The following is a 45,748-nucleotide window of genomic DNA, read 5'->3' as shown; positions in this document are numbered from 1 at the left end:
ATCGCCTTTTACAAGTCCCCATTTTACTCTAACAAGGACTTTTGCAAGAGGTCTACTGTTCACTGTTCACTGTTAAGTGTTCACTGGTTTCATAAAAATTGGTTTCTTGCAAAAAATGAAGAATCGCTGCATTCACCGCTTGTGAAGCACCAGTAGACGCATCATGACAGCAGTTGGGTAAAATTTGTAATTTTGCATCCAGAAGGCGCTGACGCAATTTTTCTCCATCGCTAGCAGGAAACCAACTATCTAGTTCACCCCATAAAATCAGGGTAGGACATCTAATTGCACCGAGATTCTCCTGAACTTTACTGATGAGATTGGGTTTATTGGTTTGTAAGTGTTCGATTTCTCGGGCTGCAATTTGTAATTCTTCAGCCACCTTCGTAAGAGTTCCTGGAATTTCAGTGTAAGGATAAGTTATCCAGTGAACATCTTCCTGTGTCAATATTGATGGATCGTATAAAACTCCACGCCTTTCTATTGCCATAATTTCTCTGACGAGTGGTGCAAATAAATGCGCTAGACGAAAAGAGTCGATCGCTTGCACCATTTCTAAAGGTATTTGAGAAAGTAACGACATTCCCCAATGAGGTAAACGTTGGGGAAAAATAGGTACATTCAGGACTACAAGCCGTGCAATTAACTGGGGATTTGTTTGAGCAAGCCCAAGAGCAATTAATGCACCTAAAGATTCTGCCACAAGAACAACGGGTTCATCGCATAAGGAAAGAATTATTCTTTCAAACTCAATAATTTGATGACCACTTTGTTCCCGACGAGACACAGGTTTTTCGGAAAACCCGTAACCTTTAGCATCAAAACAAATGACTCGAAAATGCTCAGAGAGTGGCTGAACACTATGACGCCAATTGTAGCTCCAACTGCCAACACCATGTAACAGGAATAAAGGTTTACCTGTTCCTTTTTCACCGTAAGCTATTTTGACAGGATACCCATTCGCATCGGTAATTATAAGATTTTGCCGACCTTTCGGGAAAGTCTCTTGCCACCAGTCTTTCATTTTTTTTGTCGTAACTTATCTAACCAGTTATCAGTTATCTGTTCACTGTTCACTGTTCACTGTTTTAACCGCCACTTAACAATCCCTGTAGCATTACAAGCAGTGATCCAAGCAGTCTAATGAACATTACGGTAAATGCGACTAATACAATAGCAACTATGAATAATACAATAAAAACCCCAAATACAAACCACTTGTCTGCACTCTTCCTGTGGCTAGGAGACCTCAGATGATCTTCCAGTAGCTTAACATTACGCTCGTTCGCTTTCCAGGCGAAATCAAACAAGTCTCCTGCTATGGGTATTGCACCTACTAAGCCATCAAGAATGATATTGATCATCATTCTACTTAAAGTAGCGGCAGGTGCTCCTAGTCGTGCAGCTTCAAGGACAATGTACGCTGAAAGCATGACTCCTAAAAAATCACCACCAACAGGTATTAATCCTATGATTGGATCTAGACCAACACTAACTTGCGTTCCTGGAAGAGTAATAGCTCTATCGAGTAAGCGACTTAACTGACGCAACCTTCTTAAAGTCGGTACACTGACATCCGGTTCAATTATGGGGTAGGAAGGGGGAATTTCAGACATTGGGGCGTTTACATTTGAGTTTTCAAACCGTTAAATATTTTAACTCTCTAACTGGGAATGGTAATACTTGATCCTTAGTTTTGTAAAACTTCGTTAAAGTAGTACAGTACTTGTGTAAAAAAAAATACTATCTCAAACAGTAAAAAACAAAAGCATTTATGACAGAAGAATTAACTTCACAGTGGTTGGCAGAAATTAAAGCCCTCAAACAGCAGATTGCGGAACTTCAAGCCGAACAGGACGCGGGGTGGCAAAGTGGCGAAAAATGGCGCAAACTTTACAACATCGAAGCAGAACAACGCCGTACAGATGCTCAAATGGGGCAGCAGACGATTGCGTCTTTAAAAGCAGAAATACAGCAAATTAAAGGTATTGAGGACGCACGACTTGATGATCCCACTGCTGCAACAGTCATTGAACAACAAGTCGAACAACTAAAATCTGTGGAGGAATTGCAAGCAAAATTGATTTTGGTTACCAAAGAACGCGATCGCCTGCTACAAGCTTTGAAAACAGAACAAGACAACCACACCCAAACGCGCAAAAGTTTAACCACAGCTCTTGCTGATGCTATAAATGGTTTGACAAAAAAGAGGGAATTAACGGAGTGAGGGAGTGTGGGAATGTAGGAGTGAGAAAGTATGGGAGTGAGCTAAAAGAGTTATTGAGCATTAACTTTCTTTCCCTCCTTCCCTTCTTCCCTCTTTCTCGTTGTCTTCTAAAATCCCATTGCGTCTGCGACTGCCAACAGTTCTGGCTCAATGCCTTGTTTAAATTGGCTCTGGCTGTGTTTGATTGCTGTATCTGGATCTTTAAGACCATTTCCGGTGAGGACGCAAACGACTGTCGCACCTGTGGGAACTTGGTCTTTCACCTGTAACAAACCGGCGACGGAAGCGGCGCTAGCAGGTTCGCAGAAAATCCCTTCTTCGCATGCCAAAAGGCGATAAGCTTCAATAATTTCCGCATCGGTGACGGCATGGAATTTGCCCGTGCTTGCTTGTTGGGCTGCAACTGCTTTTTCCCAGCTAGCGGGGTTGCCAATACGAATTGCTGTGGCTATGGTTTCTGGATGTGCGACTGGCTGTCCTGTTACAAGGGGAGCGGCACCTGCTGCTTGGAATCCCATCATCTTAGGTAGGCGATCGCACTTTTGGATTTGATGATATTGACAAAAACCCATCCAATATGCTGTGATATTTCCTGCATTTCCCACTGGGATGCACAGCCAGTCTGGAGCATTACCCAAAACATCAACAACTTCAAACGCCCCTGTTTTTTGACCTTCTAAACGGTAAGGATTGACAGAGTTTACCAAAGTGACTGGATAAGTTTCGGCCATTTCGCGCACAATTTCTAGCGCTTGGTCAAAATTACCTTTGATTGCCAGGACTTCTGCCCCATACAGCAACGCCTGTGCCAACTTGCCCAGCGCCACATAGCCATCAGGAATTAAGACAAAGGCACGCATACCTCCACGGCGAGCGTAAGCTGCTGCGGCTGCTGAGGTGTTGCCCGTGCTAGCACAGATAACCGCTTTTGCTCCAGCTTCCTTTGCCTTAGAAATTGCCAATGTCATCCCTCGGTCTTTAAAGCTACCAGTGGGGTTAAGACCATCGTATTTGACGAAGACACGCACTTGTCTACCAACAAGTTGTGCTATAGAGGGAACAGGTATTAAGGGTGTATTGCCCTCCTGTAGAGTGATAACTGGTGTTTTTTCGTTGACAGGCAAGTACTCGCGATATTGTTCTATAAGTCCAAGCCAGGGTTGGCGATGAGATTTAGCAGCAGACAGGCTCAAAGTCACGGTATTTAAAAGCTCTTAGCTCCAATTGAGAACACTATGTAGTATTTATTTTGCACCCCAGATGCTATGCAAGCGCAAGGGGTATCTAGCATCTATGATTGGTGAAATTGTTTTTTGGAACAAAACTGTCCCATGTGCAGTCTCCTAAAATACAATTCTAAAGGATGTTTGTGAAAGTCAAAATTGTCATATTGAAGTGCGGCGCAGTGCGAAGATAACTCCTAAAAAAGGAATTGCTGATTTTGCGTAACATGCTTCTACACGTTGCCGCTACGGAAACAGCACGATAAATGAACACTTTTCAAACATCCTGTCAGAGGTGTTAAATTTGTGCGAGAAAAATATACAATTATTTAATAATTATTAAAACTCGCCTATTATAATATCTCTAATGGTGTGAGTTGATTTATGGATAGATACGTCAATGTCTACATCTAGTGTGTCAGAAAAAGAAACCCAAAGTATCTTGGCAAGCAAACTAAACAAGTGTTACTACCAAGCTGAGCAGTTAACAAAATTTATGCATTTGCAGGCAGAAGTCGATTGCTTGCTAGAACAGTTGCAAAGTATGAAGACAGAAAAATCAATAACAAATAAGGAGGAATAGGTTAGTCTCACAGTAACGGTTGCTAGCCGCATATAGTCACAATATCATGACGAGCACGCAATTGAAAGCGGTGTTTGTTCTGCGATCAGATTTTTAGATCACAACTGTGGGCAGTCTCTACAGACGAAGTTAGGGAATGTCCTAGTGCGGCTCTAGCCAGATGCATGATTGCGTTTGTGCTACCGGGGCGATCGCCCAAAGGCCAGACGCCAAAGGCGTATCGCAGCTAATAGTTACTCTAAATCACTTTTAAAACCAGTATAAATCAGTTGACATTATTACACAACAAAAGCGTCCGAAGACTGATCAGCATAACATAGTGCTTCTGGTTTGAAGCAAATATACCAATCCGATTTGATTTGTGTAGGTGTAGCCTGCGCAAAGCGCATAAATCACGCATACTCAGATTCCCGACTTCTTTAAAAGAAGTCGGGAATTTTGTTGTTAGGGTAAGTCCAAAGTGCATGAATGGGGCGTTGCAAGAGGGTTATATAGCGGTTCCATTTGAATCACATACACTACCAGGACTAAGTGAAAATATGCAAATTCAGTATATTCACGTATTGCGTATAGCAAAAACATCGAATATAAATGTTGTTAGAGGAGTTGCATTTTATACTAATTAATTTTACAGCCATTTTTAGGTAAATAGACCACAGTCGTAGGGGCACAAGACATTGCACCCTTACAAAAGGTGCGGTTCATTTAGGTGAAAACTGCTGTAAAAAACAGCATTTAGAAATAGGGGGAGATGAAGCGCCCACCTACTATCTTTGAATGCAACGCGGGTATCAGTATTACTTGTCCAATTGAAAACAAGGCATTTGGGGATCAAGAGCGATCGCCCAGCTTTTTTGAGCTTTTCCACTACGGGAAAAGTACATATGTTTGTTTTCTCTGTGAGTGATATTTTACCAAATGAATAATCATTTGGTCAACCGCTTCATTTTTCGTAAACAAAACGGAATAACCTTTCCAGTTTTGCGGATTTTTATACTAATTAATTTTACAGCCATTTTTAGGTAAATAGACCACAGTCGTAGGGGCACAAGACATTGCACCCTTACAAAAGGTGCGGTTCATTTAGGTGAAAACTGCTGTAAAAAACAGCATTTAGAAATAGGGGGAGATGAAGCGCCCACCTACTATCTTTGAATGCAACGCGGGTATCAGTATTACTTGTCCAATTGAAAACAAGGCATTTGGGGATCAAGAGCGATCGCCCAGCTTTTTTGAGCTTTTCCACTACGGGAAAAGTACATATGTTTGTTTTCTCTGTGAGTGATATTTTACCAAATGAATAATCATTTGGTCAACCGCTTCATTTTTCGTAAACAAAACGGAATAACCTTTCCAGTTTTGCGGATTTTTATACTAATTAATTTTACAGCCATTTTTAGGTAAATAGACCACAGTCGTAGGGGCACAAGACATTGCACCCTTACAAAAGGTGCGGTTCATTTAGGTGAAAACTGCTGTAAAAAACAGCATTTAGAAATAGGGGGAGATGAAGCGCCCACCTACTATCTTTGAATGCAACGCGGGTATCAGTATTACTTGTCCAATTGAAAACAAGGCATTTGGGGATCAAGAGCGATCGCCCAGTTTTTTTGAGCTTTTCCACTACGGGAAAAGTACATATGTTTCTTTTCTCTGCGAGTCATATTTTACTACATGAATAATCATCTGGTCAACCGTTTCATTTTTCGTAAACAAAACGGAATAACCTTTCCAGTTTTGCGGATTTTTGGATCTTGTTTGTTGATATTCTTCTCAATAAGCAGCCAAACAAAGCCAGGATTGGCTAGTCCTACGGGTAAGTTATTTAGAAAGTTGTCGGATTCTGCGATCATTTCCCTCAACCCAAACGAGAACAACGTTGCAACACAGGTAAAAACGCTATATGTCAGTCCTGACGGCAACGGGAATGCCTGTACAAGCAAAGCACCCTGCTCCCTGACAAGCGTGCAGCAGTATCTGCGTTCCGTCAATACCTCGATGAAAAACGATATAACCGTTATTCTGAAAAATGGCACCTATTACCTGCCGGATACTTTTACCCTTAATGCACAAGACAGTGGTTTCAACGGGCATTCGATCATTTTTCAAGCTCAAACGTCTGGAAAAGTTCAACTTTCAGGCGGTAAGGTGATTACGGGATGGCAAACTCAGGACGGAAAGATTTTTCAGGCTGCGGTGGAGAACCAAGATTTTCGTCGGCTGTTCGTCAATGGCGTTCCAGCTATCCGCGCCCGACAACCAAATGCTGGCACTTATTTTCGTGTTGTTAATTGGGATATACCCAATAAAAGGGTGGAAATAAAGCCAAACGAGATCAATCGATGGAACAAACTCAGCGAAGCAGAAATGATAGTTTTCAGACACTGGACTATCAACAGATTTAAAATTGAAGATTTTTTTATAAACGGCAACATTGCTTCTGTCACGCTGCAGAATCCAGGCAGAGATCTGGCTTTTATGGTGAATACCCAATTCTTAGAGCCACAACTCTCGTATTATTTTGAGAATGCTTATGAATTTCTTGACAACAAGGGAGAATTTTATCTCGATAAGCAAGCACACATTTTATTTTACATACCCCGCCCAGGCGAAAACATGTCCCGAGCCACTGTTATTGCCCCACGTCTTGATCAGATTGTAAAAATTGCCGGAACTGCTGAAAAACCAGTACAGAATATTGTTTTTCAGGGTATCGTTTTTCAGGATGCGAACTGGACAGGACCTTCGCAAAAAGGATTTATCGGCGGGCAGGCTGGCACGGAAATTAGCACAACCAATGTATGGGGTGATACGACGATGATCGCAGGGGTAGAACTGTCTTACGCGGGAAACGTCAGCTTTCAAAAATGTAGCTTCCTTAATATGAGCGCTTCAGGCATCAATGCTTCTAGCAATGTTGAAAATCTCTCCATTACGGACAGCCATTTCGAGAACCTGGGGGGACAAGGCATCGTCATGGATACCCTCTTAAAGGCGGAACCTGCAACAGCGACGATCCGTAATGTTAGCATCAATAACAATACCCTTACCGCCCTTGGTCAAGACTATCAAAGTTCGGTAGGAATTTTCGCTGGTTTTGTGGAAAACATGACCGTTGAAAACAACAAACTGTGGAATCTTCCTTACACGGGCATCAGCATCGGCTGGGGATGGACGAAGGATATCTACAAGCTAAAAAGCAATACTATCAGGAACAACGAAATTTACAACGTCATGAACACCCTTGATGACGGTGCGGGTATTTATACTTTGTCTAATCAAGATAATACCTCGATTTCAGATAATAATATTCACGATCTTGTTCGTTCTCCCTGGGCTGCAGGCTATCCGATCACCGGTATTTATCTGGATCAGGCAAGTGGAGGGATTACAGTCATAAGAAACAAAATCGATAATGTTGTTATGCCAATCTACACACACAGCACTCAAAATAATAACGTTATCGAGGGTAATTCGCCTAACACCGTGACTGATAACCAGTCGTCATAAACCGTGTGATATCAACACCCAGTACTTGTTAGGACTTCTTCATAGCGTTTACCTGCGCTTTCCCAAGTAAATTCCGTTTCTACTAATTGTCTGGCGTTACGAGATAATTCTGTTCGCAATTGCGAATTTTCAAATAATTGACTGATAACAGTAACGTATTCTGTAGGCTGATTTGCTCGTAATGCTCTGGGTGGTATATTTGAACCATCTACACTTAGTCCTTCTAAACCACGCTCACTAGCTACGACTGGCACACCTGCAGCCATCGCCTCTAAAGTTTTATTTTTAATACCAAATCCCGTTCGCATTGGCACAACACAGACTGTTGCTTTGTGCAAATATTCTACCATTGAAGGAACACGCCCGGTAACAGTAATTCCGGGTTTTTCTTTGAGTGCTAAAACTTCTGGTGCAGGACGAGAACCAACAATATCAAAAGTGGTATCAGGGTAAAGCTTTTGAATTTCGCTTAAGACTTCGTTGCTAAAAAAGCAAACAGCATCAATGTTTGCTAAATTATCCATTGCACCAATGAAAATGATGCGATGTCCGTTTGGATCATGAGTGCGGTAGGGAAAAGAAACTAAATCTACGCCATTGGGAATAACTTGAATTTCGCTGTTCGGGTTAAATTCTTGCATCTGAATTCTATCTTCTTCTGTTGTCACCACAATTGCTGAGAATTTAGAGCAGTAGCGTTGTTCATAGCGACGCAAAAGTGGTAGATAAAGTTTGTCTCGAAATCTATTTTCTGAAATACCCGTTTTTAGCTGGTTGCGACAAGTACCATAGATTGAACTATGAACATTAACTATAGTTCTAAGATTTTTTTGAAAGTGGGGTTGCACATAAATTTCATTGACGCTATGTTCACAGGTAATAACATCACATTTTCCCGCCTCCACGAAGTTATCAATCCAAGTCTGCATCTCGCTTGAGTAACGGTTTAACACACTTGGCGGTGTTCCTTGTTGTATAAAAGAATAAAAGCGCTGGATTTTTTTTAGTAATCTTCCTGATTCACTCGTATCTTGAGGGCGATTAAAAACAATTAAGTTATCAACATAGTTCCGTAATTCTAGTACTTCTGTATCTGTGACATCAGGCTCTCGTTGAGTCACCAGGGTAATAGCATGATGTTGAGCGAGATACTTGAGTAAATGAAATGTCCTTACCTGGGTTCCGCCTCGTGTAGGAGGATAGGGAAACGTGGAAGATAGCATTAAGATGTTCATAAACCTAATTATAGGAAACAGGGAACAGGGAACAGGGAACAGGGGAAAAACAAAAAAAGTGATCTAGCTTTGTAAAAATCAAATAGGAGTTCTATAAAAGTCCTATACTAACAAAAGCGGTGATATAGCAGTCCTAAATCATTTATGAGAAACATTTGTGAAAAACAAGATACCCGACTTCTGGTGATAAGTCGGGTATCTTAGTTTAGGAATTTTCACAACTCATTTGGGATTACTATACATATAGGATGACTTGTCCTCACCATTTATATCATCATTTTCCGAGTTATAAATTTAATTTTTTGATAAACCACTTGAAGAAACAAAGGATATTTTCGGATGGAAAACTTTGGTATTTACACACTAGCCAATGATATTGTTTATAATCAATTAGTGGCATTACTAAACAGCATTGAAGTGAATGTTAGCCCAAATCTTCCGATTTGTATTATTCCCTATGATCACAGACTAGACCGAGTGAAGCTAGAGGTCAGTTCTCGACCTAATGTCACCTTGTTTGAGAACAAAAGCTCAATGCAGCGCTGGGAAGATTTTTATAATCAAGCTTGGAATGCCCATGCCCAAGCTAGCCACCTAAAGCAAGGTCACTCTAGAAAATGGTACAAACAAAGTAATTTATTCAGGAAAATGTGTGCATTTGATGGCAAGTTTAAACAATTTGTGTTTTATGATGCCGATAGTTTGGCAATGAGTTCTCTGGATAGGGTTTTAGAAAAATTAGACCACTACGACTTTGTGTTTGATGATTGGGAACATGGCAAGTCAACTCCTGTTGCAGCACTCAACTTTGCTCGGATTGAAAAGGCAATAAGCTTGCCAGAATCTCAGGTAAGACCACTATTACATTGCTCTAGTTTCTTCGGTTCAAAACAGGGAATTTTTGGCAAGGATGAGCTAGAGATGCTAAGAGAGCGTTTGGTGAAAAACCAGGAGTTTACCTGGATTAATGAGCAGTCTTGGTGGTGTGATGCAGACTTATTTAGTTATATGACATTACGATGCAAGCGCCCACTCTTTAACTTTACCCTCAGCCCCAATGGTCAAGACATAACTGGCAATTGTGCCGACGCCGACCCTTTTATCAATATTAATAATGTTCTCTACAATCAAGATGGATTAAAACCAATTCATCGCCTGCATTACATGAATTATTCTGCCATTGATTTTACTCGGTTGTGTCAAGGCGAAGACGTTGATATTCGTTACAAAAATGAATTTTTATACTATCGATTTCTGAAGGAACCAGAAAAAAGATCTAAGCAACTCAAGCCGCCTAGCATAGGAGTTAAAACCAAGCGATTCGTACAAAAGGTTAAGAGCAGAATTGAAAGAACAATTTCTTAAGTTTAACTTTTGTCAACCCTACTATAGGATTCCTATTTGATTTTTGCTCAGCAAGGAACAGTGTATGTTCCCTGTTCCCTATTAAGCGTTCCCTGTTCTCTACCTCAATTAGTAAGTTCATAAACAAAACCGGATTCCTATATTAAAAAAATGCCTAAAGTCAGTGTTTGTATTCCTACTTTTAATCGTGTTAATCTGCTACCTTTCGCAATTGAAAGTGTACTTCAGCAGACTTATCAAGACTTTGAATTAATTGTTTGCGATGACGGTTCTGCGGATAGTACTCCTAAACTTATGTCGCAGTACACAGATAGCCGCATCAAATATATGCGTCATCAGCAAAATATTGGTAAAAGCAATAATATGCGCTCTGGCTTTGATGCTGCAACGGGTGAATATTTTATCAAATTTGATGATGATGACAGGTTAACTTCAGATTTTATATCACGTACCACAGCAATTCTGGATCAAAACCCTACTATTGATTTTGTTGGAACTGACCACTGGGTGATTGATATTAACAATATCCGAGATCAGACGAAAACACAAGAAAATTCTCGGCGTTGGGGTAGAGCGAATTTATCAGAAGGTGTTGTTGATAATTTACAGGAAGTTGTCTTTGTTAATCAAAGCTTTCAAATTGGCGCAACCTTATTTCGTCGTTCAGCCTTGCAAGAATTAGGATTTATGCAGCCTAATTGGCAAAACTGTGAGGATAATGATTTATTTGTACGGCTGGCTTTGGCAGGAAAGAAAGGTTATTATCTCCCAGAACTTTTGATGGAATATCGCTTCCACGCACAACAGCAAGGTATTGATAGAGCAATTCCTTATCTCACAGATAAGTTACGGTATTTGGAAAGTTATCAATTTGAATCGGAAAAGCTAGAGAAAATTAGGCAACAGCGTCTTGCAGAGACACAGTTATTGTTAGGTTTACGGTTGATTTCAAAAGGTGAAACGCAAAAAGGAAGAAAGTTGGTTTTAGCTGGGAAGTCTTTTTCTCCAGCTAAGGCGTGGACTGGTTTGGGGTTGTTGGTGTTACCTGTGGGGTTGCGTTCTTTGGTGTTTGATTTGGTGAGAAGGGTGAAGGGGTAGGGGAGATGCAATTATTACATTTACTGACTTTGTGGAAGTGTTGGAACAGTTTGGTTAGTTAATTTTGGTAGAAATTGACTGATAAGAAAAAGTGTAGCTAGAGTTAATGCAATTGACAAAGCTGCAATCACAATAGGATTATTTTTTCGCGTGCTTAGTTTACCTTGTGTATATGCTGTATTAGCTATATCTATTTCACGCCTAGATTGTTCCAAAATTGATTGGAGAGCATTAATCTCCTCATCTTCTAGTTCTCTGAATTGCTCTTGCCTAAAAACGTTCTCTAAAATTTTTACTTTCTCTTCTGGAGATGCTTGAGCAAGTTCTTTCTTGATAAATTCAGAAGGATTAGTTTTCCTTACTGGCTCTGATGATGGACTTTGAGGCGTTGAAGATTGTTGAAGTTTACTATTTTGTTTAAAATATTTTTCATGAAATTTCTGTAGGTTCTCGTGCTTGATAGGTTGTGATGATGAAGTTTTAGAAGTTGGTGGTTGAATTGGACTATCTTGTTTAATCTCTTGTTTAGTAAAGCTATACAAGTTATTTTGCCTTGCAGGTTGTGATGACTTGGTATGAGAAGTTGACGCTTGAGTTGGCGGACGTTGAGTATTGCTTATTTGATTTGTCTTCAATAACCATCTATAGTCACTGTCTTGAACCACCAAATGCTTTAATGAAGAGTATAGGTAGTGGTTTATCTCTCTTCTTTCAACTCCAAGCTTATTAGCAATTTGTATTGCTCTTAGAGGAGTACCATGCTTTAAAACATCAATAATTTTTGATTCTAAATTATCCATATTAGCCCCCGATTTGCATCTTTTATCATGATGCTGAGATAGATCTTCAGTTGCAGAAATTTGATTTCCGGATATTTTTAACAGGTATGGAGTAATACCTCACGCAAAAACAAGCCAGTACTACAGGAGGGTTTCCCAGCCTATATATCTGACTTCACAAAGGCATGAACAGAGTTTATTATTACGTTGTAGTATACTGTATTATAAACTCTCGCTTTAAATGTGCCCAGCATAGTAGCGTGTTCGCAGGACATAACTTAACACATCTGTATTGATGTTTTAATAACACTCATCCTGCCTAAATACCCCAAATAGGATAAAAAAGGGTGTCAATTATTGCCACTTGAGCTAGAGTGGTGCTGAATTAAATACAGGCAAGAATCCGCATGGATACAAATGAATTAAAGTTCCTACTCAAGTTATTAGGATGCGCTAATTATAAATCAAGCTTTAGTGCTAGTATTTTCGATAGTTTTAAAGGTAAAGACAAAATTTGCCAAAATTTAGGCGATCGCGAGCTACTAGACTATTCCCGCGAGATTGCCACAGTCAAGATTTTACCACCTGGTAACGCTCTACTGAAACTTGAACCAGCTCAGTTGCCCATCACAGACAAAGAACTCAAGGTACTGGAAAAGATAAGTAAAGCTGCGGCTAAAGTCTCCCCAAGTCAAATCAAAATTTCGTCGTTGAAAGCGCCTGAGAAAGAAGAGATATTGAAAACCCTGAGTGAACGGGGATTGATTGACGCTGAAATCAAACGCCAAAGAGTTAAAGCTGAGGTTTGGCTGACTGAACGAGGACTGGAGTATTTACGCGAAGATTACACTCCAAAGGGTGCTGCAACCATTAACTTGGATTTGCTGAATAACTACGTGCGGTTTCTGCGAAAATCTTTGCACGATAAGCCTGAACAGGTATCTACTTCAGCACATCAGAGTGAAGAATCTTCTCCAGAAACGATTGTCAATATTAGTGACGAAGATATTTTACAAACCATCCGGAGATTGGATCGGGAACTGGGAACTGACAATTATTTGCCAATCTTTCATGTGCGAGAAAAGTTACAACCTCCAATGTCAAGGGAAGAATTAGATAAGGCACTTTATCGTCTGCAAGCGAGTGACAAAATTGAGTTAAGTACCTTGCAAGAAGCTAGTGCCTATACTCCAGAACAAATTGATGCAGGAATTATTCAAAATATTGGTGGGCCACTGTTCTTTATCAGCGTCAACTAGCAATAGATCAGTCTTTTTCACACTAAAACTCAGTTCGCTATTCTCACCTCAATACAACTATGCCATCCATAAACGACATCATTAAACGCGAGGTAAATCCTTTTGATCTGACAAATTTGAAACCCGGTAACTTTTGGGGAGAACAACAAGACTCAATGTTAATGGTTGAGTCAATTCATCAAGAAACAATAGCTGAACTTGAAGAGCTATTAAACTTAGTTTGCACAGACAATCGTAGTCGTAGTGTCTTACTTTTAGGTGACTCCGGTTCTGGCAAAAGTTATTTATTAAGTCGGCTCAAACGCACCTTTAACCCTAAAGCTTTTTTTGCCTACATCGATTCTTGGGCTGATAGCGACTATATTTGGCGTCATGTCCTGCGCAATACAGTTGATAGTTTAATCCAAGTGCCAGAAGGCGAGCAAGAATCTCAGTTGATGTTATGGCTAAAAAGCTTATCTGCCTTTACCAAACGCAATCTTCAGCAGAGATTTTTTAATGATAGTATCTGGCTATTATTACAAAGCGATCGCCAAAAATTCATCAAGCATCTTAAGCAAACCTATAAACAAGCTGGTATTTATAATCCTGACATCTTTTTTGGTGTGCTGCATGACCTGACAAATCCAGAACTATATCCCTTAGCCTGTGAGTGGTTAAAAGGAGATGACTTAAGTGAAGAGTCTATGCAAGAGTTAAAAGTCAAACACTGTATTGATTCAGAAGATGCAGCGAAAAATATTTTAGCAAACTTTGGCAGGATTGCTACTGACACTCAGCCTATTGTTCTATGTTTTGATAATTTAGACAACATTCCTCGCTTACCAGACGGCTCTCAGGATTTTCAGGTTTTATTTAATGTTAATACAACTATTCATAATAGCTATCTCAAAAATTTCCTTGTCATTATAAGTGTCATTACTGATACCTGGAAAAGAAATAATGCTCGTATTCAGCGTGCTGACAGAGCTAGGATTGAACGATTAGTTCAGTTAAAACTTATTACACTAGATCAAGCAGAAGCTCTCTGGGCTTATAGGTTGAAGGTATTACACCACGAAGCAAACCCTCAGCCCACTTCTCCTATTTTCCCTTTGAAGAAGCAATTTTTAGAAGAGAGTTTTCCTGGTGGTAAGACTCGGCCTAGAAATGCACTCAATTTAGGTAAACAGGAGTATATAAAGTATAAAATGTCAATATTAAGTACTCAAGCTACTGATACTACTAAACCTTTGGTAATTCTTACATCACAACAGACAGGCAATAATAAAAAAGTTATTGCCCGTGTCACTCAAAAACCTAATACTCCTGAAACCCCGATAATTATAGATCAGCCGAACGAGAGTGATAAAAGTGAAGCGGAATTAAAGTTGCTGTGGCAAAAGGAATATAAAAAAGTTCAGGAAAAAATTACCAAAATTACTTTGTTAGCTGCTCCCGAACTTATTGGGATGTTGCAAGAAGCCCTAGCTGTCTTAGAAGTACAGGGAATTAAGACCAAACTCATAAGTGGAAAGTACGCCAGTTATTCCCTAAGTTATCAACAACCTGGTAAGCGTGAACGAGTAGGAATAGTCTGGACAGAAGATTCACACATGACAAGTTTTTTCAATGTGATAAGTGCTTGTCAGAAAGCGATTCAGCAAAATCTCTGCCAAACTATGTACTTAATTCGGGCTGGAGGATTAGGGAAACCAAACCTTGCTGGAAATCAGATCTACCAACAGATTTTCACCTATACTAATCATCGTCATATCAAGCCAAATTTAACTTCTGTTCACTATTTAGCGACGTATCACAGCTTAGTGAATTCTGCACTTGCTCAGGAATTAGTGATTGCAGGTAAAACCATTACTTTACAGGAACTAAAAACCTTAATCCGTGAGTCTCAACTTTTAGAAAAATGTACTTTGTTACAGGATTTAGAAATCGTTTCTAAACAAGAGTCTGATGAAGACGATAGAAATGGGAAAAAAGATTTCAGATCTGTCAAAGATTTCTTGTTGAGTCTAATTAAAACTCAAGGTTATATGGGAGTTTTAACTTTAATTACACAGTGTGTTAATCAGTTTCCTTTTGTTAAAGAAACTGATGTTCAACTTTTGATTGAACTCTTGTGTCAAGAACAAAAGGTGAAAATTATTAATCCAAAAGCTAAGCTACAAGACCAATTAATTTGTTTCATAGCTAAAATATGATTTTTTTTAATTTTAGCCAATGCAATATCTCACACAACCAACTGAAATCCGAACGCAAATAGCCAAATTTGCCTCAGCTAAAACACTATGGCTAGATACAGAAATCGCTGACTGGGATACTTACTATCCCAAACTGTCGCTCATTCAGGTACTTGCTGAACCTACAAACTTAACAAGTGATTCTGCTTTTATCCTGGATGTATTGAACAAACCTGATTTAGCAGCATATTTCATTAATCAAATTATAGCTAATCCTCAAATAGAAAAGGTCTTTCATAACGCCACCTTTGATTTAAAATATCTCGGAGGTAAGCAAGCACCAAATGTTACCTGTACGCTGAAGTTAGCCCGAAAAATTACCCGCGAAGTTTTGCAAGTCTCTAATCTACAACTGAAAACCTTAGCAACAGAACTTTGTCAATTCTCTGATGTAGATAAAGAAGAACAGGGAAGCGACTGGGGAAAAAGACCTCTGAGACAAAAACAACTACACTATGCTGCGATGGATACAGTCTATCTGGCTGCTGTCCATCGTCGTTTATTGGAAATTTCTAACCCCAGTCTTGTCAATGATATTTTTAACATGGCAGCTAAGAGTTCAAAACAAACAACCAAATCGGAAAAATTATCTTTAAGCGCTACCAAAGTACGAGTAGCTTTTGAATGTCCACGCTTATTTTATCTCAATCAGCGCTTTGGAGGCAATACATTATTTTTACCACCAGAAAATCCTGTTGGGATTGGTAATACTTTTCATCAATTAGCTAATGATTTCGTGCAGTTGCTTGCTGAAGAGCCTACATTTGTAGACTTTTTTAAGTCAACAACACCACAATCACATATAGAGGAAATAGCCTCTCGTCTACAAGAAAAATTTTATGAAATAAAGTTTTATTCTTACCTACAAGAAACTATAAAAAAAGACCCGAGCCAAGCACAAGCATTATTCAAAGTTTGGCAGGGATTACAAGGACTTATCAAACGCTTTGCCGAATTACTAATACTCAATCGCCGCTATTGCAGTGCAGAAACAGTTGTTCGTAACACTTTTATTTCGGAAGAACGCAAGCTTGAGTACCACTTTAATTTACCCGATAACACGCAGCAACGGGTTGCAGGGGAATTTGATTGCTTAGTCTACAACTTTGAAAAAAAGCGCCTTTGTATGGTGGAATTTAAAACCTATCAACCAGCCGATCCATCAGCACAATTAGCTCAAGTTGCGCTTTATAGTTACATGTTGTGGCAAAAGAAAAAAGTAGCTGTTGACTCAGCAGTTTACTGTGTTTTGCCAGAATTTAAAGAGTATCAGTATTCCTGGGAACAACTGGAAAATACAGTACATCAGTTGATTCCTTATAAATTACAGCAAATGCGTCAATGGTTGACTTGGGAACCACCATTACCTAATCCTCCACCCTTAACAACCCAACCTCACCTGTGCAAAATTTGTCCACAGCAGCAAAAGTGTCAAAGTTACTTTGTGGAGCAATCTCAAGGTGAGGAATCATCCAATGAAGAGAATCAACAAGAAAATGTTGAACAAAATGGGCAGACAGGAAACAATCATAAGCAACCATTTAATCCTGATGAGATGGGAGAAAATTTGGTTAAAACTCTGCAATCTTTTGGTATTAATGTAGATTACCACGGGGCGGCTGTTGGTCCAGCTTTTGTTCGGGTGAAACTTAAACCTCAACTTGGTGTTAAGGTGAGCTCCTTGCTGAGATTGTCAGCTGATTTGCAAGTTCAATTGGGGTTAGAAAATCCGCCTCTGATTTCCCCTCAAGCTGGATATGTCAGTATTGATTTACCTCGTCCCGACAGACAAGTTGCGAAGTTTGAGAGTTATATAAAATCCCAAGTTTTGCCAGCAACAGCACCTGTGAAAATTGCTATTGGAGTAAATTTAGAGGGACAACTCATAGAAGCTGATTTGTCTGATCCAAATACGTGTCACTTTTTGGTAGGGGGGACAACTGGAAGTGGGAAGAGTGAGTATTTGCGATCGCTCCTCCTCAGTCTCATCTTGCGTCATTCCCCTGCACATTTACAAATTGCTCTGGTTGATCCTAAACGAGTGACATTTCCTGAGTTTGAGCGGATGCAGTGGTTGTATTCACCTGTTGTGAAAGAGAGCGATCGCGCTATCGAACTCATGCAAGAACTAGTCACAGAAATGGAATCGCGCTATCAACGGTTTGAAAAAGCGAAATGTGCTGATTTAAGTACTTATAATCAACGTTCTTCTCAGCCTTTGCCTAGAATTGTCTGCATCTTTGATGAATACGCTGACTTCATGGCAGAAAAAGAATCCCGCACAGCACTAGAACAAAGTATAAAACGACTTGGTGCAATGGCAAGAGCCGCTGGAATTCATCTGATTATCGCCACTCAACGCCCAGAAGCCGGTATTGTCACCCCAATTATCCGCTCAAATTTACCAGGAAGGGTTGCGCTGAGAACTGCTAGTGAAGCTGATTCAGCTATTATCTTGGGAGGTAAACAAACAACCGCTGCTCGGTTATTAGGAAAAGGCGATTTGCTTTATCAAATGGGCGCTCAACTGTACCGCTTACAAAGTTTATTAGCAGTTGATATTCAGCTACCGTAAATTTACTTCAACTGCTTTTGTCGAGATAGAAAAAGTCAGAGTATATGTTTCATGAGAGTTTGAGCGTATGTTAGCGTGTTGCTGAAAAATGGATAAAGTCGAGCTTATAAAAATATTTAGCAATCTTTCTGGAATAGTTACCCTTTTTACTATAAGTTATGAACAGAGACCAATAAAAATTAACTATAATTAAAGATGTCGTAGCTGATAGTAATTTCATATTGAATTTGACAATGTGGCTTGATTAAAAAAGTCTTCTCCAGCATCTAAAACGCAACCATAACAGTGAACAAAATCAGAAAATTTTGGAGAAATATAGATCCATCTTCGTTACAGTTACGCCTAACAATTGGTATTGCTGCATTTTCCGCTTTGGTATTAGGTAGCCTCGCTACATGGACTAGTTGGAAAATGCAGCAAATTTTAATTGATAGTCATAAGCATAACATACAACAAATCGCCGAGCGCTTACCGCGAGATGTGCAACTTTATAGTCAAATGATGCAACCGGAAACAGGGTTGGAAAAGGCTGTTAATAACTTGGCGAATACCAACACATTATTATGGCTAAAAAACCCTAATAATCAAATATTAGTCAAATCAGCAACCTTGGATTTGTTATCTAACTCTACGGTAGCTGAGTTAATGTCTCTGACTAAAATGCAGATTAAACCACAAGTTTACAAAGTCAACCAAAGCTACTTTGTTTTGAGTGGTAGTTCTGTACAAGTGCAGGGTAAGTTGCTGGGTGAGGTATTTGTAGTGCAGGATATTACCCGCGAACAAACAATGTTTGTGGTAATGGTGCAGAGTTTAGCGATTACTAGTATTTTGGCAATTATTGTTTTAACAGTTGCGATCGCATTTTATATCAAGCGTTCTTTGCAACCTCTACGCCAGCTAAGTCAGATGACTTCTGTCATTTCCACTGAAGATTTAGGACAAGCACAACTGTATCTGGATAATGCACCCAGCGAAGTCAAAGAATTAGCTCAAACCTTAGCCATGTTGTTATCACGCCTCTCCCAATCTTGGCAGCAAGAACGAGAATTTGTGAGTAACGTTTCTCACGAGCTACGTACACCTTTGACAATTGTACATGGTTACTTGCAAAGCGTTTTGCGACGGCAAAATAACTTAACCCCAACCCAACAGGAAGCTTTAGAAACCGCAGCATCGGAAGCTGAACGCACCATCCATCTGCTACAAGATTTACTTGATTTAGCACGGGCAGATAGCGGTCATTTATACTTGAAAATCCAACCTTACGTGCTGAATGACTTGGTTGAAGAAGTTGTGGTCATGGCAAAGAAATACAGCGATCGCGTAATTACAATCGAGTCAACAATTTACCCAATACAGGTGAAAGCAGACTACAGTCGCCTCAAACAAGTATTACTGAATTTGATTGATAATGCTGTTAAGTATTCTGAAGTTGGTACACCGATAATTTTCAAGTTAAATCAACTTCAGGACAAGGCAATTATTCAAGTGTGTGATCAGGGTTATGGCATTCCTTTGCAACACCAAGCACGTATTTTTGAGCGATTTTACCGCGTAGACGAATCCCGCAGTCATGCGAGTGGGGGTTGTGGTTTAGGTTTATCGATTGTTAAGACACTTATAGAGAGTATGGGTGGTAGTGTAAATGTGCAATCGAAGTTAGGGGAAGGGAGTACGTTTACAATCAGTTTACCGGTTACGATTTCATAGGTGATTCCAATATTATCGAAGTTTAGATCCGCAAAAATAAACTACAACCCTGCAAACCACTCATAACCCTGATCCTCCCAGTAGCCTTTAGTAGGCAACAAATTGCTGACTAGCATAATTTGGGTCACCCACTTGCTTTGTTTATAGCCCAGTTTGATTGGAGAAGCTAAGCGTATGGGCGCACCATTCTCAGGTAACAATGGTTGTCCATTCTTTTGATAAGCCATAAGAGTTTGGGGATGCATAGCAGAAGCAATGTCCCAGCTTTCGTAGTACCCATCAGCAGATTTGAAGTAAACAAATCGAACATTTGCTTTCGGTTGAACCAAAAATAATAAGTCTCGTAGTCGCAAGCCCCCCCATTGCACGATCGCTGACCAACCCTCAACACAAATGTGGCGAATTGTCATTGAAGTTAGCGGCAGTTTTTGAATATCCTTCATGCTTAACTGCATCGGATTATTAACCTCACCATTAATGGTTAGACTAAATTTTTCTGGGTCAATCTGGGGAGTAAAATCAAACGTATTGACCAGCAGGGCATTAGGCTCAATTGCACTGGCAGGAAATTCAGGAACAGGTTTTTGCGGATTCAGTATTAAGGTTTCTAGACTCTGGTTGAGAGGCTCAAAGGTTTTATCCACAATGTTGTCAAAAAAACTGGATGCACAACCGGACAGAAGTAAACCAGCACCAGAAAGTCCAGATAATTGAAGTAGTTGACGGCGGTTGAAAAGTCTATTTTGACGTTGAATTGGACTCATAAAAAACCTCTACAAAAATATGGAGTTGATTAAGCGAAAACCTCCTACTTTTAGTCCTAAGAAGGAGTGTAAAATCACAAATATAGCTACCAGCGGAATGGTGGCAAAATGAACCACTCGCAAAACTTGCCAGCTACCAAATAGGTCAACTATCCAGTGGAACTGAGCAGGTTTATACATCCCGATACCGCTGAATATAGCAAACAAAAGAATCGGAATGATCACAGTGTAGATTAATCGATGCCAGACATAAATTTTGCGTTTTGGATTTTGACTGACTTGCAGTGCTTTGAGCTCATTAGCACCAAAAAACCGACGCTTCCAACGTTGAGTAATAAAAATATATAGCCCATACCAAAGTAAATTCAGTGCAAACAGCCACATAGCAGCAAAATGCCAGTGTCTACCGCCTCCTAGCCACCCTCCCAGCAAAAACAGCGACGGAAAGTGCCAACCGTCACGCCCACCAAAAACTGGATTAGCATTGTATATTTGTAGCCCACTGGTAATCATTAACAGTAAGCTAATGATGTTGAGCCAGTGAAATATCTTGGCTAACAGAGCTTGATTTGGTTGCTTTCGACTTTGTGACTTTTTAGTAGGAGTAGACCTGTTCATAACAATTCCATTTCTATAATTTGAGGTTGGTGACGAAAAATGTATTGTGAGTTCATAATGGCAAACTGGGAAAAAATGGAGCTAGCCAAAGTTGCACTTGGACATCCCAACCGAAGAGAATTGCAATCGCACCAACCGCTACCATCACACCCCCCACTCTTTGCAAAACCATGCTGTGCGATCGCAATCTCAGTAGCTGTTGACCCAAGCGGCGACCTCCGTACGCAAGTGCTATCAAAGGTAATGCTGCCCCAATACCATAGATAACAAGCAAAGCAAAGGCATCTGCAATCTGATGTTTAACTGCTGCCAAAACTAAAATGCTACCTAAAACTGGTCCTGCGCAAGGTGTCCAGAGCAACCCAAGCTGAGTTCCTAGCCAAAACTCTCCCCTCAATCCCATACCCACAGGCTTTCTGGTTCCTTTGCCTACTCTGAAGTAACTGAATAAACGGTAACTCCACTTAGGAAAAACTGCCAGAATCCCCATGACTAAAAGCAAGAAAATCGCTACAGTTCGTAGCCCACTGGCTAATTCTGTAAACCAGCTCGCCGTCACTCCCAAAAAACTACCTGCGACAGCAAAGCCTCCAACCAACCCTGCTACTAAAGCAATCGGACCATAATGATGAGACTGAAGCGATCGACCGACTAGCACTGGGAGTATAGGTAAAACACAGGGCGACAGCACAGTTAAAAATCCTCCCAGCAGTGCAAGACCAGCCGATAGAATAGAAACAGCCATTGGCTTACCCTAGTAACTGACGGATTGTTTGCTCAGTTTTCTCATACGCTCCTTCCCCTATATGGTCATAGCGCACCAACCCCTGACGGTCTGCTAAAAATAAATGAGGCCAATACTCGTTGTTAAAGGCGTTCCAGGTTTTATAATCGTTGTCTAAGGGAACCGGATAGGTAATTTGGTGTTGGCTCAACGCTCTTTTAACATTGTTTACATTCCGCTCGAATGCAAACTCAGGAGTGTGAACCCCAATCACCTTAAGTCCTTGCGCTACAAATTGTCGATGCCAACGAACAACATAGGGGAGAGTCCGCTGACAATTGATGCACCCAAAAGTCCAGAAATGAACCAATACAACCTGACCCTTGAGATTTTGAGTTGTTAAGGGTGCAGAATTTAGCCACTGATTTATGCCCTGAAACTCGGGTAAAGCTTTAGTTTCAGGCCCAGCAGCAACAGCAGTTGAGTTAATACTTGAGGAAGTAGAGCCATGAGTTCTTCTCAAGGCTATGTCAAGGATTGGTTCTGCACTTGCTAGCATAGTTCCAATCCCAAAATAAGATAGCAACTGGCGTCGCCGTAACAAATTCTTATTCATTGAAAATTCCATACAAAGGTGAGGTACTAGTATGAATAAGAGACTAGTACCGTGTAAAATTTTGCCAGTAGAATCCCACTTTATGCCTGATGCAAAAAATTATTTTCAAATCAGAATTTGGCAAATTCTATTTATCAATAACTAAATGAAAGTGGCTATTATAAAGTTTTATTTACCTGGCGACATAGAATCACCAGGCTTCATCATAGAATCACCAGGCTTCATCATAGAATCACCAGGTTTCATCATAGAATCACCAGGCTTCATCATAGAGCCATGATTTTGAATCTGAGAGGTTTGTAACTTCTTGGTATAGCAATAGTAATTTGCGTGGTCATCACCGTGGAAATAGCAATGCTTCCCTTTAACTGGAGTTTTGCTAAGAGTATAGCCTGGTGGCACAATTGATTCTGCCTTTAATGCCAGTGGTGCGGCTATAATTCCAAGTCCTAAAACTGAAAGGCTAACCAATACTTGACTCAGGGCGATTTTGGTAACTTTCATAGATTGTTTTATGGTGTTGTACTGATCACTATAAAAGTAATTTCTTAGACCAACATTAAAAACACATGAGAAGTTGCCTGAGAAGATGCTGAGAATTCTACAAGGAACTTCCAAATCAAAAATTATTCCAGCGTTTAAGTAGCCGTCATGAACTAGGTACACCAGAACGGATGAAAATTTTCTCATCTTCTCCTGCTCGGGTGCTATTTTCAAGTCAGGTACATAAAAAATACCCAAAAACCACCTACCAAGATTTGGTAAGTCATCTTTATGTAAAAATTCAGGTCTGAGGATATTGACAAGTGTGACATCAGAGGCGGACTATCACAATTATGGAAAAAGACCTGTCTGTATCCCCCACCAAAGTGCCGCTCACTGCTATAATCTTGACTGCTTCAATTTGAGAAGTGTGACTGAGATCATACTCTTGACTATTTAAAAATATTAAACTTCGCAAAAATTTTCTCTCTATAATAAAACATTTACGTTAAGTAGATGAGAAAGCTTTATCAGAGGAATTAACCGATGGGATATGTCATTGCGACTGCAAATATGAAGGGCGGAGTTGGTAAAACCACCCTCACCGTCAATCTGGCGACTTGTTTAGTCAAAAATCATAACAAACGGGTACTTGTCCTTGACTTAGATAGCCAAATTAGTGCCACACTTAGTCTGATGTCCCCTGTGGATTTTGCCAAGCTTCGCAAAAACAAACGGACATTGAGATATCTGATAGATGACATTATCAACCCCTCATCAAGAGCAAAATTGACGATTCGAGATATCATTCAGTCTCAGGTTTGTAATCTCCCCGGACTAGATTTATTACCAGGAGATATCGACTTGTACGACGAATTTGTCGTCTCAGAAATGCTGCATCAACAAGCAGTCAGTTTGGGTGAAAATGAATTTGAAACGATTTGGAATCGTTTTGAAAGAGTTTTGCTCGCAAAAATCTTAGAACCCATTCTGCAAGAATACGATTTTATAATCTTAGACTGCGCTCCTGGATATAATCTTTTGACTCGTAGTGCTTTAGCAACTAGTAATTACTATATACTTCCTGCTAAACCAGAACCATTATCTGTGGTGGGTATTCAATTGCTGGAAAGACGCATCGCCCAGTTAAAAGAAAGTCACGAACATGAAGCACATATAGATATACAAATGCTGGGAATCATCTTCACAATGTCTAACGCTAACTTCCTCAGCGGCAGATATTACAAACAAGTGATGCAACGGGTTCATCAAGATTTTGGCGATGCAAAAATTTGTCAAACACAAATACCAGTGGATGTAAATGTTGCTAAGGCTGTTGATAGTTTTATGCCTGTTGTTTTAAACAATTCCGGCACCGCTGGATCAAAAGCATTCTATCAATTAACTCAAGAATTGTTGCAAAAGCTAGAGTATGCTGAACGTGAAAAGCAGCAAAGAACAAATTTAGAAGTCGCTACACCGTAGAAAAGAGGAGGGAGTGAGGGAAACTTCTTCATCCCTCCTCTTTTCCCCTTGTGATCTTAAACCCAGTGAACAGTGAACAGTGAACAGTTATCAAGGTTATGAGTAACAAGTACTGATAACTGATAACTGATAACTGATAACTGTTAAAACTCTCCTGCTAAAGCAGAAACACAACGTTCGCAAATCAGGGGATGTTGCGTTGACTCTCCGACATGAGTTGAGTAATTCCAGCAGCGATCGCACTTCTGCCCCTCTGCGTTCACAATTCCAATTTCCCACGCATCGGACTGCAATTTGTACTCCAATCCTTGCACCGCTTCCGGAGAATCCAACAACTCTACTTGTGAGGTGATGAACAAGTAACGCAGTTCGTCAATTCCATTCTGACTTGCATTCAGTGATTTTACTGTGGAGCGTAACTGCTCATTTGCTACATATAGCAATACCTTAGCTTCCAGAGAAGAACCAATCATTTTCTTGACTCTGGCTTCTTCCAGCACTTTATTCACCTCATTACGGAGTTGTCGCAATTGCTGCCATACGACTGCTAATTCGGGATTTCGCCACTTCTGGTCCAACTGCACCCAACCAGCTTCAAACACTGATTTGTAAGGTGTTTTATACGGGAGAAATTGCCAGATGTCTTCTGCCATATGGCATAACACAGGGGCGATCGCCCGTGCTAAATTTTCCAAAGCAATCTTCAGCACCGTTTGACAGCTACGACGGCGGAAACCATTTGGCGCACTGATATACAGCCGATCCTTAGCAGCATCCAGATAAAAGTTGGATAAATCCACCACGCAGAAATTCTGAATTGTTTGGAAAAAGCGGAAGAATTGGAAACTCTCAAACGCTTCTGTCACTTCCTTAAAGACTTCCGTCATCCGGTGCAGCATATAGCGATCAAGCTGCGGTAATTCCTCAAAGGGTACGGCGTCTTTTTCTGGATCAAAATCGTGCAAGTTACCCAACAAGAACCGCGCCGTATTGCGAATCTTGTTTCTGATATCCGTCTGTTGCTTGAGGATATTTTTACCCAGAGGAACATCTGAGGTGTAATCTACCGATGACACCCATAAACGCAACACGTCTACACCATAACCAGGTTCTTCTTTTTGATTTTTTCCACCCTCAATAACGACTCTGGGATCAATCACATTTCCCAGCGACTTACTTTGCTTGCGCCCTTGCTCATCTAAAATAAAGCCGTGAGTCAACACCGTCTTATACGGTGCACAATCGTTAACCGCTACGCTGGTGAGCAAACTCGACTGGAACCAACCGCGATGCTGGTCTGAACCTTCCAGATACAGATCAACAGGATACCGCAATTCTGGTCGTTGTTCTGCCACAGCTGCCCAAGATGAACCAGAATCAAACCACACATCCATCGTATCAGTCCCCTTACGGTAAGACCGACCGTTGTTCCGGTATTTTTCTGGTAATAACTCCTCAACTGAAAGTTCCCACCAAGTATCAGAACCCTTTTCGGCAAATATTCCTTGCACATGGGAGATAGTTTCCTCATTCAGCAGCGGTTCGCCGGTTTCCTCATCATAGAAAACAGGAATTGGCACACCCCAACTGCGCTGACGGGAGATACACCAGTCAGAACGTTCTGCAACCATTGGCGTGATGCGGTTTTCACCTTGGGCGGGAATCCATTTCACAGTGGCGATCGCCTTGAGTGCCTCATCCCGAAATCCTTCGACTGAAGCAAACCACTGTTCTGTCGCCCGGAAAATCGTCGGTTTCTTCGTCCGCCAGTCATAAGGATACTTGTGAACGTAAGCTTGCTCTTTCAACAGAGAACCTGCCGCCGTTAGTGCATCAATCACCGCCTGGTTTCCATCACCCAGAACATTCAACCCTACAAACGATCCCGCCTCTTCGGTAAAATTGCCATTGTCATCCACTGGCGCAAGGATGGGCAAACCGTACCGCTGACCTACTATGTAGTCTTCTTGACCATGCCCAGGAGCAGTGTGTACCAAACCAGTTCCCGACTCAGTTGTCACATAATCGCCGCCGATGACGATTGGACTTTCACGCTCAAACAAAGGATGACGGTAAGTCGAATGTTCTAAATCTTTCCCTTTTACTGTGGTTTTTACTGTTAGTTTCCTTCCCAGAACCTCAGATAAACGTTCCACCAAATCCGCAGCAACGATAAGATATTTAAAACTCACCCCTTCAACTGGGGAACTCACCTCTACAACTGCGTAATTTAGAGATGGATTAAGAGCAACAGCCAAGTTAGCTGGAATTGTCCAAGGCGTTGTTGTCCAGATAGCCACACCCAACTCTGGCAAAAATTCCCCAAGTGCAGGTTTCACCGCCTCAGATAAACTCGTCATTGGGAAAGCCACATAGATACTACGCGAAGTGTGACCTTCCGGATACTCCAATTCAGCTTCTGCTAGTGCTGTTTTAGAGCTGGGACTCCAGTGTACTGGTTTTAGACCACGATAGATGTAGCCTTTTAACACCATCTGTCCAAAAACACCAACTTGAGCTGCTTCATATTTCGGCTTGAGAGTAAGATACGGATGTTCCCAATCACCCCAAATACCGTAGCGTTTGAAACTTTCACGCTGTTCATTTATCGTCGAAAGGGCAAATTCTTTTGCTTTGTGACGCAGTTGCAAAGCTGTCAAGTCTTGCCGTTCTGCCGACTTCATATTCTGCAACACTTTTAGTTCAATCGGCAAACCGTGACAGTCCCAACCAGGTACATAACGAACTTTACGCCCGCGCAGCAGTTGATAGCGGTTAATAATGTCTTTAAGAATTTTATTTAAAGCATGACCAAGATGCAGAGAACCATTTGCGTAGGGTGGTCCATCGTGCAATATAAATAAGTCGCCTGGATTATTTTGAGACAGGCGTTCATAAATTTTATTTTCTTCCCAAAACTTTTGGATTTCTGGCTCCCGCTTGACAGCGTTCGCTCGCATATCAAATTTAGTTTTGGGTAAATTTACTGTATCTTTGTATTTTCCAGTTTCTGTCACGATTTCATGCCAAGGAATAGTAATGTCTTTTTCTCACAGATAACGGTGAGAAGGTTTTTGACTTGGGTGCAATACATTTAAGCAGACGACGCGAGGTATGCCTGCTGAAATGGTCGAATATTAAACCTATGGTACTCTATCTTGGTTGTCGGGGGTCTTCTTCAGGGGGATGCCAACCACCCCGCACCCACAAACGGCGTGCTTTAACGATAGAACCTTCATTGTGACGTTCATCATTTAGGTCTAGACGATCACAAGTAGCGCGTCCAGTCGAGGTGATGCCGATAATTTTTAAACCGTCAGTTGACCAAATAAAGTGCTCTAAGCACTTTTGTGTACGTGGATGAAATAAGGGGATAACCTCTTGTGTTTGCGGATCAATTCCAGTGGTGAAGTTGTAGCGGTATCCATTGCAACGCTGGCAAGCCAATGCTAAGTTATCAAGGTTATCAGAACCACCAAGAGACTGAGGAAAAAGATGGTCAATAGCAAACTGAGCTGTACTTGCTTATTCTGAAGAATGACAGTATTCGCAAAGAAATTTAGCTCTTTCTCGTACTAACTTTCTTGTTGCATTATTAACTGTCATGATTCAGCTATGATTCTGGCATTAAGGAAAGTAAAAATCCTGTCGAGTTCCAATATTCCTGTCAGTTCAGCTTCTTCTTCTGAAGTCAATAAACCAGTTTTTTTCTTGTCTGAAAGTTTTTCAAGCCGAGACTGGAGTTCATCGGTAAATTTGAACAAAAATAGGTTTTTTACTTTGCTGATTTTGATTCCAGATTCTACCCAGAATGAGGGTTGAACCATCATTTGAGTAATCATGTTTGTGCGTTGGTAAATTGGGGAACTTGTCCTATTGTAACAAGGTGGCAAAATTACGGAATCTGGTAATTGGCAAAACGAATTTGGATAAAGTCGAGTTAACGTGTCATTTAAAAAATCAGCGCATCTGCCTGCTGAAAACCTTATACTTGCCCTCTATAAATAGAGGGGGTTCCCTACACCCCAAATTATTTTGCTAAACAAAAAGAAAATTGGTATCACTTTCTCAACTAAGATTTTTGTAAGATTTTAAGAAAATTTTTACCTACATTCTGTTGTAAAGTCATAGCATCTTAATTTATGAGTTATCAGGAGCTTTATTTATGAGAAGGCGTTCTGCATTACGCGCCTTGCTGTTTTCTGCTGGGTTTCTAATCCCTGCTTGCACTCAAACGCGCAATATCAATCAAAACCAGGCATTAACAACCAATCAAATCCAAAAAATTGCTACCAAAAGTTCGGAACCAGTTGAGCTAACTTTGGTTGGCTATGGAGTGGCTAAAGCGTTTTACGCAAAAGCCATTCCAGCATTTCAGCAGGAGTGGAAATCAAAAACCGGTCAAGATGTCAAGTTCAAAGAATCCTATGGTCCCTCTGGAGCGCAAACCAGAGCTATTTTGGGTGGTTTGCAAGCTGACATATTGGCTCAAAATCTCCAAAGCAATTTAGATCCTTTGGTCGAAAAAGGCTTTGTCAGCAAAGATTGGAGTAAAAGATTACCCAATCAAGCTTCCCCCGCAAGCACAGTTATGGTTATAGTCACAAGACCTGGAAACCCCAAAAAAATTCAGGACTGGAAAGACCTTGCTCGTGATGGTATATCTATCGTAGCAATTAACCCTCAAACTGGTGGCAATGCTCGATGGGGTGTCGTAGCAGGCTACGGCTCAATTCTCAAGTCTCAAGGAGAACAGGCGGCACAAAATTATCTCAAAGGTTTCGTCAAAAACATTAAGACGATGGTGAGTAGTGGGCGAGAGGCGACAGATGCGTTTGTGAAAAACAAAATTGGTGATGTACTCGTCACGTTTGAGAACGAGATTATCTTTGCCAACAAGGTGATTCCTGAAGATTATCCTTACATTGTGCCAGCAAGTAATATCCAGGTCGATTTTCCCGTTACTGTTGTTGACAAGGTTGTGGATCAACGAGGTACTCGCGAAGTTGCAGAAGCATTTACGAAGTTTTTGTTCTCACCCAAAGGTCAACAAATCTATGCTCAAGCAGGCTATCGTCCAAATGAGCAACAAGCATATCAACAAAATGCCAGCCAGTACAAGTCTGTAAAAACCCTCTATAAAATTGCTGATTTTGGCGGTTGGAAGCTTGTGAATCAGAAACTTTTTGCAGATGGCGCGTTGTTTGACTCTGCTCAAGTAGAAGCTCGAAAGCGGTAGTTTTAATGTCAGCTATCTCTTCGACTCTATCGACTCAGCGCTTTAATCGATCACTTTTGCAGGGTTTAGCCCTGACGTACATTAGCTTTATTATTCTTCTGCCCTTAAGCGTCATCTTCTTAGAAGCTTCCAAACGCTCTTGGCAAGAATTGTGGCAGGTGATCACAGCTCCTGTTGCTGTGGAAGCGTATAAACTTTCCTTTGGTGCTGCTATACTGGCTGCCCTAATTAATAGCGTCTTCGGGGTTATTCTTGCCTGGATACTCGTACGCTATGAATTTCCTGGCAGACGCTTAGCAGACGGTTTGGTGGATCTACCTTTTGCCATGCCTGCTGTAGTTGCTGGAATTGCTTTAGTCTCTCTTTATGGTTCTGGTGGTGTTCTCGGACATTACCTTGATCCTGGAACATTCTTAGGGAATAGTTTACAACAGCTTGGTATCAAGCAGGTGAACTTGACTTCATCTGTGCTGGGAGTTGTTTTTGCTAAAGTTTTCGTAACGCTTCCTTTTGTCGTCAGAACCGTGCAACCCGTTCTCATGGAGATTGAACCAGAAGTCGAGGAAGCAGCACATACCTTGGGAGCAAATGCTTGGCAAACGTTTTGGCGAATTATTTTTCCGCAATTATTACCTGCAATTTTGACAGGGTTTACGCTGGCTTTTGCGCGTGCTGTTGGGGAGTACGGTGTCGTTTTGATAATTTCAGGTAATATTCCTTATGAAACAATGATTAGCTCTGTCTACATCTATCGTCGATTGGAGGAATATGACTATAGCGGTGCAACGGCGGTGGCGATCGTGCTTTTGCTGTTTTCTCTAGTCATTTTGATTTGTACCAATCTCTTGCAATGGTGGAGTCGGCGGTATGAGAGGTAGCTTACAAGCAAAGCAACGATCATTTCCTTGGGGACGCTATTTGTTGATTGCTATTGGTTTATCTTTCTTAGCGATCGCCGTTGTTTTTCCTTTATTGAATATCTTTTATCAAGCGTTTGCTCAAGGTATTTCAGCTTATTTGACAGGAATTAGAACACCAGAAGCTCGTCATGCCATCTTTTTAACTATGGCGATCGCCTTAATTGCGGTTCCCATGAATACTGGTTTTGGGATTTTAATTGCTTGGATTCTAGCGCGGTACTCCTTTCCCGGAAAATTTCTGTTACTCTTAATTATCGATTTGCCATTAGCCATTTCACCTACTGTTGTCGGTTTAATGTTCATCCTTCTTTACAGCCAAACCGTAGGTATCTTTGGTTCTTGGTTAGAAGCTGCAAATATAAAAGTTATCTTTGCTCTGCCTGGGATGATTTTGACAACTATGTTTGTCACCTTTCCGTTTGTGATACGAGAAGTACTACCCACGTTGCAAAGCATGGAACTTGCACAGGAGGAAGCAGCGCAAACACTCGGAGCAAATTCCTGGCAGATTTTCTGGCGCGTGATTTTTCCTTCTATTCGCTGGGCGTTACTTTACGGAGTGATACTTTGTACCTCTAGGGCAATTGGAGAATTTGGAGCCGTCTCGGTTGTCTCAGGTAAATTGATTGGAGAAACGAACACGCTAACATTACATATAGAACGAGTTTATAGCGAATACGATACAATTGCCGCCTTCGCCTGTGCGTCGCTTCTAGCTTTCTTAGCATTATTGACCTTAATTGGACAAGAGTTGCTGCGAACAGTAGAAAGACCAAGAGATTTTATCCCTTCACAAATCTTAAATCACAGGAATTAGACAATCGCTCACTTGTCAACAGCCTATATAGCAGTCCTAAATCCTTTGTGAAAAACAAGATCCCCGACTTGTTAAAGAAGTAGGGGATCTATGTCTCTCAATTTTCATAAATCAAATAGGATTTTATAGTGAAAAATTGGGTGGGTGAGGTTCTTCGTTTTTTATAAGTGTTCATTTCAACATGATATCAGGCGTACTGTAGGCAGAGAAAATTAGTGCTCATTTCAACATGATATCAGCCTTACCGTAGGCAGAGAAAATTTAAGATTGTGTTAATATTCCTTGAATTTCTTACCAACGGATATCAAATATTGCCATTATTTTATAACCTAAGGAATAGACAAATAATTATGGAAGAATGTGAAAAACACAACTTTCGCAGATAAAATGACCCTAGTAGAAGAAAGTAGGGAAGCAATACAGCACATTGCAAGTAAATGAAGTACAACGCGCTTTGTTTAAAAGCCAGAATCTAAGTCTTTTGGGAGCATCTCAATTTTGCAAAAAAACAGTAGTGGGAGCATCTTGCTCCCTAGTTTGTGACCGAAGCGGGCTAGAAGCCCCGAAGTCGCTACAATGGGGCGGCAGCTTTTCGGGGTAAGCTTCCCCCGAAAACGTGCCTTGGGAACCTCAACGCCCTATGGCTAACGCCACGCCTTAGGGCTATCGGGTAGAACCTATGCCCTGCGGGCACGCTGCGAAGAGCGGTTCCGCTAGCCCCTAAGGGGGCCGGAGCTAACGCGCTCCGCCAGTCGCCTACGGAGGGAAACCTTAGTCGAGCAGTCGCTCCCCTCCCGCAGCCGGTTGTCGTCACCTCCTGCATGGCTAGCGCTCATCCTGACTCCTGACTTGTGAGTTCTGAATTCTGCTATATATTTCCTCATTGCCCAAGCTGATTCCCATAATTTGGTGAATGTTGTGCTTACGGCATCAGTCTGACAAATCTTGGGGCGTCTACCACAAAAGCCCATTGCCAATAACTGGCAAACAAAGAATTTGTTTTTGCTATTCCGTAATTCACAAAATACATCTTCAAGGAATTAGATGAATACGAACGGATCAAATGCCAAGGGAAACATTATCTGTGGCTCGTGTACCTATGATGAAAATCCTAAAACAGCTAAATACTGTCAAAGGTGCGGTAAGCCCCTTGTTATTGCTTCAGTACCTAGCACACAGAGAATGACTAGCTCTATACTGTTCAAGAGTGAGGTTACTTTATCAGTCATAATCTTGCTGCTTTTTAGTCTAGGAGGCTACTTTCTTTGGCAGCAAGTTCAATCGTCAGCAACTCTCAGCAATGAGAAAGTTTCTGCCAACACCTCTTCTGACATCCAATATTACACTTCCATGAAGGAAGTTCCGAAGGTGCCAAACGGTACATTCAACTTTGGTGGTTCCCTGATTTTTGCATCTTTAGTTGCTCAAGGTACACACAAGGCTGTTAACCAGGCTTACCCGAATTTTGTCCTACGCTACACTGACCCAATTGACAACCAACCTGGTACTGGTAAAGGAATTGAGATGCTGCTCAAAGGTCAACTGAGCTTTGCTCTGTCCGGTCGTCCCCTTGAGAATGCTGAGTACAAACAAGCAATTGAGCAGAGTTTTAAATTGGATCAGGTAGCAGTTGCCATTGATGGGCTTGGCTGTTATACCCATCCAGATATTTCCATTCCTGGACTGTCGGTGACTCAACTCCAAGCAATTTACACGGGCAAAATCACTAACTGGAAAGAAGTCGGGGGACCAGACTTGCCGATTGTCCCTTTTAGTATCAACGTTAAAACCACCGCTTTACTCAAAACACTTCTTGGTTCAAATGTTGGCAATCTTAGCCCTAAAGTACGCTCCAGCCGGGACTACACTGTACTTGTTCGTGATGTTGCCTCTACTCCAGGAGCAATTGGTATCGGCGCAGCAATGCTAGTTGCCACTCAGCAGACGGTTCGTCCTGTAGCCTTGGCTGCTGGTAACAGCAACAAGTATGTATCAGTCACAACTGATAATCATAAACTCAACATGGCAGCGTTCCGGGATGGCTCGTACCCGATAACCAGGTACTTGTATATCATCATTCGCCGGGACGGTAGAGGTGATGAACAAGCCGGAGTTGCCTATGCTAATCTGTTGCTGTCTAAAGAAGGTCAACAATTTGTTGAAAAAGCAGGCTTAGTACCAATACGGTGAAAATAATGACTCAGGAAGACTACATATCAAACCAAAACCTTGATTCATTGCTCGGAGAGTATACTCATCCCCAGGGATATCTGGAGTATGTCAGCAGCTTACCGTTTCTGGGTCGTTTGCACTGTTCAACTCGACAAATTGAGGCTGGAAGTTGGCAGGAAATTCTACTTGATTACGAAGTCGGTGCTTCTGGTATTGCAGACGGTGCTTGGATAAAAGTAACGTTCAAATTTTACTCAGACTGGGGACTGTTTCAGACGGAAGATCCCAAGGGGGCTAACTATCTTTCAGCAGAATATCAAGCCCGCCCTTGTCTTCCTGGTGAAAGTCCCGCAACGGTTCAGTCACTTAAAGTTCGGTTTGACCAGAAGGGACATGAACGTCCTTATCAGAAGGCGATTATTGTAGATATTGTCGATGGTTACATCAAACCAGGGGATCATATTTTGATTCGGTTGGGCGATCGCCGCGCTGGTGGATCAGGAACAAGAGTACAAACTTTTGTTGAGCAAGGTTTCCGCTTCCGTGCTTACATTGACCCGGTTGGCACCTCTCGCTTTGCCGAAATTCCTGGTGATGTCGTGATTGATATTGTGCCAGGACTACCAGCCAAACTGGCAATTGTGACTCCACGTCTGGTTAAGACGGGGGTACCATTCCCTGCACGAATACGTATAGAAGATGTTTGGGGCAATACTTGTTGGGTTTTAGGAGGACAACTGCAGTTAACAGATTGTAAAACACAACGTGAGCAAATATTTAACATACCAGAGCAAGGTTGGGCGGTGGTAAAAACCAACTTGACTCTGGATGCTGATGAAGAAACAATACTACAAGCTACTTTAGTAGGAACTGAGTTACAAAGCGCTCTCACTCCGATCACAGCAGAGAGTAACCAGGCTTATCCTCGTGCGTTTTTTGCCGACCTTCATGTCCACTCCAACAACACAATAGGAACGAATAGTACGGAGTATAATTTTGCCTACGGTAGAGATGTGGCAGGATTGGATGTTTTGGGTTATACGGCGAATGATTTTAATATTACTGAGGAGCGGTGGAAGGAAGATGTAAAGCTATGCCGGGAGGTGACGCAAGAAGGCGAGTTTCTTTGCTATCCCGGTACAGAATGGTGTGGAAATTCAGCAGCGGGGGGCGATCGCAATATTGTTTTCTTAGGCGACGAAGTGCTCTTTCCCTATGATCGCCAAGGAAAGCTGCTTCGCTCTTTTGAGTGGAATGAAGACATGAAAGCAAAGCAACTGCTTCCTGGGGCTTGGCCCGTAGATAAGCTTTACGCTGGATACATTCATAATCCAGAACAGCACCTGCTTATCCCCCACATAGGCGGACGACGTGCCATTTTAGACTGGCATCACCCCAAACTCGAACGTCTGATAGAAATTGGTTCCGCTTGGGGACACTTCCCTTGGTTTTACCAAGATGCTATCAGTCGAGGATATAAGGTTGGGGTGTCAGCGAATGGCGATGAACATCGCGGACGTTGTGGCGGTGGTGTTCCTGGGACAGCGGTTTTTGGAGTCAATGGTGGACTAACGGGGGTGATTTCTCCTTCGCTGACAAAGTTGGATATTAATCATGCGCTGCGTTCTCGTCATACCTGGGCGACAACGGGCGATCGCTTAGTTGCTTTGCTTTGGTCGGGATCACACATTCAAGGAGATGAATTTACTGCATCCGATTCAGTGACGATTCACTATCGATTGCTAGGTACTACTGGTTGGGACGAAATTGCAGCACATACCCATAATGGTTTAGTGTGGCATCGTAACCTCCAACTTGAAGCAGGTTACGCTGCAAATAAAATTCGCCTGCGCTGGGGTGGTTCACGAATTAAAGACCGCTATCGTTGGGCTGCATGGCATGGAACCTTAAAATTTTCTCATACATTAGTTCACAACTATCGAGCTCATGGTCTAGAACATCCAGAGGAATATGTTAGACGAGATGGTGAACTGAAACTAGAGTTTTGCTCTGATACCTACGGAGATTCTGACTCTATTGAAATGGAACTATCTGATTTACTCCATGCTCACTTCCAACTGTATGTTGAAATCGATAGTTACATTAAGGTGGGAAGTCCACTACGGCGCAATCCTTATATCCATTGCCCAGAATTTAAGTGGGAATTCTCTGGCAAAGACCTTTTCAACAAAGGAATTCTGCGGCAAGAATTGGGAGGAGCAGAACTTTTCATTGCAGTAGAACGCTTGAGTGCAACTCCTATGCCAACAGATGTTAGTGGCAGTTTTACTGTAGAACCTCAGTCGAGTCCTCACGGTTTTGTGCCAATCTATATTTCAGGTCGTCAGGTTGATGATTCCAAAGTTTGGACTAGCCCTCTGTTTATCATGTTTGAGAATTGAACTACCGACACTTTTACAAGGCGTGAGTGACGGTAGTTTTTTGGTAACATTTGCTAATTAATTTTTTGGACTTGGAGGATTTGGTGGTACTTGCTCAGGAAGTCCTTCTGCTGGAGGAGCAAGTTCAGCGTCGGGTGCTACTTCCTCAAGAGGCGGTGTTTTTTCCTCAGTTTCCGTGTGTGCTTGAGCCGCTTCCACCAATTCTGGCGATGGGGGATTTGGTGGGACTGCTTGCGGGATCACCTCTACCGTCACTGGAGGTGTTGTTGCTTCTGCTGTTGGGGTTTTTGCTTCGGTATCAGTGGTAGCAGGCGGGGTAACTGCTGGTTGCTCTGTTATGGGAGTGCGTTCATCAACAACCTCAACCTTTGATTTGCCTGTGGATGCAGGAGTTTGTGCCGTTTTAGACTTTTGAGGTGTCTTTTTATCTACAGTTTGGACTCGGTTTTTCAGCCCGGAAAAACTACCAACAATACTTTTTGGCAATTGAACAAGTTTTTGTGGAAGCGACAACCCAGAGACTTGCTGTTGAATGTTTGTTTTTACTGTTTCAGTGCTGGGTATCTGAGTTTGTTGTATCTTTGGTGTGAGTTGACGACGTAACGACAGTGTTTGCCAGCCAAACCAACCCAAAAGAGCCACACTAGCCACATGACCCAGCAAAAGACCCCCAGTAATGCCTCGGGCAAATATCCATAAGACTAAGGCGTAGAACAGTCCTACACCACTCAAAATAAAATCATTCTTACGGTGGATTTCGGGAAAAAAGAAAGCTGCTATGTAAAGCGCTACACTTCCAAGACCGACAGTCAACGCTAGGATATATGCCAGCATTTTGTGGTTACTCCTTACTGTGTCATTTCACTAGAGATTTGGGATTGAGGATGAGGAATTGCGAGTAGAAGTACTCACTCAAAAGTATCTAGTTCCCCATCGTTTAACTAGATATCTCAATTTTGCAAATTTTGCCAGAAAGTTGTTGAATCAGATACAAATTAAAATTTTTTATCTGTGTTGGTTCAATATTTTGGGTATGTTTAAGAAGTCTTAATGTCTTCTTTAGGAGAGAAGCAGAAATCTCGGATTACCCTTGAAGATAAAGAGAATCTGCAAGAGTTAGCCAGAATTTTATGACACAGCAAAGCTTTGGTGTGATTGGTTTAGCTGTTATGGGTGAAAACATCGCTCTAAACGTTGAGCGTAACGGCTTTCCAATCGCAGTTTACAACCGCTCGCGAGACAAAACTGATAAATTCATGGCTGAGCGTGCCCAAGGAAGAAACGTTAAAGCTGCTTTTACTTTAGAAGAGTTTGTGGCTTCCTTGGAACGTCCCAGAAGAATTTTAATCATGGTGCAAGCAGGTAAGCCTGTAGATGCAGTGATTGGTCAGCTCAAACCCTTGCTGGACGAAGGTGACATTATTATCGATGGTGGCAACTCTTGGTTTGAAGATACGGATCGACGCACCCAAGAACTAGAACCCGCTGGGTTTCGGTTCATTGGTATGGGCGTCAGCGGTGGTGAAGAAGGAGCACTCAATGGTCCTTCACTGATGCCAGGAGGTACGCAAAGCTCTTACCAGTATCTGGAGCCAATTTTTAACAAAATTGCTGCCCAAGTCGATGATGGTCCTTGCGTGACGTATATTGGTCCTGGTGGTGCAGGTCACTACGTCAAAATGGTACACAACGGCATTGAGTACGGCGATATGCAGCTGATTGCAGAAGCCTACGATTTACTGAAAAATGCTGCTGGACTTGACCATAATCAACTCCATGAAGTTTTTGCCGAATGGAACACTACGGACGAACTCAATTCGTTTTTGATTGAAATTACGGCAAATATTTTCCCCTACATTGACCCAGAAACAAATTTACCTCTGGTAGATTTGATTGTTGACGCCGCAGGTCAAAAAGGGACTGGACGTTGGACGGTACAGACTGCGTTGGAACTAGGAGTTTCTATTCCGACAATCATAGCAGCGGTGAATGCCCGCATTATCTCTTCTTTTAAAGAAGAGCGCGTAGCAGCATCCAAGATCCTGACAGGTCCAACTGGCAAGTATGAGGGAAATACCCAAGAGTTTATCAACAAAGTGCGGGATGCCCTCTATTGCTCGAAAATCTGTTCTTACGCTCAAGGAATGGCTTTGTTAGCTACCGCGTCGCATACGTATAATTTTGGATTGGATCTGGGTGAAATGGCGCGGATTTGGAAGGGTGGCTGTATTATTCGTGCTGGATTTTTGAACAAGATTAAGAAGGCTTTTAGTGAAAATCCAGCGCTGCCTAACCTCCTATTAGCTCCTGAATTCAAGCAGACGATTCTCGATAGACAAGATGCTTGGCGTGACGTGTTGGTAACAGCAGCAAAACTGGGAATTCCAGTGCCAGCATTTAGTGCATCTTTGGATTACTTCGATAGCTATCGTCGCGATCGCTTGCCTCAAAACCTCACACAAGCTCAACGCGACTACTTCGGGGCGCATACCTACCTGCGTCTGGATAAGCCTGGTGCCTTCCACACAGAATGGACGCCAATTTCTGAGCAGTCCGCGTCAACTTCAACACCAAGACAATTGGAAGCTAAACTACCAACTACACCTCCAACCTCTTCAAATGGCTAGAGATTTTTAGTTGAAAATTTTGCGGGTGACTCTGAAAAACTCAGAGTCATTTTTTTCAATTGCATAAGGCGCAGATCATTTTTGTAGGGGCGGGGTTTTCCTGCCCTTTAGAACCCCAAAGCCCCTGCTGCCGCAAATGGCGTCCAACAAAGCTATAAAATAATCTGTTTAATTTCATCAGTTCTGACAACTGAGTTGCTGAAAGTGACAAAGGAGGATTAAAAAGTCTGTACTACATTGTTCTAACTGAGGGTTTCAGCTTCATCAACGACAAATAGTCTACCTGCCCGACGAATAGCTTCAGGTTTGTGAATTTGCAGGAACCTTAACACTCCAATGCCCAGCAATAGCCAAATTAAGACGACAACTGGTGCGAAGTGAAGTGGTGCTGGTGGAGGGGGATAAAGCGTGCCAACTAGAACACCACTAATCGTGATCATCGAAAGCCAAGGTAGCAGAGTATGACGCAACCAACCAAAGCGTGTAGAGTTTTGCTTTAACTGAGTGCGGCGTGTTGTCGATAAATATCGAAAACACGCCAAACTAGTCAATCCATAGATCGCTAGAGCCGCCAGTGTTAAGACTGTTCCCAGAAAACCAAACGCCTGAATCGGTGTCCACAGCATTCCCAACCCCAGCCCCACAAAAGCAGAACTGCCACTCAACACGAAAATGGCATTTGTCGGTGTACGATAGGTGGGATGAATGTGCGCTAACCAACGGGGAAATAGTTCTTCTCGACTGACGGCATAGACAATTCGAGCAGCAGCGTTGAGAAAAGCAACGGCACTGGCATATCCTGCCATAATTCCAGCAAAATCAATCAATAAGGCGAACCCATTGCCCCAAACGTGACGTGCGATCGTATCGAAGGGGGCAGCATCTTGGGTAAAGGCTGCCATGTTATGAATGCCATATCCCAGCGTTGCCACATATGACATTAGTACATAGAACACGCCCACTAACACTAGGGTGATCACCGTCGCTTTCGGAATTGACTGTCGGGGATTTTGAATTTCTTCACCCAAGGTGGTTGCCGATTCAAACCCGACGAAACTGAGGATGGACAAAATGACGCCAGCAACCAGGTTACTGTGCTGTGGTAGTCCCGTCAGCGTGAAGGGTACGAGTGTCAGTTGTCTGGTTTTGCCAGCTTGCATGAGTACGATGAGCGCGAGCAACAGACAAACGCCGAGTTCAAACATCAATAGCGTCAGATCCAATTGCAGCGAGAAGCGAATGCCGCGATAACACACTGCCCCCACGATCAAAGCGAACAAGCAATACCATAATGTCCAGTTTAGGTGTACGTCAAACCAGTGCAGCAAGAGTTCTTGAAAATTCGCACTCATTACTAGAAAGACAAAGGCAATAGTTACGCCAAAGGAAATTAAACTCAACCAGCCAGCGAGAAAGCCCCAGCTTACTCCTAATCCCTGAGTCACAAAGGTATACAACGATCCGCTCGTGGGGAACTCGGCTGCCATCATGCTGATTTGATCAGCAACTAGCAAAGCCACCCCAAAACCAATGATGTAGCACAACGGCATTGCTGCACCGACGAGTCCTGCTTGGGGAATGGAATTAAAAAAGATGGCACCCACCGGAGACATTGCAGCGACAGCCATGACGATCGCATGGCGCAATTGCAGCGTATTGCGTTGCAGCTTTGGGGGTTCGTTTGAAGAATTTGTAGCAGGTGTCATATCCAAGGGTGGTTTTTTTGCTGATATCTACAATAGTGCTTATAATCCGTTAATGGAAAAATCAGCACAATTTATTGCCCAATCCCTGGAGTAGACGACACCAATCTCAAAGAATCATTGTATTACCACTTTATTAATACGTAAGTCCTAAATACTATAGGAATCCGATTTGATTTGGTGAATCACAAAGTAGAGACGCTTAACAGGCAACAGGGAACAGGGAACGCTTAAGAAGCAATAAAAGTGTACCTAGCTTCGTCAAAAATCAAAAACGAGTCCTATATATAAAATTCCATAATTGACAATATATCAATCATTCACCTTTTTTATACTTAGCCTTTAATTCTTCCAATTCTTCATCTATTTTGCTTTTACTAACATTCGTTTGGGGTGTTTGTGGTTGAGGCTGAACATTATGAACCTTATTGCTTTTGGATTTTCCACCTTGAAGAAATAGAGTTTTCATTTCGTCTAATTCTGTGTCTATTTGACTCCTCGCTTGATGAGTAGAAACAGGTGTGGAAACAGGTGTTGATGGAGTAACAGGTTTTACTGAAACGACGGGTGTTGGAGGTAATTGCGATTTTTGATTTAAATCTTTGAGAACTTGATCTACAGTTTGGTAACGCCGAACGGGAATGCTTTCTAGCATTTTGTCTAAAATACGGCTCAACTCATTGCTAACTGGCGTCGTGAGATATTGTCGCCAAATCCAAGCGTCGTTGTTAATGTCGTACAAGTCAAAAGGAGAGCGTTGAGTTAACAGATGAACACAGGTGACACCTAAGCTGTATATATCACTGGCAAAAATGGCCTTTCCTCTGATTTGTTCAGGAGCAACATATTCTGGACTCCCAATACTGGTTCCTGTTCGGTTTAAAGCTGTGTAAGTAGCAACTTTCGCAGCACCAAAATCTACCAGAACCAGATTTCCGTTGCTTGATTTGGTGGCTGTACGACGAATAATATTTTCTGGCTTGATATCTCGGTGAATGACTTGTCTGGTATGGCAAAATTGCAGCACTGGTAATAAATCATTCAGCAGTTGCCGAATTTGAGTTTCATTAAAAGCACCTTTTTGTTGCAATTCCTCGGCTAGGTTCAGTCCGTCGATAAATTCTTGTACAAGATACTGCCTATCATCTTGAGTAAAATAAGCCAAGAGTTCTGGAATTTGGGGATGCTTGCCCAACTCATCTAAGCGCGTTGCCTCTTGGGTAAATAACTCTACTGCTTTCTGGACTGTGCTGGTACCTTGAGCTTGGGGGTAGAATTGCTTAATGACGCAGCGTGGTTTGGATGGCTTATCCTCATCTAAAGCCAAGAAGGTTTTGCCAAAACCACCCTGTCCTATTGGTTTGATCGCAGTGTAGCGCTCTTTGAGCAGTAACTTGGAACCACACGTGTGGCAGAATTTTTCATTATTGATGTTAACAGGGTTGGGGCAATTGGGATTTAAGCAATAGCTCATGTGACAAATATGGCTCTCGCGTAGCCTTGATACGTTGGTCTACGCTTTCATATGTTTTTATTTTGCCACGTTCAAAGATGATGGAGAATATTAGTCAAAAATATCTTAAGAAGAACACATAGGTCAAAACCTAGAACGGGCGCAACCCGTTCTGAATTCTTTCTTGGTCAATTTTGAAGTATGGAACGCTGGCTTTTTAATTGGAGGAGTGTTTTCCAATCTTGTAAAGTATTCTCGGTCCAAAGCCAATTTTTCGTCAATTCTTTGACCTCAAAATTCACTGGATCATCTCTAACAATCATTTGACGCAGCTTAATGGCTTCATTCAGATATTGCTCGCGTTTTCCATTTGGTTGGTTGTTTGCAGTTTTATACAAACCAATAGCTAACCCAGCATAAGCTGTTAAAGCATCCCGAGGGACTGGCTTTGAAGGTAAAAATGTTGTCGCAGAAGCAGCAGATTTACTCTGCTGCTCTCTGACTGCAAAACTCAACGCCTTAAACCAAGAGTCATTTGCTCGGTTAAGATTACCTTGTGCGTAGTAAGCAAAGCCTAAAGCATTATTATACAAAATTGAATCTGGTTCAGCCTTGAGCGCACTTTCCCAATAACGACGGGCATCATCGACGCTATATCTATTGTTTCCTGTCTGGATAAATTGCCATGCTAATCGCCCCTTAAAGAAATAGACTGATGGATTGTCTGCAAACTGTTCAGGAATGGCGTTAAGGGCGGCTTGAGCGTTAGGAAGTACATTACGATTAAGCAGTTCTTCCACAGCATCGAGTCCTGTTTGCAAGTCCCCCTGACTCAATTTGTCGGTGGCAATTTCAGTGACAACTTTAGTTTCAGTCGTTTTAAAATTGGCTTGTGGGCTGTTAGAGCTTTGTTGTTGAGACTCAGGACGAATGAGCGGTATTGGTTGATTGTGCGACCACCAGTTGAAACCGACAACGGCTGCTATAGCACAAAGTGCCGTTCCTGCAAGGGCGATCGCACTAACTCCTATACTACCCCGCGAGACTTTACGTTTGCCTTGTTTTGGTTTTGCTGTTTGTGTCCGCCGAATGGTGGTTGTTTGAGCTAATGGCAGGACATTCGAGTTTTCCCAGTCTTCTTCCAAGTCCAGATCTTCTTGGCGACTCAGTTCACTATTGAAGGCAACTTCGCGAGGATCTGCGCCCTGCTGTCTACCATTGGATGCGGCTTCACGGACTTCTTCCCACATCCCGGTATCATTTTCTAGCGAAGCTATTTCACCTGAAACTTCTTTGTCATCAAGGCTATCTTCCCCAAATTGCACAAGTTCCGCTTTCATGGAAGATTGCTCAGATGTCTTTTGTTTATCTAGCTGGCGGAACAAATCTGAAACAATCGCTGAATCCTCTTCATAAGTTGGGTCATCGTACTCAATTTCATCAATCAGGTCGCCCCAGGTCTGTTCCCCTAGCAAGTCTAGATCATCGAATGAGTCTCTTGCCAAAGATGAGGGTAACATATCCTCAAGGGGTAAAGGCATACTGGCGTCGTTTGCCTGATCTGAGTAAATTATTGCTGACGTCTTTAAAGAGGGATTGTACTCGTTAAATAACTCCTCACCTTGAGGTAAGGATATCTCTGGGCTAAGATAGCCGTCAAATCCTGGCTGGATATAAAGAGTTGGTAGTGCCCAGTATAGTTGGTGCGAACCATAGGCAGCAATCAATCCTTGGCGCATCCGACTCACGCACAAATCCACAGGATACCCGTGAGAAAGGTTGCGATAAAACAATTGTGTTAACAGTAGTGCCACTTCATCAGGAATACGTTCTGACATCGCCAAAACACTCCTGATGCCCCGCCTGACCAAGCTTTCTGTCAAATTACGTTCCCCTGTGTCTCTTACTGCACCAGAGGAGGTCGCTGCATATGTTCCCAGGCAGGAGTTAAACACTGCCATTTGGATGTTATTGTTGACCAACAAGCCCGCCAAGTCGTCACCACTGAGGGTTTCTCTTAAACCTGTTCTGCTACTGACAAGATAAATTTCTCCACCGTTAAGACCTATGTTACTGTGACCAGAGTAGTGCAGAACGTGGTATCGTCCTTGTTCTAGGGCTTGTGTTAATTCTTCTCGCCCTGGTTGTTCTAACAGGGTCAGCTCTATGTGCGGCAGATAATTGCCACTTTCGCCAGGTTGAAGTTCCGCTTGGAGTTTGATAGCTTCTTGTTTGAGCAAATCTAGACGCACGAGATCTGTGGGAGAAGCAATTGCCATCAATACCTTTAGCCCGCCTTCCTCTGCTGGTGCTGGCATACCTGTTGACGGCAAACGAGACGTTCTACCAATTCCATTTTGGTAGCGAGAAAAAGCGATATAGGGTCCAGTCGCAATCGGGCGATCGCCTGCATGCATGACTTCCCAAGGTAGACGTGCTAATTTAGTATCTTTGAGCCCTAATCGCAAACGCAACACCTGTTGGTGGTTTTGGGCTATTCCTTGTGCCGTAATCCAACTATCTCTGAGAGTGCCTTGAAACAGTGCATTATAAAGTTGCTGACCCAACGCTACCAAGTTGACGGAGTTTCGTGCTAGAGCATCTCCCTGCAGCACCGACTTCAACGGGTCATTCATCAAATGTCCCGCCGCTGTCAACCAATCAGCCACAGGCCAAGTCACCAGTTCTTCTGCTAATGGCACCCCAGGCGCGACTTGTTCCGTGCGCACCAAGTAGTCATTTTGCCCTACTGGGGTTACGGAAATGTGAAATTCCTGGGTCACAACTGCTCCTGTTTGCCTCCTAAATCTGGTTTGAAACCTGAAAGTTTCAAGTCGATGTTTTGCTTTTTCTTATACCTTAGATGCATCCTGGCACTGATTGTTTCTGGTTCGTGTTGTTTTGCTCATCAGCTTTAAGCTGTAAGGATTCACCGGTCCACGAGTCATAATTCATGCTGTCTTCTCTAGGACTAGCTTAAAAGTCTCGCTCTGATTGCTTCAACCTCTGGAGTATCCCAGAGAAAAAATTCTTTGTTCATAAAACTACATCCCATAGATTGAGTTCTTGTACTACAATTTTAAATTCTGAACCAATCTTCTTTCATAACTTTATCCGGATCTAGTCAGTTTAGCCCAGAACTTTCTTACTGGTAGATGCACCTTGATCTTTACTCCCATGTAGGCTAACACCTTTTGGGAGTTTTTCTGTCTTTACTGATTTTATTCTCATGCTAGAAGTCGAGGGGTTTCGGATCTTTTGGGGAAAATCATTTACCGACACCTCTACATCCAAATTAATTTTCTCCTGAACATTTACTAATGTGTTCACACCCTATGAGTTTTTTTGATAACTTATAAAAAATCTCAATTATTTTTTCTAGACCAAATCATCCGGAGAAAGTCGTTATCTATAGAACATAGTATTGGTAGATGCACCCTGATAACTGACACCCCTAGTGGACTTTCGGCTACTTGGGGTTTTTTTTATTTTTAGTGAAAGTTCAAATTTCACTACAGAACCACTGATAAAAATTTTTATTTCTTTTCTCTTCTGCCTTCTTTTCATTGTAGATAAAAGCAAAATCTTTTTTCCCCTATTTTGCTGAATTTATCCGGAGAAAGTCGTTATCTCTAGAACATAAGATTGGTAGATACACCCTGATAACTGACCCCTAGTAGATTTTCGGTCACTAGGGGATTTTTCTGACTCACACAACTATAGCTTTAATTTTCGCGCATTTTTTCCAAAATATATAGTTATTTATCAAACACACAAATGATCAATGCATCTTGATAACTCACTTTTTTCGTCAGCTACCAGAAACTGGGATTACATTTATTTTTTACAAAAAATATATTTATTTACTTAGTTATTCATAGAACATAGAATTGGTAGATGCACCCTGATAACTCACTTCCC

At 41.9% G+C, this 45,748-nt stretch carries 31 protein-coding genes and 2 pseudogenes; 16 read left to right on the top strand and 17 right to left on the bottom strand.

All coding sequences use genetic code 11. The features are described 5' to 3' along the window. Positions 1–52: 52 nt before the first annotated feature. Both AC5JM2_RS35110 and AC5JM2_RS35105 read right to left on the bottom strand, forming a co-directional pair. Positions 53–1,024, bottom strand: a complete 972-nt coding sequence (locus tag AC5JM2_RS35110; protein WP_495840714.1) for an alpha/beta fold hydrolase — start codon at positions 1,022–1,024, stop codon at positions 53–55. Positions 1,025–1,088: 64 nt separating this feature from the next. After that, positions 1,089–1,616 (bottom strand): DUF4112 domain-containing protein, encoded by a 528-nt coding sequence (locus AC5JM2_RS35105; RefSeq protein WP_495840712.1) that lies wholly within the window; start codon positions 1,614–1,616, stop codon positions 1,089–1,091. Between the two features lie 158 nt (positions 1,617–1,774). On the opposite strand from AC5JM2_RS35105, the gene AC5JM2_RS35100 reads away from it, so the two are divergent. After that, positions 1,775–2,227, top strand: coding sequence for a hypothetical protein (locus AC5JM2_RS35100; RefSeq protein WP_495840710.1), 453 nt, complete (start codon positions 1,775–1,777; stop codon positions 2,225–2,227). Between the two features lie 107 nt (positions 2,228–2,334). Here AC5JM2_RS35100 and thrC read toward each other — a convergent pair whose 3' ends face one another. After that, on the bottom strand, positions 2,335–3,426 hold the full coding sequence (gene thrC, locus AC5JM2_RS35095; RefSeq protein WP_495840709.1) for a threonine synthase: 1,092 nt from the start codon (positions 3,424–3,426) through the stop codon (positions 2,335–2,337). A gap of 424 nt (positions 3,427–3,850) precedes the next feature. Between thrC and AC5JM2_RS35090 the strand changes: the two genes are divergently transcribed. Then, complete coding sequence (locus tag AC5JM2_RS35090; RefSeq protein WP_495840708.1) at positions 3,851–4,033, top strand: hypothetical protein; 183 nt, start codon at positions 3,851–3,853, stop codon at positions 4,031–4,033. A 1,674-nt stretch (positions 4,034–5,707) separates the two neighbouring features. Further along, complete coding sequence (locus AC5JM2_RS35085) at positions 5,708–7,543, top strand: right-handed parallel beta-helix repeat-containing protein (RefSeq protein ID WP_495840706.1); 1,836 nt, start codon at positions 5,708–5,710, stop codon at positions 7,541–7,543. An 11-nt stretch (positions 7,544–7,554) separates the two neighbouring features. Here the strand turns inward: AC5JM2_RS35085 and AC5JM2_RS35080 are convergent, their stop codons facing one another. After that, the gene (locus AC5JM2_RS35080; protein WP_495840705.1) at positions 7,555–8,778 is read right to left on the bottom strand and encodes a glycosyltransferase family 4 protein; all 1,224 of its coding nucleotides are present in this window, start codon (positions 8,776–8,778) and stop codon (positions 7,555–7,557) included. A gap of 339 nt (positions 8,779–9,117) precedes the next feature. On the opposite strand from AC5JM2_RS35080, the gene AC5JM2_RS35075 reads away from it, so the two are divergent. Both AC5JM2_RS35075 and AC5JM2_RS35070 read left to right on the top strand, forming a co-directional pair. After that, positions 9,118–10,143, top strand: coding sequence for an Npun_R2821/Npun_R2822 family protein (locus AC5JM2_RS35075; RefSeq protein WP_495840703.1), 1,026 nt, complete (start codon positions 9,118–9,120; stop codon positions 10,141–10,143). Between the two features lie 150 nt (positions 10,144–10,293). After that, positions 10,294–11,241, top strand: a complete 948-nt coding sequence (locus AC5JM2_RS35070) for a glycosyltransferase family 2 protein (RefSeq protein WP_495840701.1) — start codon at positions 10,294–10,296, stop codon at positions 11,239–11,241. 20 nt (positions 11,242–11,261) lie between these two features. On the opposite strand, the gene AC5JM2_RS35065 is transcribed toward AC5JM2_RS35070, so the two are convergent. After that, positions 11,262–12,041, bottom strand: coding sequence for a hypothetical protein (locus AC5JM2_RS35065; RefSeq protein ID WP_495840699.1), 780 nt, complete (start codon positions 12,039–12,041; stop codon positions 11,262–11,264). A gap of 386 nt (positions 12,042–12,427) precedes the next feature. On the opposite strand from AC5JM2_RS35065, the gene AC5JM2_RS35060 reads away from it, so the two are divergent. The 4 genes from AC5JM2_RS35060 (at position 12,428) to AC5JM2_RS35045 (ending at position 19,804) form a co-directional block, all read left to right on the top strand. Continuing rightward, positions 12,428–13,279, top strand: coding sequence for a transcription factor RcaD (locus tag AC5JM2_RS35060; RefSeq protein ID WP_495840697.1), 852 nt, complete (start codon positions 12,428–12,430; stop codon positions 13,277–13,279). Between the two features lie 59 nt (positions 13,280–13,338). Continuing rightward, positions 13,339–15,477 (top strand): ATP-binding protein, encoded by a 2,139-nt coding sequence (locus tag AC5JM2_RS35055; RefSeq protein WP_495840695.1) that lies wholly within the window; start codon positions 13,339–13,341, stop codon positions 15,475–15,477. A 19-nt stretch (positions 15,478–15,496) separates the two neighbouring features. Beyond that, the gene (locus tag AC5JM2_RS35050; RefSeq protein WP_495840693.1) at positions 15,497–18,091 is read left to right on the top strand and encodes a DNA translocase FtsK; all 2,595 of its coding nucleotides are present in this window, start codon (positions 15,497–15,499) and stop codon (positions 18,089–18,091) included. 285 nt (positions 18,092–18,376) lie between these two features. Then, positions 18,377–19,804: a sensor histidine kinase gene (locus tag AC5JM2_RS35045; protein ID WP_495840691.1), complete on the top strand. Its 1,428-nt coding sequence runs from the start codon at positions 18,377–18,379 to the stop codon at positions 19,802–19,804. A gap of 41 nt (positions 19,805–19,845) precedes the next feature. Here AC5JM2_RS35045 and AC5JM2_RS35040 read toward each other — a convergent pair whose 3' ends face one another. The 5 genes from AC5JM2_RS35040 to AC5JM2_RS35020 all read right to left on the bottom strand — a co-directional run bounded on the left by AC5JM2_RS35040 (position 19,846) and on the right by AC5JM2_RS35020 (position 23,030). Further along, a complete protein-coding gene (locus AC5JM2_RS35040) occupies positions 19,846–20,568 on the bottom strand; it encodes a molybdopterin-dependent oxidoreductase (protein ID WP_495840689.1) in 723 nt (240 codons plus the stop codon). Between the two features lie 9 nt (positions 20,569–20,577). Then, positions 20,578–21,186, bottom strand: a complete 609-nt coding sequence (locus AC5JM2_RS35035; protein WP_495840686.1) for a cytochrome b/b6 domain-containing protein — start codon at positions 21,184–21,186, stop codon at positions 20,578–20,580. A 52-nt stretch (positions 21,187–21,238) separates the two neighbouring features. After that, positions 21,239–21,931, bottom strand: coding sequence for a cytochrome c biogenesis CcdA family protein (locus tag AC5JM2_RS35030; protein ID WP_495840683.1), 693 nt, complete (start codon positions 21,929–21,931; stop codon positions 21,239–21,241). 4 nt (positions 21,932–21,935) lie between these two features. After that, a complete protein-coding gene (locus AC5JM2_RS35025; protein WP_495840681.1) occupies positions 21,936–22,526 on the bottom strand; it encodes a thioredoxin family protein in 591 nt (196 codons plus the stop codon). Positions 22,527–22,694: 168 nt separating this feature from the next. Beyond that, complete coding sequence (locus AC5JM2_RS35020; RefSeq protein WP_495840679.1) at positions 22,695–23,030, bottom strand: hypothetical protein; 336 nt, start codon at positions 23,028–23,030, stop codon at positions 22,695–22,697. A 525-nt stretch (positions 23,031–23,555) separates the two neighbouring features. Between AC5JM2_RS35020 and AC5JM2_RS35015 the strand changes: the two genes are divergently transcribed. Beyond that, a complete protein-coding gene (locus AC5JM2_RS35015) occupies positions 23,556–24,494 on the top strand; it encodes a ParA family protein (protein WP_495840677.1) in 939 nt (312 codons plus the stop codon). A gap of 143 nt (positions 24,495–24,637) precedes the next feature. Here the strand turns inward: AC5JM2_RS35015 and ileS are convergent, their stop codons facing one another. The 3 genes and pseudogenes from ileS to AC5JM2_RS35000 all read right to left on the bottom strand — a co-directional run bounded on the left by ileS (position 24,638) and on the right by AC5JM2_RS35000 (position 28,336). Further along, the gene (gene ileS, locus AC5JM2_RS35010; protein ID WP_495840675.1) at positions 24,638–27,511 is read right to left on the bottom strand and encodes an isoleucine--tRNA ligase; all 2,874 of its coding nucleotides are present in this window, start codon (positions 27,509–27,511) and stop codon (positions 24,638–24,640) included. 136 nt (positions 27,512–27,647) lie between these two features. Continuing rightward, positions 27,648–28,100, bottom strand: a pseudogene (locus AC5JM2_RS35005) (HNH endonuclease). Continuing rightward, the gene (locus tag AC5JM2_RS35000; protein ID WP_495840673.1) at positions 28,097–28,336 is read right to left on the bottom strand and encodes a hypothetical protein; all 240 of its coding nucleotides are present in this window, start codon (positions 28,334–28,336) and stop codon (positions 28,097–28,099) included. The pseudogene AC5JM2_RS35005 and the gene AC5JM2_RS35000 overlap by 4 nt, the downstream one beginning before the upstream one ends. Positions 28,337–28,659: 323 nt before the next feature. Between AC5JM2_RS35000 and AC5JM2_RS34995 the strand changes: the two genes are divergently transcribed. The 5 genes from AC5JM2_RS34995 to AC5JM2_RS34975 all read left to right on the top strand — a co-directional run bounded on the left by AC5JM2_RS34995 (position 28,660) and on the right by AC5JM2_RS34975 (position 36,044). Continuing rightward, positions 28,660–29,733, top strand: coding sequence for a sulfate ABC transporter substrate-binding protein (locus AC5JM2_RS34995; RefSeq protein WP_495840671.1), 1,074 nt, complete (start codon positions 28,660–28,662; stop codon positions 29,731–29,733). Positions 29,734–29,738: 5 nt separating this feature from the next. Next, positions 29,739–30,611, top strand: coding sequence for a sulfate ABC transporter permease subunit CysT (gene cysT, locus AC5JM2_RS34990; RefSeq protein WP_495840670.1), 873 nt, complete (start codon positions 29,739–29,741; stop codon positions 30,609–30,611). Continuing rightward, positions 30,601–31,470: a sulfate ABC transporter permease subunit CysW gene (gene cysW, locus AC5JM2_RS34985; RefSeq protein ID WP_495840668.1), complete on the top strand. Its 870-nt coding sequence runs from the start codon at positions 30,601–30,603 to the stop codon at positions 31,468–31,470. Before cysT ends, cysW begins: the two co-directional genes overlap by 11 nt. Before the next feature lie 1,182 nt (positions 31,471–32,652). Continuing rightward, complete coding sequence (locus AC5JM2_RS34980) at positions 32,653–33,660, top strand: PstS family phosphate ABC transporter substrate-binding protein (protein ID WP_495840666.1); 1,008 nt, start codon at positions 32,653–32,655, stop codon at positions 33,658–33,660. Between the two features lie 5 nt (positions 33,661–33,665). Then, a complete protein-coding gene (locus AC5JM2_RS34975) occupies positions 33,666–36,044 on the top strand; it encodes a DUF3604 domain-containing protein (protein ID WP_495840664.1) in 2,379 nt (792 codons plus the stop codon). A gap of 57 nt (positions 36,045–36,101) precedes the next feature. Here AC5JM2_RS34975 and AC5JM2_RS34970 read toward each other — a convergent pair whose 3' ends face one another. Beyond that, positions 36,102–36,878, bottom strand: coding sequence for a Ycf66 family protein (locus AC5JM2_RS34970; protein WP_495840662.1), 777 nt, complete (start codon positions 36,876–36,878; stop codon positions 36,102–36,104). 296 nt (positions 36,879–37,174) lie between these two features. Between AC5JM2_RS34970 and gnd the strand changes: the two are divergent. Continuing rightward, positions 37,175–38,593 (top strand): annotated as a pseudogene (gnd, locus tag AC5JM2_RS34965) (NADP-dependent phosphogluconate dehydrogenase); the annotation flags it as partial. Positions 38,594–38,913: 320 nt separating this feature from the next. Here the strand turns inward: gnd and AC5JM2_RS34960 are convergent. The 3 genes from AC5JM2_RS34960 to hetF form a co-directional block, all read right to left on the bottom strand. Beyond that, positions 38,914–40,377, bottom strand: coding sequence for an APC family permease (locus AC5JM2_RS34960; protein WP_495840660.1), 1,464 nt, complete (start codon positions 40,375–40,377; stop codon positions 38,914–38,916). A gap of 313 nt (positions 40,378–40,690) precedes the next feature. Beyond that, positions 40,691–41,848, bottom strand: coding sequence for a protein kinase domain-containing protein (locus tag AC5JM2_RS34955; RefSeq protein WP_495840658.1), 1,158 nt, complete (start codon positions 41,846–41,848; stop codon positions 40,691–40,693). Positions 41,849–42,015: 167 nt separating this feature from the next. Then, positions 42,016–44,610 (bottom strand): cell division protein HetF, encoded by a 2,595-nt coding sequence (gene hetF, locus AC5JM2_RS34950; protein WP_495840656.1) that lies wholly within the window; start codon positions 44,608–44,610, stop codon positions 42,016–42,018. Positions 44,611–45,748: the final 1,138 nt, after the last annotated feature.

The organism is Brasilonema angustatum (assembly GCF_059505445.1).
Note: the sequence above shows the minus strand (reverse complement) of the source record. Positions and strands in the feature narration are given on the sequence as shown.

What these genes read in the sequence shown, in the direction of transcription:
- AC5JM2_RS34970 (WP_495840662.1), bottom strand. Translation starts at nt 36,878, where the DNA reads ATGCTGGCATATATCCTAGCGTTGACTGTCGGTCTTGGAAGTGTAGCG.
- AC5JM2_RS35110 (WP_495840714.1), bottom strand. Translation starts at nt 1,024, where the DNA reads ATGAAAGACTGGTGGCAAGAGACTTTCCCGAAAGGTCGGCAAAATCTT.
- AC5JM2_RS35075 (WP_495840703.1), top strand. Translation starts at nt 9,118, where the DNA reads ATGGAAAACTTTGGTATTTACACACTAGCCAATGATATTGTTTATAAT.
- AC5JM2_RS35020 (WP_495840679.1), bottom strand. Translation starts at nt 23,030, where the DNA reads ATGAAAGTTACCAAAATCGCCCTGAGTCAAGTATTGGTTAGCCTTTCA.
- AC5JM2_RS35040 (WP_495840689.1), bottom strand. Translation starts at nt 20,568, where the DNA reads ATGAGTCCAATTCAACGTCAAAATAGACTTTTCAACCGCCGTCAACTA.
- AC5JM2_RS34955 (WP_495840658.1), bottom strand. Translation starts at nt 41,848, where the DNA reads ATGAGCTATTGCTTAAATCCCAATTGCCCCAACCCTGTTAACATCAAT.
- AC5JM2_RS35000 (WP_495840673.1), bottom strand. Translation starts at nt 28,336, where the DNA reads ATGATTACTCAAATGATGGTTCAACCCTCATTCTGGGTAGAATCTGGA.
- AC5JM2_RS35035 (WP_495840686.1), bottom strand. Translation starts at nt 21,186, where the DNA reads ATGAACAGGTCTACTCCTACTAAAAAGTCACAAAGTCGAAAGCAACCA.
- AC5JM2_RS35100 (WP_495840710.1), top strand. Translation starts at nt 1,775, where the DNA reads ATGACAGAAGAATTAACTTCACAGTGGTTGGCAGAAATTAAAGCCCTC.
- AC5JM2_RS34960 (WP_495840660.1), bottom strand. Translation starts at nt 40,377, where the DNA reads ATGACACCTGCTACAAATTCTTCAAACGAACCCCCAAAGCTGCAACGC.
- AC5JM2_RS34975 (WP_495840664.1), top strand. Translation starts at nt 33,666, where the DNA reads ATGACTCAGGAAGACTACATATCAAACCAAAACCTTGATTCATTGCTC.
- AC5JM2_RS35080 (WP_495840705.1), bottom strand. Translation starts at nt 8,778, where the DNA reads ATGAACATCTTAATGCTATCTTCCACGTTTCCCTATCCTCCTACACGA.
- AC5JM2_RS35090 (WP_495840708.1), top strand. Translation starts at nt 3,851, where the DNA reads ATGTCTACATCTAGTGTGTCAGAAAAAGAAACCCAAAGTATCTTGGCA.
- AC5JM2_RS35105 (WP_495840712.1), bottom strand. Translation starts at nt 1,616, where the DNA reads ATGTCTGAAATTCCCCCTTCCTACCCCATAATTGAACCGGATGTCAGT.
- AC5JM2_RS34980 (WP_495840666.1), top strand. Translation starts at nt 32,653, where the DNA reads ATGACTAGCTCTATACTGTTCAAGAGTGAGGTTACTTTATCAGTCATA.
- AC5JM2_RS35065 (WP_495840699.1), bottom strand. Translation starts at nt 12,041, where the DNA reads ATGGATAATTTAGAATCAAAAATTATTGATGTTTTAAAGCATGGTACT.
- AC5JM2_RS35070 (WP_495840701.1), top strand. Translation starts at nt 10,294, where the DNA reads ATGCCTAAAGTCAGTGTTTGTATTCCTACTTTTAATCGTGTTAATCTG.
- AC5JM2_RS35060 (WP_495840697.1), top strand. Translation starts at nt 12,428, where the DNA reads ATGGATACAAATGAATTAAAGTTCCTACTCAAGTTATTAGGATGCGCT.
- cysT (WP_495840670.1), top strand. Translation starts at nt 29,739, where the DNA reads ATGTCAGCTATCTCTTCGACTCTATCGACTCAGCGCTTTAATCGATCA.
- AC5JM2_RS35085 (WP_495840706.1), top strand. Translation starts at nt 5,708, where the DNA reads ATGAATAATCATCTGGTCAACCGTTTCATTTTTCGTAAACAAAACGGA.
- AC5JM2_RS35050 (WP_495840693.1), top strand. Translation starts at nt 15,497, where the DNA reads ATGCAATATCTCACACAACCAACTGAAATCCGAACGCAAATAGCCAAA.
- AC5JM2_RS34995 (WP_495840671.1), top strand. Translation starts at nt 28,660, where the DNA reads ATGAGAAGGCGTTCTGCATTACGCGCCTTGCTGTTTTCTGCTGGGTTT.
- AC5JM2_RS35025 (WP_495840681.1), bottom strand. Translation starts at nt 22,526, where the DNA reads ATGAATAAGAATTTGTTACGGCGACGCCAGTTGCTATCTTATTTTGGG.
- cysW (WP_495840668.1), top strand. Translation starts at nt 30,601, where the DNA reads ATGAGAGGTAGCTTACAAGCAAAGCAACGATCATTTCCTTGGGGACGC.
- AC5JM2_RS35030 (WP_495840683.1), bottom strand. Translation starts at nt 21,931, where the DNA reads ATGGCTGTTTCTATTCTATCGGCTGGTCTTGCACTGCTGGGAGGATTT.
- AC5JM2_RS35015 (WP_495840677.1), top strand. Translation starts at nt 23,556, where the DNA reads ATGGGATATGTCATTGCGACTGCAAATATGAAGGGCGGAGTTGGTAAA.
- AC5JM2_RS35055 (WP_495840695.1), top strand. Translation starts at nt 13,339, where the DNA reads ATGCCATCCATAAACGACATCATTAAACGCGAGGTAAATCCTTTTGAT.